The sequence below is a fragment of the Pararhodobacter aggregans genome, from assembly GCF_003075525.1.
Classification (GTDB): domain Bacteria; phylum Pseudomonadota; class Alphaproteobacteria; order Rhodobacterales; family Rhodobacteraceae; genus Pararhodobacter; species Pararhodobacter aggregans.
In genome coordinates this window covers 500694-556361 of sequence record NZ_QDDR01000002.1, presented here as the reverse complement: position 1 = coordinate 556361, position 55668 = coordinate 500694, and the positions used below count along the sequence as shown (strand labels likewise).

Genomic DNA, 55668 nt, shown 5'->3' with positions numbered 1-55668 from the left:
AGATGCGCTACGACCGCGACGACGACATGGTGGTGACCGGCAAGCGGCACGATTTCCGCATCGACTACACGGTCGGAATCGATGCCGAGGGACGGCTGCTGGCGGTCGATTTCACCCATTACACGCGGGCGGGCTGGTCGATGGACCTGACCCTGCCGGTCGCCGACCGCGCCATGCTGCACGCCGACAACGCCTATTGGCTGCCGAATATCCGCATCGAAAGCCATCGCCTGCGCACCAACATGTGCTCGGCCACCGCTTACCGCGGTTTCGGCGGACCACAAGGCATGCTGGGGATCGAGCGGGTGATGGATCACGTCGCCAGTGTTCTTGGCAAGGACCCGCTGGAGATCCGCAAGGCGAATTTCTACCGCGCCAGCACGCCGGCCAAGGCAGGTCCCGGCACCGGCAAGCGGTTCAGCGCTGAACATTCGCCGAAGACCGCCGCGGCGCCCGGCGTCCAGACCACCCCCTATGGGCAGGAGGTCGAGGATTTCATCCTGCATGAGCTGGTCGCACAATTGGAGAAATCCGCCGATTACGCAGCCCGGAAGGCAAAGATTGCCGACTGGAACGCGGCCAATCCGGTGCTGAAAAAGGGAATCGCGCTGACGCCGGTGAAGTTCGGGATCAGCTTCACGCTGACCCATCTCAACCAGGCGGGGGCGCTGGTCCATGTCTATCACGACGGCTCGATCCATCTGAACCACGGCGGGACCGAGATGGGTCAGGGCCTGTTCCAGAAGGTGGCGCAAGTCGCGGCCTCGGCCTTCGGTGTGCCGGTCGAGGCGGTGAAGATCACCGCGACCGATACCGCGAAAGTGCCGAACACCTCGGCCACGGCGGCGTCTTCCGGCAGCGATCTCAACGGGATGGCGGTCAAGGCCGCCTGCGACACGATCCGCGACAGGATCGCCGGACATCTGGCCGAACGCCATAAGACCACCGCCGACAAGGTGAGCTTCGCCGAAGGCCGGGTCAGCGTCGGCACCGTCGACATGAGCTTCGCGGAAGCCGCGATGTCGGCCTATACCGCCCGCGTCAGCCTGTCCTCAACCGGCTATTACGCCACGCCGAAACTGGCCTGGGACCGCATCGCCGGGGACGGGCGGCCGTTCTTCTACTTCGCCTATGGCGCGGCCTGCGCCGAGGTGGTCATCGACACGCTGACCGGCGAAAACCGGATCCTGCGCGTCGATATCCTGCATGACGCGGGCACCAGCCTCAACCCCGCGCTGGACAAGGGCCAGGTCGAGGGCGGCTTCGTGCAGGGCGCCGGATGGTTGACCACTGAAGAATTAGTCTGGGACGACAAGGGCCGCCTGCGCACCCACGCGCCCAGCACCTACAAGATCCCGGCCTGCGGCGACCGGCCGCGCGTCTTCAATGTCGATCTCTGGGTCGGCGCCAACCCCGAGGACACGATCCACAAATCCAAGGCCGTGGGCGAGCCGCCCTTCATGCACGGGATCGCCGTGCTGATGGCGCTCAGCGATGCGGTGGCGGCCTGCGGCGATGGCTCGACCTACGTCAATCTCGACGCCCCCGCCACGGCCGAGCGGATCCTCGGCGCGGTCCGGCGGCAGCGGGGCGGCTATGTTTGACCGGGCCGCCCTTGTCCGTGCCGTCGCGGCCCATGGCGTGGTCACCCGGGTGGTGATCTGCGCGCATCAGGGCTCGTCGCCCCGCGAGGCGGGAACCGCGATGTTGGTCTGGGCCGGGGGCCAGGAGGGGACGATCGGCGGCGGCGCGCTGGAATACGAGGCCGCGGCCGAGGCGCGGCGGATGCTGCCGGGCGCGGCGGCAAAGACCCAGAAGATCGCCCTGGGCCCGGCGCTGGGCCAATGCTGCGGCGGCGCGGTGACGCTGGGGTTCGAGGTCTTCGACGCCAGCGCGTTAACCACGATTCCCGAAACCGGCCTCCATTCCCGCCCCCTCGCCCGGGACGCTGCCGGGGAGCCCCCGCTCGCCCTGCGCCGGGCCGAGAAAATCGCGCGGGGCGAGGGCGTTGCGGTGACGCGCTACCTGCAGGGCTGGCTGTCGGAACCGGTGGCGCCGAGGCCCCGTGACCTGTGGATCTGGGGTGCGGGCCATGTCGGGCGGGCGCTGGTGCATACGCTGACACCCCTGTCCGGCCTCGCCCTGACCTGGCTCGACACCGACCGCGCCCGCTTTCCCGAAACCATCCCCGACGGCGTCACCCCCCGCATCGCGGCGAACCCCGCGGCGCTGGTGGCCGAGGCGCCCGCGACCGCCGAACACCTGATCCTGACCTTCAGCCATGCGCTGGATCTGGACCTCTGCCACCGGATCCTCGCCCATGGCTTCGGCGCCTGCGGCCTGATCGGCAGCGCCTCGAAATGGGCGCGGTTCCAGAGCCGCCTCAGGGCACTGGGTCACGCGCCGCAGGATATCGCCCGCATCCGCTGCCCGATCGGCGATCCCGCCCTGGGCAAGCATCCGCAGGCCATCGCCATTTCCGTCGCCGCCGAGCTGCTTGCCCGGCCCGCCCTTGCCCCAGCCAGAGAGGCCGTCCGTTGACCCCACCCCTCCTGTCCATCCAGGGCCTGACCAAGGTCTATCCCGGCGTCGTCGCCAACAAGGACGTCACCTTCGACATCGGCGAGGGCGAGGTTCACGCGCTGCTGGGCGAGAACGGCGCCGGAAAATCCACGCTGGTCAAGGCCATCTACGGGCTGATCCGGCCCAATGAGGGCACGATGCTCTGGCGCGGCCAGCCCTATGCGCCGAACGCCCCTGCGCAGGCCCGCGCCACCGGCGTCGCCATGGTGTTCCAGCATTTCAGCCTGTTCGACGCCATGGACGTGGCCGAGAATGTGGCGCTGGGGATGGACAACCCGCCGCCGATCCGCGAGCTGGCGGCGCGGATCACGGAAGTCTCGAACAATTACGGCCTGCCGCTGGACCCGTCGCGGATGGTCGGTGACCTTTCGGCCGGGGAACGCCAGCGGGTCGAGATCATCCGCTGCCTGCTGCAGAACCCGCAGCTGCTTATCATGGACGAGCCGACCTCGGTCCTGACGCCTCAGGAGGTGGAGATCCTGTTCCGCACCCTGCGGCAGCTTCGGGCCGAGGGGCGCTCGATCCTCTATATTTCGCACAAGCTCGAAGAAATCCGCTCGCTGTGCGAGAATGCGACGGTGCTCCGGCTGGGCAAGGTGGTGGGCCGGGCCGATCCGCGGCAGGAAAGCGCGCGGTCGCTGGCCGAGATGATGGTCGGCCAGACGCTGCACACGCCCTCGCGCCCCGCGGCGCAGCCGGGCAAGATGTTGTTGCAGGTCACGGACCTGTCGGTCGCCTCGCCCTCGGCCTTCGGCACCTCGCTCAAGAGCGTGTCGCTGGCGGTACGGGCGGGCGAGATCCTGGGCATCGGCGGGGTGGCGGGCAACGGGCAGGACGAACTCCTCGGCGCGCTCTCGGGCGAGATCCGGGCCAATGCCGAGGCGGTCCGGATGGCGGGCGAGCCGGTCGGGCAATTCGGGCCGAACGCGCGGCGCGCCATGGGCCTGCTGTGTGCCCCCGAGGAACGGCTGGGCCATGCCGCCGCCCCTGACATGAGCCTGACGGAAAACGCCCTGCTGACCGGCGCCTGGCGCGAGAAACTGGTGACCCGGGGTTTCGTCAACTGGGGCAAGGCCCGGGGCTTCGCCGAAAAGGTCATCGAGCGTTTCGACGTGCGCACCCCCGGCCCCTGGGTCGCGGCGCGGGCGCTTTCGGGCGGGAACCTGCAGAAATTCGTCATCGGCCGCGAGATCCTGCAACGGCCCTCGGTGCTGGTGGTGAACCAGCCGACCTGGGGCGTCGATGCCTCGGCCGCGGCCTCGATCCGGCAGGCGCTGCTGGATCTGGCGCAGGCCGGGGCGGCGGTGGTCGTCATCAGCCAGGACCTCGACGAAATCCTTGAGGTTGCGGACAATTTCGCGGCGCTTAATGGCGGAAAGCTCAGCGCGCCACGGCCGGTGCAGGGGCTGACCATGGACCAGATCGGCCTGATGCTGGGCGGTGCGGAAACGGGAGAGACCGATGTTGCGGCTTGAAAGACGCCCCTCGCCGTCAAAAGCGTGGAACTACGCCACCCCGGTCGTCGCGGTGCTGCTGACCATGATCGCGGGTGGGATCCTGTTCACCATCCTGGGCAAGAACCCGTTCGAGGCGATCAAGCTGATCTTCTGGGATCCCCTGTTCAGCGAGCAATTCGCCGCCTATTCGCGCCCGCAGCTGCTGGTCAAGGCGGGGCCGCTGATCCTGATCGCCGTGGGGCTGTCGATCGGCTTCCGGGCCGGGATCTGGAACATCGGCGCCGAGGGGCAATACATCGTCGGCGCGCTCTGCGCGGCGGCCGTGGCGCTGGCCTTCTATCCCGCGGAATCGGTGCTGGTTTTCCCGCTGATGATCGTGGCAGGCGCGCTGGGCGGCTGGGCCTGGGCGATGATCCCGGCCATCCTGCGCACCCGGTTCAACACCAACGAGATCCTCGTCTCGCTGCTGCTGGTCTATGTCGCCGAGAAACTGCTGGCCGCCGCCGCCACCGGCTTCATGCGCAACCCGCAGGGAGCGGGCTTCCCGGGATCGCGCAACATCAACCAATATGCCTCGGCCGCGAACCACGAGATCTTTGCCGGAACCGGGCTGCATTGGGGGGGCGTCGCGGCCTTTGTCGCCGTCCTTTTCACCTATATCATGCTGCAACGCCATATCCTGGGCTTCCAGGTGCAACTGGCCGGTCAGGCACCCCGCGCCGCGCGCTTTGCCGGGGTTGCGCCCGCGCGGCTGGTCTTGATGTGCATGGGGATCTCGGGCGCCTTCGCCGGGATGGCCGGCATGTTCGAGGTGGCGGGGCCTGCACGGCTCATCTCCATCGACTTCAACGCGGGCTATGGCTTCACGGCGATCATCGTGGCCTTCCTCGGGCGGCTCAATCCGATCGGGATCGTGCTGGCGGGGCTGTTGCTGGCGCTGACCTATATCGGCGGCGAACTGGCGCAGTTCATGCTGAACCTGCCCGCCGCGGCGATCCAGGTCTTCCAGGGGATGCTGCTGTTCTTCCTGCTGGCGCTGGATGTGCTGTCGAATTACCGCGTCCGGCTGTTCCTGCCGCAGCGCGCCACCACGGAGACTGTCTGACATGGATTTCGGTTCGATCAATCCCGTCGTCCTGATCGCCTCGCTGATGGTGGCGGCGACGCCCATCCTGCTGGCGGCCATCGGCGAACTGGTGGTGGAGAAGGCGGGCGTCCTGAACCTCGGTGTCGAGGGGATGATGATCGTCGGCGCCGTCTCGGGCTTCGCCGCGGCGGTGACGACCGGCAGCCCGATCCTGGGGATGCTGGCGGCCATCGTCGCGGGCGCCGCGGTGTCGCTGATCTTCGCGCTGCTGACGCAGGTCTTGATGGCCAATCAGGTCGCCTCGGGTCTGGCGCTCACGCTCTTCGGGCTGGGCTTCTCGGCGCTGCTGGGGCAGAGCTATGTCGGCATCGTCCCGCCCCGGACCGAGAAGCTGAATTTCGGCTTTCTCAGCGACCTGCCGGTGGTCGGGCGCATCCTCTTCGGCCATGACATCCTGGTCTATGTCTCGCTCTTCCTGGTGGCGGCGGTCTGGTACTGGCTGAACTACACCCGCGGCGGGCGCGTCCTGCGCGCGGTGGGCGAGAACCACGACAGCGCCCATGCGCTGGGCTACAAGGTCAAGCGCGTGCGCATCCTCGCCATCCTGTTCGGCGGCGCCTGCGCGGGGCTGGGCGGCGCCTATCTGAGCCTGGTGCGGGTGCCGCAATGGACCGAGGGCATGACCGCCGGCGCCGGCTGGATTGCCCTGGCTTTGGTCGTTTTTGCATCATGGAAACCCTGGCGTGTGCTGGCCGGTGCCTATCTTTTCGGCGGAATCATGGTGTTGCAGCTTAATCTGCAAGCCGCGGGCTACCGAATTCCGGTCGAGTATCTTGCCATGAGCCCCTACATCATCACCATCCTTGTGCTGGTCGTGATGTCCTCGAATCGGACACGCAGAACCCTTGCCGCCCCCGGCTCGCTGGGACGGTCCTTCCACGCCGCCGGATAAGCGGTTGACTATGCGGGCGTCCCCGTCCGCCAACACGGAGAGTAGAGTATGAAACGCAGAGAACTCCTCGCGACCTCGGCCGCGGCGCTGGGTCTGGCCGCGACGCTGGGCTCGAAGGCGCGCGCCCAGACGCCCCTCAAGGTCGGTTTCGTCTATATCGGCCCGCCCGGCGACTTCGGCTGGACCTATGCCCACGACCAGGCCCGCCTGACCGCGCAGGAGCATTTCGGCGATGCGGTCGAGACCTTCTACGTCGACAACGTGCCCGAAGGCCCCGATGCCGAGCGGATCATGACGCAGATGGCGCTGTCGGGCGCAAACATGATCTTCGCGACCTCGTTCGGCTATGGCCCCTCGCTCAATGCCGTGGCGCAGCGCTTCCCGAACATCGCCTTCGAACACGCGACCGGCTACCTGCAGGAAGCGCCGAACGTCTCGCTCTACAACGCGCGCTTCTACGAGGGCCGCGCGGTCATCGGCACCATCGCCGGGCGCATGACCCAGACCAACAAGATCGGCTACATCGCCTCGTTCCCGATCCCCGAAGTCATCATGGGCATCAACGCCGCCTATATCCACGCCAAGAAGGTGAATCCCGACATCACGCTGAGCGTCGTCTGGGCCTATTCCTGGTTCGACCCGGCGCAGGAAGCCGCCGCCGCCGAGGCGCTGATCGAGCAGGGCTGCGACATCCTGATGCAGCACACCGACTCGACCGCGCCGCTCAGCGTGGCCCAGCAGCGCGGCGCGCTGGCCTTCGGCCAGGCCTCGGACATGACGCAATTTGCCCCCGACGTGCACCTGACCGCGATCATCGACAACTGGGCGCCCTATTACGTCAAGCGCATCCAGGAGAAGCTGGACGGCACCTGGGCCGCCGACAACGTCTGGAGCGGCATCCCCGAGGACGAAGTGACCTTCGCCCCCTTCAACGACCGCATCCCGGCCGAGGTGCAGGACGAAGCCAACGCGCTGATCGAGTCGATCCGTGACGGCAGCTACCACCCCTTCACCGGCCCGCTGAACCGGCAGGACGGCTCGGCCTGGCTGGCCGAGGGCGAAGTCGCCGATGATGGCACGCTGCTGGGGATGAACTTCTATGTCGAGGGCATCTCGGGCGACATCCCGAACTGAGGCCGCCCCCGAGACCCGAGAGCCCCCGAAACCTGTTTCGGGGGCTTTCCCATGCCCTGCCCCGGCGGCGCCTTGCCTGCGGGCGGGCGCTGCTGATGGTGTTCCACTTATCGGATGTCGGGCCGCGCGAGGCCCCGACCCGGCTCCGCAAGGGCTCGCACCGGGTGATCGCCCGCGCGCTGCTCCTGCGGGACGAAGCAGGACTGAGCCTGCGGGAGCTGTCGGGGGATAGCTTTGCCTCGAGCGCAGAGCGCCCTGAGACGCTGGCGACCGGGGCGGCGGTGACAGTCTATCTGGGCCACAAGTTCCCGTTCATGCCGCGCAACGGCATGAGGGGCGCGAGCCGCGCTTCATGGCGCAACCGGCGCTGCTGCCGACCGGAGGCTTTGACCCGGCCAAGCCTCCCTCGCCGGTGCCGATCGCCATCCGACGGGCCTGCGGGCTGGGCGTCTGAAAGACCAACCCCCCCGCCGCCGGAGGCGGGGTCAGCCCAGCGTGATCCCCATAATCACCGCCATCAGCCCCAGGACCGAGACGAAGAGCGCCGCCATGTTCCAGACCACGCCGCGCTGCAGCGCCTTGCGCATCGCCGCATCCTCCAGCCCCGCCCGGCGCACCTTCAGCGCATAGACCACGCAGGCGAAAAGCCCGATCACCCCGGCCAGTGTGACGGCGGCGCCGCCCCAGATCAACAGATCGCCCGTGTTCATGATGTCTCCTGTCGTTGCGGCCCTCTACCCCGCCCGAACCCGCCGGGCAAGCGCCTTGCTCGACGCGCGCCGCCGCGCTAGGGACGGGGTCTGAGACCCGGACACAGAAGAGGCCGATCATGAGCAGCACCGATTCCGCCTATGACGTCACCGCCGACGAGCTGCGCTCGTTCGTGGAGCGTTACGAACATCTCGAGGCCGAGAAGAAGGACATCACCGACCAGCAGAAGGAAGTGATGGCCGAAGCCAAGGGCCGTGGCTATGACACCAAGGCGCTGAAGACGATCATCGCCCTGCGCAAGAAAAAGCCCGACGAGATCGCCGAGGAAGAAGCGGTGCTCGACCTCTACAAGGCCGCGCTCGGCATGCAATGAGCGGGCGCCCGTAGGATGGGCAATAGTGCCCATCCTACCAGACGTCACGGCTCCAGCAGCGTGACCCCCGGCAGGGCGGCGATCAGATCCAGATCTTCGTCGTAGAGATCGGTGAGCGCATCGACCGTCTCTTCGGTCCAGCCGGGCGGCAGCGGGTCGCCCTCCAGCGCCTCGGGCTTGACGAAGCGCGCCAGCAGCGCCGCCAGCATCCGCCGCCGCGCCGCATCGTCCACCGGCGGGTTCTGTTCGAACCAGCGGCGCATGGCGGCGTGGCCGGCGGGCGTCACCAGCCGGTGATACCAGGCCAGCCAGCCCGCCAGATCCATCCCCGGCGCATGGCCCGAGACCGCGCGCAGCACCTCGGGCCACAGAAGCGGCGTATCCTCGTCGGCCCAGACCGTCAGGCTGACGCCCGGCGCGGCCTCCAGGATCTGCGCCACCGTGGCCGACCAGCGGATGCTCGCCAGCGCCGCGTCCTCGATCTGTTTCTGCACCGCGCCCGTCTCGTCCGCGGCCAGCAGCGCCGGCAGGAAGGTCGCGGGGTTGCGCAGGCACAGGAACAGCTCCAGCCGCGCTTCGGGGAAAAGGTGGCGCAGCATCTGCACCCGCTCCCCCGCCGCGTGGTAAAGCTGCCCGGCGTTCAGCGCCCATTTCGAGATCGCCAGGAAATTGTCGGACGAGAACACCACCCGGCGGACATTGTCCTCATCGAGGATCCCGTCGAGCAGCGCTTCCTGGGTCTGGGCATTGGTCTCGTGCCCGCGCATGTCGAAGGCCAGCTGCCGCAGCTGCTGGCGATAGCGGCCGGGTCCGGGGACGGCGATCCCCTGGGCCAGCAGCGGCCCGCGGTTGCGCATCAGGCAGCGCACCAGATGGTCCTGGTCGGTCAGATGCGCGCCGAGGTGAAGGGCGATTTCCATGGCCGCGATCTAGCCCGCGCAGGGTCCGGCTGGCAAGGCCGATCCCGGGAATGGCGCCGCGGCGAAAAGCCCGTGCGGGCAAGCCCTTCCCGCGTTCAGGCGCTTGTCCGGCCCGGGGAATGCCGCTATCACGGCGCTGCGCCGGTGTAGCTCAGTTGGTAGAGCAACGCTCTTGTAAAGCGAAGGTCGGGGGTTCGAGTCCCTCCACCGGCACCAGGTCCGAGGGACCGCAGGAGCCTGTCGCCGCATCCGGGCGCGCGGCCTCACCCTGCCCCCCTTGATATGGGGACAAGAAAAATCCCTTCAAGAATTGATCGGCAGGCGCCTTTTCCCCTTGAATGACGGCCTCAGCCAGGGAGAGGCCCGATGCCCCCAGTCCCCGCCGATAACGGCCCCTTCTATCACGGCACCCGCGCCGATCTGCGGATCGGCGATCTGCTGGTCGCGGGGAACCCGTCGAATTACCGCCCCTCGATCCGCATGAACCATGTCTATTTCACCGCCCTGCCCGCCCCGGCGGCGCTGGCCGCGGCGCTCGCCCCGGGAGAGGCGCGCGAGCGGGTCTATATCGTCACCCCGACCGGCCCGTTCGAGGACGACCCGAACGTCACCGACCAGAAATTCCCCGGCAATCCGACGCGCTCCTACCGCAGCGCCGCCCCGCTCAGAATCGTCGGCGAGCTGGAGGGCTGGACCCGGCTCACCCCGGAGGAACGCGCCGCCTGGCGCGCCCGGATCGCCGCGATCACCGGCGATATCATCAACTGACCCCGGCGGCCCCCGGCACGCCACCCGCCCTGCACCGGCGCCGATAGCCGCATCTCCCGCCCCTTTTGCCGCGCAATTGACCGCATCCCGCCCCCCTTGCGCCGCCTTCCCGGGGCATGCGAATGTCGGACCACCCGCAGGCTGGCTTGCGCACAGGAACGCCCTTGATGGATCACATGAAAGATACCCGGCCGCTGCTGGTCGTGGATCTGGACGGAACGCTGGTGCGCTCGGACATGCTGTACGAGAGTTTCTGGTCCGCCTTTTCGCGCGACTGGCGCACGCCGCTGGCCGCGCTGGCGGCCTTGGCGCGGGGCAAGGCGGCGTTGAAGGCGCGGCTGGCGACGCTGGGCGCCCCCGATCCCGCCACCCTGCCCTATTCGGCCGAGGTCCTGGACGAGATCGCCCGCTGGCGCGCTGACGGCGGCCGGGTGGCGCTGGTGACGGCGGCGGACCAATCCATCGCCCATGCCATCGCCAGCCATCTGGGCGTCTTCGACGAGGTGCATGGCTCGGACGGCACCACCAACCTCAAGGGCGAGGCGAAAGCGGCGCTGCTGCGTGCCGAATATGGCAAGGGCGGCTATGTCTACGCTGGCGACAGCACCGCCGATCTGCCGGTCTGGCGCGATGCGGCGGGGGCGGTCACCGTGGGCGTGCCCGCCGCGCTGCGCGCCCGGGTCGAGGACCTGCACCGCGAGGCCCGCCACCTCGCGCCGCCGCGCTCGCTGCTGCCGGCGGCGCTCAGGGCCATGCGGCCGCATCAATGGTTCAAGAACGCGCTGATCTTCTTTCCGATGATCGCCGCGCATGATTTCAACGCGGACGCGCTGCTGCCCAGCCTTCTGGCGGTGGTGGCCTTCAGCCTCGTCGCCTCGTCGGTCTATCTGCTGAACGACCTGCTCGACATCGCCTCGGACCGGGCCCATCCGCGCAAACGGCTGCGGCCGCTGGCCTCGGGCGCGCTGCCGCTCAGAAGCGGGATGCTGATGGTGCCCGCGCTGCTGCTGGCCGGGATCGGCGTGGCGATCTTCCTGCCGCCGCTCTTCCTGCTGGTGCTGGGGGGATATTACATCCTGACCGTCGCCTATTCGCTCTGGCTCAAGCGCCAGCCGATCATCGACATCGCGCTCCTGGCCAGCCTCTATACGATGCGGGTCATCGCCGGGGGCGCGGCCTCGGGCATCGACCTGTCGGTCTGGCTGCTGGCCTTCTCGGCGTTCCTGTTCTTCGCTCTGGCCGCGGTCAAGCGGCAGGCCGAACTCGTGGATATGGCGCAGCGCAACGTGACCGCGGCGGCCGGGCGCGGCTACCGGGTCAGCGATCTGGCGGTGGTGACGCAGATGGCCACCGCCTCGGGCTTCGTCGCGGTGCTGGTGCTGATGCTCTATCTCAACGAGCCCGAGGTGCTGATGCTTTACCACCACCCGCTGCTGCTCTGGGCCGCGTGCCTGGTGCTGCTTTACTGGGTGTCGCGCATGGTGCTGGTGGCGAGCCGCGGCCGGATGCACGACGACCCCACCGTCTTTGCCGCCCGCGACCCGGCGAGCCTGGTCAGCGTGGCGATCATCGGCGCGCTGTTCATCGGCGCGAAGGTTCTCTGATGGTCAGCGGATGGACCCTGCTCTGGCGCTACAGCCTGTTTGCCGTGCTGGCGACGGCGGCCAATCTGGGCGCGCAGCGGCTGGTGCTGACGGGCGGCGACCGGCCGGGCCGCTACCTGATCGCGGTGCTGGCGGGCACGGCGGTGGGGCTGGTGGTCAAGTATGTCCTCGACAAGCGCTGGATCTTCGGCGACGACGAGACGGGGCTGAAGGCGCATGGCCGCAAGTTCACCCTCTACACGATCATGGGCGGCGTCACGACGGCGCTGTTCTGGGGCGCCGAGACCGGCTTCTGGCTGTGGTTCGGCACGCATGAGGCGCGCGAGATCGGCGCGCTTCTGGGGCTGATGGTGGGCTATGTGGTGAAATACCAACTCGACCGGCGCATCACCTTCGCGCCCCGCGCGGGGGATCTGTGATGCAGCTGTCAGGCTGGGGCCGTTATCCGCGCACCGAGGGCAGGCTCAGCACCCCCCGCACCGAGGTCGAGCTTGCGGCGCTGCTGACCGGCGGCGCCATCACGCCGCGCGGCATGGGCCGGGCCTATGGCGATCCGGCGATCGGCGCGCATGCGGTCTCGACCCGGCACCTCGACCGGATGCTGGCCTTTGACGCCGCGACCGGTCAGCTGGTGGCCGAAGCGGGCGTGACGCTGGGCGCGATCATCAAGGCCTTCCTGCCGCTGGGCTGGTTCCCCTCGGTCACGCCCGGGACGCAATTCGTCTCGCTCGGCGGCGCCATCGCCGCTGATGTCCATGGCAAGAACCACCATGCCGAGGGCTCGTTCGGCGCCTTCGTCGACTGGATCGACTTGATGGGACCGGAGGGCCAGGTCAGCCGCTGCTCACGGACCGAGAATGCCGACCTCTTCCACTGGACGCTGGGCGGCATGGGGCTCAGCGGCTTCATCCTGCGCGCCGCCATCCGGCTGAAGCGGGTGGAAAGCGGCTGGATCCGCCAGACGACGCTGGCCGCGCCCCATCTGGAGGCGGCGCTGGAGGCGTTCGAGGCCACCTATAGCGCCACCTATTCCATGGCCTGGATCGACTGCGCGGCCACTGGCGCGCGGATGGGCCGGTCCATCGTCATGAACGGCGAACACGCCCGGCTTGCGGACCTGCCGCCCGCCAAACGCGCGCAACCCTTTGCCGCGCGCGGGCATCTGAGCCCCCGGGTGCCCTTCGATTTCCCGGGCTTCGTGCTGAACCCCTGGACCATCCGCGCCTTCAACGAGCTCTATTACCTCATGGGCAAGCGCGGCGCCGGACCCTCGCTCACCGGCTGGGAGCCGTTCTTCTACCCGCTCGACGCGATCCGCGACTGGAACCGGATCTATGGCCGCCGCGGCTTCATCCAATTCCAATGCGTGGTGCCGCTGGAGACGAAGGCCGAGGGCCTGCGCGCCATCCTCGACGCCATCACCCGCAGCGGGGCGGGCTCGTTCCTGGCGGTGCTGAAACGCTTCGGCCCGCAGGAGAGCGCCCTCTCCTTCCCGATGGAGGGCTATACCCTGGCCCTCGATTTCCCCGTCACACACCGGAGCCTCGATCTGATGCCCGACCTCGACCGCATCACCGCCGATTTCGGCGGCCGCTTCTACCTCGCCAAGGACAGCCGGATCTCGGCCGAGACGCTGCGCCGGACGGACCCCCGCTGGCAGGCCTTCGTCGAAATGCGCCGTGAGACGGGCCTCGCGCAGGCCTTCACCTCGGCCCAGGCGTCGAGGTTGGGGCTGTGAGCGGCGTAGCCCTGATCCTGGGCGCGACGTCGGACATCGCCCGCGCCTGCGCCCATCGCTACGGGGCCGAGGGCTACACGCTGCAACTGGCCGGCCGCGACCCCGAGGCGCTGGAGGCCGACGCACAGGACCTGCGCCTGCGCCACCGGGTCAAGGTCAGCACCCACCGTTTCGACGTGCTGGAAACGGCCGGCTTCGCGCCCTTCGTCGACGCCCTGCCCGCGCTGCCCGATACGGTGATCTGCGCCGTGGGCTTCATGGGCACCCAGGGCACCAGCGAAAAGGACCCGCAAGCCGCGGCCCTGGTCATGCGCTCGAATTACGAGGGGCCGGCGCTGATCCTCGGCCTGCTGGCCGACCGGATGGCGCTGCGCGGGCATGGCGTGCTGATCGGCATCTCCTCGGTGGCGGGCGACCGGGGCCGGGCCTCGAACTACGTCTATGGCTCGGCCAAGGCGGGGTTCACGGCCTTCCTCAGCGGGCTCAGGAACCGCTTCCACGGCACCGACCTGCATGTCATCACCGTGAAACCGGGCTTCGTCGCCACAAGGATGACCGAGGGCATGGACCTCAACCCGCGCCTCACCGCCCTGCCCGAGCAGGTGGCCGAGGCGATCTGGCAGGCCGAGAAACACCGCCGCGACGTGATCTATGTGAAACCCGTCTGGCGGCTGGTCATGCAGATCATCACCGCCCTGCCCGAGATCCTGTTCAAGCGCACGCGGCTTTAGCCTCGGCAGGCCCCGCCCACCGGGCGGCAAGGCTGTCCGGTAAAGACGGAATCGCGTGGCCCTTTTGCCGCCTCTCCGCACCGGACAGGTGGCCCCGGCAATTTATCGCAAATTGCCGGGACGCCGCGCCGCCTTGGTCGCGTCGCGTTCACCGCGGGGTAAGTTCCTGCGGGCAGGCTGCTCGGCACGCAGTTCCTGATCGTCAGCGCCGAAAGCGAAACGCCCCGGGGCGCGGTTGCTTTCGCTTTGCGGCCGCCCGGTTTCGTTGCGACTTTCTGCGTTGCGGCATCGGCAAGGCGCCGCCGATCCCGGACGGGCCTGTGGATAGATTTGTTGCCGCTTCACGCAAAGGTGGGTAAGCCAGAAGGCATGACGAGGGACAGAATGGAACCGCGTGCCGCAAAGGCGCGCCTCTTCGCGAGTGCGGGACAGATCACGCTTGCCGCCACCGGTCTGGGGGCTCTGGCGCTGATCGCGGTCGGCGCTCAGGCGTTGTGGCATGCCGAACCCGCCCGCCCGGGTTCGGTCGCAGTGGCCTCGCTGGGGCCATCGCTGGGTCTGGACCACCGGCAAGGCACCGGGGGTGAGGGGCCGCGCATCTGGCTCTCCTCGCTGTCCAGCACGGGCGAGAGCCCCTTTGCCGCGCCAGATTACGCGCTGGACCCGGTGCTGCCGCGCCGTCAGCCCGGCGCTTCCCGGCCGCATGCGGCGGTGGCCAGCGCCCCGGTCGAGGCCACTCCGGCGCCCGCCGAGGCGGCAACGGCCCCTGGACCCCGGGCCGAACCCCACCCGGTGCCGCAGATCGCCACCCGTGAAGGCCCGCCGCGGGTGAGCCCGCCCCGGCGCCCTGCCCCGGTTGCCACCGCCGCAGTGGCGCCCGAGGCTCCTGCCGCCACGCCCGAGGCTCCCGCCGATCCGCAGGCCCTGGCCGCCCTGCACGCGCCGACCCGCTCGCTGCTGCCGCGCCCGCGCCCTGCACTTGCCGCCCCGGCGGCCGAGGAACCGGCGCCCGAGCAATCGCCCTCGCTCTTCGCCGCGATCGGCGAGGCAACCGGCCTGATCCGCTCGCGCACGCCGCAACCCCGGCCGGAAACGGTCACACGCCTCGCCTCGCTCGATCTGGGCCGCACCACCACCGATACGCCGCGGGCCGCCCCCGCCGTGCTGGAAATCCCGGCCCTGACCCGGGGCGCCCGCAGCGCCAGCTGCGACGCCGACCTGACCCGCGCCATCCCCCGCCGCAGCCGCGGCGCCGGCGACGGCAGCGCCGTGATCGGCCGGTTGAGCAATGCCGGCGGCCGCGAGCGTGACAACGCGATCATTTCCGAGGTTCTGGCCGGTAACGTCCCGGATTTCCTGCGCGATCTGGTGCCGGTGACCTTCGCGGGCAACGGCATGACCATCACCATCTGCGTGACGCCCGATTACCTTTCCGTCGGCTCGGACCGCGATTTCGTCCGCGTGCCGCTGGGCCTTCCCGCCGCCATGCAGGTGGCCGAGCGCTTCGACATGGTGCTGCCCACGACCCGCATGGTCGACGCGATCTATCAGCAGGCCAATGTCCATCTGAGCCCGGCGCCGATGGATCCGACCTCGGCCATGTCCTCGACCAATTACTTCCTGCGTCACAACGCGACCGTTCAGGGGCAGATGCGCCAGTCGGGCGCCCGGCTGGGGCAGCTGGTGTCCGGGCACAAGAAGGACCTCGTGCTGACCAACCGACTGCAGGCCAATCCGGGGCGCGTGGCGATCTATGGCTGGCACCAGCGCAATGGGCGGGCCATCCAGCCGCTGAGCACGGTGCACGGCGCGCAATACGCCGATTACAGCCACGGCATCCGGCTGGTCTCGCGCCGGGCCTATGTCAACGGGCGGGCGGTGGATCTGCGCGACCTGCTGTCGGACAGCCGCATGGCGGGGCTGGTGTCATCCGAAGGCACGATCAGCAACCGCCAGCTTCTGGCGCTCGCCGATTAAGCGAAAGGGGCCCGCGGGCCCCTTTTGTCAGTCCTCATCAAACTCTTCCGGCGGCGGCGGTTCAAGCAGCGTCTCGAACCGCCGCTTCTGCTTGGCCGACCACGAGACGGTCAGCAGCAGCCCCGTCTCCACCGTCTCCTCGCCCTGCACGATCCCCTCGGCATAGGCCCAGGCGCGGGCCTTGCCCTCGCCATGGCCGATCTCGACCACCTCGACCCGGCGCTCGTCCCCCAGCGACCTGCCCATCGCCGCGACCAGCTCGGGCAGGCCCTGCCCGGTCAACGCCGAGACCGCGATCACCTCGTCGCGCCGCGCGGCGGTGTTGAGGCGGGCGTCGTCCGGGGGCAGGAGGTCGATCTTGTTCCAGACCTCCAGCCGCGAGACATCCTTGCCGACGCCCAGCTCGCGCAGGATCGTCTCTACATCCTCGGCCTGCGCCTCGGTCTCGGGATGGGCGATGTCGCGGACATGGAGGATCAGATCGGCCTCCAGCACCTCTTCCAGCGTGGCGCGGAAGGCGGCGACCAGCTGGGTCGGCAATTCGCTGATGAAACCCACGGTGTCGGACAGGATCACCGACAGCCCGCCCGGCAGCACCACCGCCCGCATCGTCGGGTCGAGCGTGGCGAAGAGCATGTCCTTGGCCAGCACCTCGGCGCCGGTCAGGTGGTTGAAAAGCGTGGATTTCCCGGCGTTGGTATAGCCCACCAGCGCCACGATCGGATAGGGCGTGCGCCGCCGCGCCGCCCGGTGCAGCGCGCGGGTCTTCACCACCTTCTCCAGCTGGCGCCGGAGGCGGATCATCTGCTCGTCGATGGCGCGGCGGTCAGCCTCGATCTGCGTCTCGCCGGGGCCACCGACGAAGCCGAGGCCGCCGCGCTGCCGCTCAAGGTGGGTCCAGGCCCGCACCAGCCGGGTCCGCTGATAGCTGAGCGCCGCCAGTTCCACCTGCAACACACCCTCTCGGGTGCGGGCCCGGTCGGCGAAGATCTCGAGGATCAGGCCGGTCCGGTCCAGAAGCTTGACGCCCCATTCCTTTTCGAGATTGCGCTGCTGCACCGGGCTCACCGGCCCGTCGATCAGCACCAGCTCGACTTCCTCGGCCTCGAAGCGCTCTTTCAGCTCCTGCACCTTGCCCGAGCCGAACAACATGCCGGGATGGGCGCGCGGCAGCCGCACGACCATGCCCCCCGCAACCTCGATCCCCGGCAGGGCCAGCGCCAGCGACAGCCCCTCGGACAGCAAGGCCTCGGCCGAGCGCGAGGCGTCGTTGCCGCGGATGTCCGGGTGCAGGACAAACGCCTTCTGGCGGCGCCCGCCGCCGGCCCCGCCCAGGTCTTTGACGTCAATGGTCACGATTCTGTCCGGCGCTCGCCGTCAGTCCTCGCCGTTGTAAAGCGAGATGGGCTGACCCGGCATGATGGTCGAAATGGCATGCTTGTAGACCAATTGGCTCTGGCCCTCACGGCGCAGCAGCACACAGAAATTGTCGAACCAGGTGATTACCCCCAGCAATTTCACACCATTGATGAGGAAAATCGTCACCGGAACCTTGTTCTTGCGAACATGATTGAGAAAGGCGTCCTGTAAATTCTGTTTGTCTACGGCCATTGTCTTGCCTTCTTGTTATCGGCCCACGCAGCGGTTCTGGCTGTCGCAGTCTCCCCCTGGGGCGCGAGTATGGCTGCGGAACCGGCGAGATTCCAGCCCGAAAAGTCGCCTTTTCAGCGTATTACGCGGAGATTTCCGCACAGCCCCTGTGCCGGGGCCCGCCTGGACCTCAGTTTCTGCGCGAACGGTCGAGGATTGCCGCCAGCAGAACCAGAATTTCCAACCTTCCGAGAATCATTGCAAGCGCCAAAACGACCCGCGCCGGATCCCCCAGCAGCACCCAATAAAGCGGCAGGTCGCCCGCCACCTGCACCAATTGCCCGGTATTGGTCAGGGCGCTCACGCCAAAGATCATCGCCGTTTCCAGCGTCATGCCGCTGAAAAGCAGCAGCGCCACCACCACGACCGAGGTCAGCGCGAAGACCATGGCGAACAGCCAGGCCGAACGGGCGGCGGTGGTGGCGAGGAAGCGGTCATGTTCATTGCCGCCGATGACCATCGAGGGATAGATCATCCGCATCAGTTCGAACCGGCTGAGGCGCGCGAGGGAATAGAGCCGCAGAAGCTTGATGCCCCCCGCGGTGGTCGCCACCCCGCCCCCCAGCAGCGCCACCGACATCAGCACGAGGCCCGGCGGCGTCAGCCCCGACCAGGCCCGTGCGGTGATCCAGTCCTGATTGACGAAGCCGGTGGTGGTCAGGAACGACAGCGAGGTGAAGGCCGCGCCCCAGGCGGCGCGCCCCATGGCGGGCAGGTTCTCGCCCTCGCGCGCCTCGAAGGCCCCGGCCCAGTGCCGGGCCACGACGAAAAGCGTCACCAGCCCGACCAGCGCCACGGCGGTGAGGATCTCGGGGTCGCGGTAAAGCGGCCGGGGGCGCGAGCCATGGCCGGGCAGGAAGCGGCGGCTGAGCGCGAGGCATAGGAAGGCGAAGATCGCCATCTCGGCCGGCAATCCGATGGAGCCCAGCGTCTCCCGGGCCAGCACCCCCGAGGTAGAGAGCGTCGCCATGGACTGCATCAGCGCCTCGAACCCCGAGACGCCCACCAGCGTCAGGATCAGCCAGAGTGCCAGCGTCAGCCCGGAATAGGCGGGCAGCAGCAGCAGCGTATGCGCCCTGAGCCGGATGCCGGGCCCGGTCGTCGACCCGGCCCGGGGCAGCGTCGGCGGGGTGCGCCGGATCATCTCGTAACCGCCCAGCCGCAGGGGCGCCAGGAGCGCGGTGGCCGCGGCCAGGATGAAAAGCCCGCCCAGCCAGCCCGCCATGCCCCGCCACAGATGCACCGCCTCGGGCACCCGGCGCGGCAGGTCGATCAGCGAGGCGCCGGTGGTGGTGAAGGCCGAGATCATCTCGAACCAGGCATCGGCGAAGCGCATCGCGGGCAGCGCCTCGGCCAGGGGAAGCGCCATGACGGCGGGCAGCAGCAGATAGATCGCCGCCAGCAGCGGAAACGGTCCCGCGGGCATGCCGCGCCGGGTCTGGCCCGCCATGGCAATGGCCACCAGGCTGGCGATCAGCAGGCTGAGGACCGACCAGTACAGGAACACCCGCGCCAGCGAGGCCTGCCCGTCCATCGCCGCCTTGCCCGCGGGCACCAGCATCAGCGCCCCGGCCAGCGCGATCAGCGCGACGAGCGGCGGCACCCGGGTCAGGCGCAGCGGCATCTCAGAAATACTCCACCGCCACCTGCAACAGGCGCTCGATCACCGGCACGTCGTTTCTGAGCGCGAAGATGACCAGCAGATCGCCCTCGGCCAGTTCGGTGGAGCCGGTCGGCTTGACGAATTCGCCCTGTTTCTTGACCGCGCCGACCAGCGCCCCCTCGGGGAAGCCGATCTGGCCGATGGTCCGCCCGGCCAGCGGCGAGGTCGACAGCACCTGCGCCTCGATCACCTCGGCCTCGCCGTCGCCGATGGTATAGATGGAGCGCACGCGGCCGAGGCGCACGTGACGCAGGATCGAGGACACGGTGGTGGCGCGCGGGTTGATATGCGCGTCGATGCCCAGATGGTCCATCATCGGCACCAGCGAGGGGTCGTTGACCAGCGCGATGGTCATCTTGCAGCCCATGGCCTTGGCACGGACGCAGGCCAGGAGGTTGGTCTTGTCGTCGTCGGTCACGGCCAGAAGGGCGTCGGCGGAATCGATGGCGGCCTCGTTCAGCAATTCGCTGTCCATGCCGTCGCCATGCAGGACGATGGTCCGTTCCAGCGCATCGGCCGCGGTCTCGGCCCGGGTCCGGTCACGCTCGATCACCTTGACCCGGACCCGCTCGCGCTGAGATTCCAGCGCGCGCGCCACGCCAAGCCCCACATTTCCGGCGCCGATGATGACGATCTTTTCCTGCTTCGCCAGGGGCTTGCCGAAGATGGCCAGCGTCCGCGCCAGATCCGAGCTTTCCGAGACGACATAGATCTGGTCGCCCTCGAACAGCTGGTCGCCGGGCTCGGGCGCAAAAAGCTTGCCGCCGCGGCGCACGCCGACAACCAGCGCCCTGAGCGAGGAGAAAAGCTCGGTCAGCTGCCTGAGCGGCGTGTTCAGTACCGGGCAATCCTCGTCCAGCGCGATCCCGGCCAGCCGGACCGAACCATCGAGGAAATCCTGCACGTCGAAGGTCGAGGGCGCCGCGAAACGGCGCAGTGCCGCACGCGAGACCTCGCGTTCGGGGTTGATGACCACGTCGATGGGCAGATGGTCGCGGCGGAACAGGTCGGAATAGACCGGGTCGAGATAGGTTTGGGCCCGAAGCCGCGCGATCTTGCGGGTGACGTTGAACACCGAATGCGCCACCTGACAGGTGACCATGTTCACCTCGTCGGAATGCGTGGCGGCGATGATCATGTCGGCCTCGCGCGCGCCGGCTTGCTCCAGCACGTCGGGATGCGAGGCGAAACCCACCACGCCCTGAACCTCCAGTGTGTCGGTCGCGCGCCTGACCAGGGCCGCGTTGTTGTCGACGATCGAGACGTCGTTGGCCTCGCCCGCCAGTTGCCGGGCGATCTGCCACCCGACCTGACCCGCGCCGCAGATGATGATCTTCATCGCCCGTACCCCGTGCGTCCCGTCTTAATCGTCGCGCCCGCTGCGCCCGCCGGACAGGGCGGCGGTGTTGACGCCCAGCGACTTCAGCTTGCGATGCAGCGCCGAGCGCTCCATACCGACAAACGCCGCCGTGCGCGAGATGTTACCGCCGAAGCGGTTGATCTGCGTCAGCAGGTATTCGCGTTCGAAAAGTTCGCGCGCCTCGCGCAGGGGCAGCGTGGCCAGCCCCCCGGCCAGAACCACCCTGCCCTCATCCTCGGCCCCGGCCGATTCCGCGATCAGGTCGCGCGCCTCGATGGCGCCCTGGCTGTCGCCCAGGATCAGCGCCCGTTCGATGACGTTGCGCAGCTGGCGGATATTGCCCGGCCAGTTCATGGATTGTAGCTGGGTCTCGGCCTCTTCCGACAGGTCGCGCTTGGGCAGGCCCTGGGTCTGCGCCAGCAGGTCGATGAAATGCCGGGCCAGCACCGGGATATCCTCACGCCGTTCCGACAGCGAGGGCACGGCGATGGGCACCACGTTCAACCGGTCGTAGAGTTCCTGACGGAAGGTCCCGGCGCCGATCTCGGCCCTGAGATCGCGGGTGGTCGAGCTGATGACCCGCAGATCCACCTTCACGCGGTCGGCGCCATCGACCCGGGTGAAGGTCTGTTCGGTCAACACGCGCAGGATCTTGGACTGGGTGCCGACGGGCATGTCCGCCACCTCGTCGAGGTAGAGGATCCCGCCATTGGCCTGTTCCAGCAGCCCCGGGATCACCCCCCGCGCGCCGCTTTCCTGCCCGAAGAGCACGGCTTCCATCTTCTCTGGCTCGATGGCGGCGCAGCTGACGGTGACGAAGGGCGCCTGCGCCCGGTTCGACTGGGCATGGATGAAGCGCGCGGCGACTTCCTTGCCGCTGCCCGAGGGGCCGGTCAGCATCACCCGCCCGTTCGAGCGCGTGACCTTGCCCAGTTGCGAGCGCAGGAATTTCATGGCGGGCGACTGGCCGATCATCTCGGTCGGGCCGCTGTCGCGCTTCTTCAGCTTGGTGTTTTCGCGGCGCAGGCGCGAGGTCTCCATCGCCCGGCCGATCACCACCAGCAGCTGATCGGTGTTGAAGGGCTTCTCGATGAAATCGTAAGCGCCCTTCTTGATCGCCTCGACGGCGATCTCGATATTGCCGTGGCCCGAGATGATGACCACCGGGATATGCGGATATTCGCGCTTCACCGACATCAGGATGCCGATGCCGTCGAGCTTGGAATCCCGCAGCCACAGGTCCAGAATCATCAGCATCGGCGGATCGGTCGCCACCGCCGACATGGCCTCGTCCGAGTTGGCGGCGAGGCGGGTGGAATACCCCTCTTCGCGCAAGATCTCGGCCACCAGTTCACGGATGTCGCGTTCGTCGTCGACGATCAGGATGTCGCTCATGCCTCAACCCCTGTTTCATTGCGGCTGGCCCGTGCGTTGCGCAGCAGGGGCAGCCGGATTTCAGCCATGGCGCCGCGATGAGCGCAGCCCGGCATCACCGGTGCGTCGGTCAGCGCCAGCGTGCCGCCATGTTCCTCGATAATCTTCTTCACGATCGGCAGGCCCAGGCCCGTTCCCCGCTCGCGCGTCGTCACGTAAGGCTCGAACAGCCGCGCCCGGTCCTCGGGCAGGCCGATGCCGTTATCGGCGATGGTGATGGTGGCGCGATCCTCGGCCACGTCCATTGCCACGGCGATCTGCGGCCGGAAGCCCTGGGGCGCGCGGCCCCCCTCGACAAAACCCTCGATGGCCTCGCCCGCGTTCTTCAAGAGGTTGGTCAGCGCCTGACTGATCATCGTCGGATCGATCTCGATCATCAGCGGGCCCTCGGGCAGCGTGACGTCGAAGGCGACCTCGGGCTGGCCTGCCTCCTGCAAGGTGGTGGCATCGCGCAGCACCTGCACCAGGTCGGTCATCCGCCGGTCGGGCTCGGGCATGCGGGCGAAGCGCGAGAATTCGTCGACGATGCGGCGCAGGTCGCCGGTCTGGCGGACGATGACATCGGTCAGGTTGCCGAGGCTTTCGGCATCCTCCTCGTTCATCACTTTGGAAAACTTGCGTTTTATGCGCTCCGCCGACAGCTGGATCGGCGTCAGCGGGTTCTTGATCTCATGGGCGATGCGCCGGGCCACGTCGCCCCAGGCGGCCATCCTTTGCGCCGAAACCAGCTCGGTCACATCGTCGAAGGCCACCACATAGCCCTCAAGCTGGCCCGCGGCGTTGCGCCGTTCGGCCAGCCGTACCAGCAGGCTTTCGAGCCGCCCGTTGCGGCTGATCCGCACCTCGTCCTGCACCCGCCCGCCGACCAGCCGGCCCTCGCCCGATTGCAACCGGCTGAGCAGCGCGCCGAATTCGGGCACCACCTCGGCCAGCGAGCGATGCGCGGCCTCCTCGGCCGTGACCTTGGTCAGGGCCTCGGCGGCGCGGTTCACGAAATCGACATGTCCCTCGGCATCGAGGCCGATCACCCCCGCCGTGACCGAGCCCAGCACCGAATCGAATAGGCGGCGGCGTTCCTCGATCTGGCGGTTGTTGGTCAGCAGCGTCTCGCGCTGGCCCTGAAGCTGGCGGGTCATCTGGTTGAAGACCCGGCCCATGGTGGCGATCTCGTCGCCGCCCTTCTCCTCGGGCACCTGCACCTCCAGATCGCCCTTGCCGACCCGTTCCGCCGCCGCCGCCAGCCGCCCGATGGGCCGCGACAGCCCCTCGGCGAACCACATCCCCAGCCAGACCGCCGCCAGGATCAGGATCAGCGCAAAGCCGATGTAAAGAAGCGCGAAGTTGAACAGCACGGTGCCGCGCTCGGCTTCCAGCTGGTTATAAAGCGCGATGGTCTGCTGGGTGTCGTCCAGCAGGCTCAGGATCTCGCCATCCACCGCCCGGGTGACATAGAGCAACCGGTTGGGATAGCCCGGCAGCGGCACCAGCGCGCGGAACTCGCTGCTGGGCCAGTCCTTGACCAGCGCCAGCTCGCCCTCGGCCGCACGCCTGAGGTCCGCGGGCGCGGGGTTGATGAAATCGAAGAGATAGGACCGCTCGCCCCGAAGCCTGAGCGCGCCGTCGAAATCGATGATGAAGGCCACGCGCAGCCCGCGCTGGATCGCCCCCTGCGCCTGACTGAGAAGCGAGCGCATGTCGCCCTCGCTGAGCGTCGGGCGCTGCTCACGCGCGCTGACCAGCAGGTTCGCGACCGCCTGTGCATCCTCGATCAGGTTGCGCTCCTGCTCCTGCTGATAGGCCTCGGCGGCGGCCAGCGAATTGCCGACCACGTTGCGCACCCGTTCCGAGAACCAGCCCTCGAGGCCAAGGTTGATCGTCACCACGGCAAAGACCGCGACGGTGATGGCGGGCAACAGCGCGCTGATGGCAAAGAGCGACGACAGCCGCAGATGCAGTTGCGACCCGGCCGAGCGCGTGCGCCGCGCGGTGATAAGCCGCCCGATCCTCAGCAACACCAGCCCCGCCACCACCAGAATGTACATCAGGTCGGCCAGCAGCACGAGGCGCAAGGACGGAAGGTTCGACAGGAATGAGAACGGCCCCAGCACCAGGATGGTCGCCACCACCAGTACCGGCGCCAGCACAACCAGAACGAAGGTCCCCAGCGCCTGCAACCGCCGCTGCATCGGCGAGCGGCGACGCAGCGCGCGCGGCGGCGCGAGGTCGGAACCCTCGGAAGGGGGCAATGAGGAACTCATGAGCGGCAATCAGGCAACACGGGCGATGACGCGGGTTGTTGGCACGAGGTGCGGCAATTGCGCCACGCCCCTGTGGCCTGACTACATCAACTTGCGGCGCCGTGTCACGCGAATATCGAGCTCGTTGGTCTTCTTGCGCAAAGTATTGCGGTTGATGCCCAGAAGGTCGGCACAGCGCGCCTGATTCCCGCCGGTGTATTCCAGCGCGATGTCGATCAGGGGTGCCTCGACCTCGCGCAGGATCCGCTGATAGACGCCGGGCGGCGGCAGGTCGGCGCCGTGCAACTCGAAGTAGCGCCGCACATGGCGGGCGACCGACTCGGCCAGCGTGCCCGCCTCGGCCGCTTCCCCGGGCGGCGAGGCGGCGGGATGGGCGTTGAGCGCCGCTTCCATCTCGGCCCGGCTGATCTCGGGCTCCTGCCCGGTGATGACCAGACGGCGGATCACGTTCTCCAGCTGGCGCACGTTGCCCGGCCAGCGGTATTGCCGCACCAGCTCCAGCGCCGAATTGGACAGCCGCCGCGGGTTGCCCCCCTCGCGCGCCGCGCGGGCCAGGAAATGCTCGGCCAGCAGCGGGATGTCCTCGATCCGTTCGCGCAGCGGCGGCACATGCAGGGTGACGCCCGAGAGGCGGTAATAAAGGTCATGGCGGAAGAGCCCGGCCTCCAGCGCGCCGTTCAGGCTGCCGTCGGCGATGGCGATGATCCGCGGCCCGTCCGAGGGCAGCGCATCGAGCAGCCGCACCAGCCGCGCCTGCGCCGGTCCGTCCAGATCGCCCAGCCCGTCCAGCACCAGCGAACCGCCCCGGGCCCGCGCCATCAGCGCCGAGCCGCCGCTGCCCTGATCCGAGCCGAAATCCTGGGCCGAGGCCAGCACGAAGGGCTGCGCCCGGCGGTCCGAGAAATCGTGCAGCGCCCGGGCGATCAGCGATTTGCCGGTCCCGGATTCGCCGGTGATGAGGGCGGGCAGTTCCGCGTTCATCACCCGCGCCACCAGCCGGTAGAGCGCCTGCATCGAGGGGGTGCGCCCGACCAGCGGCAGGTCGGTCGCCGCCGAGGCCTCGGGCACCGGGATCGGCTGGGGCTGCGGCGCCTGCGGCACCACGCGGGCCCCGCCGCGGCGCGAACTCTCCATCGCCTTGCCGGCCCGCGACAGCAGGTCCGGCAGGTCGAAGGGCTTGGGCAGATAATCCCAGGCCTCGGCCTCGGTCGCCTGGATCGCGGTCATGATCGTGTTCTGCGCCGAGATGACGATCACCGGAAGACCGGGCCGCAAGGTCTTGATCCGGGGCAACATTTCGATGCCGTTGCCATCGGGCATCATGACATCGGTGACCACCAGGTCGCCCTTGCCCTCCTCGACCCATCTGAGCAGCGTGGTCAGCGACGAGGTGGCATGGACCCGGCACCCGGCGCGGGTCAGCGCCTGGGTCAGCACGGTCCGGATCGTGCGGTCGTCGTCGGCGACAAGGACGGTACCATCCATCAGCGGGACTCCTTGGTTGGGGCAGGTGCGACGGGCAGCGACACCTCGAAGACGGTCTGGCCGGGTCGGGATTTTACCTCGATCCAGCCCTCATGGGCGCCGATGATCTTGGAGACCAGCGCCAGTCCCAGCCCCGTGCCGTTTTCGCGGCCCGAGACGAAGGGTTCGAAAATATTCTCGGCGATGGCGGGCGGCAGGCCCGGGCCGTCGTCGATGATCTGCACATGGATCGGCAACGCCACCCGCCGACCGTCCAGCCCCGAGACCTGTAGCCCGCGCTCGAAATAGGTGTGGATGCGGATCGTGCCGCCCTTGGGCTGGGCCTCGGAGGCGTTCTTCAGCAGGTTCAGGAACACCTGCTGCAACTGGTCGGGATCGGCCCAGACCTCGGGCAGCGAGGGGTCGTAATCGTCGGTGATGCGCATATGCGCCCCGAACCCCACTTCGGCCGAGCGCCGGGCGCGTTCCAGCACGTCGTGGATGTTGACCGGACGGCGTTCGGGCGGACGCTGGTCGCCGAAATGCTCGACCTGATCCAGCAGCTTCACGATGCGCCGGGTCTCGGCCACGATCAGGTCGGTGAGTTCGCGGTCGGCGGCGTTCAGCCCCATGGACAGCAGCTGCGCCGCCCCGGCGATCCCGGCCAGCGGGTTCTTGATCTCATGCGCCAGCATGTCGGCCATGCCGATCGCCGATTTCGCCGCCCCCTTCAGGACCGAGGTCCGCCCCAGCCGCCCGGCGATGTCGCGCGGCGTGATGAGCAAAAGCAGCGTCTCGGCCTCGTCGTTCATCGGTGCGATCTGCACCGAGCACAGGACCGGCGGCCGGTCCCCGGTGCAGACCTCGCAATCGTTGATGAAGATGGGGGCGCGGTTGTTGCGGGCCCGGTCGACGGCTTCATCCATCGGCGCATCGATGGCCAGCCGGTCGAAGGCGGGCTCGCCCCTGAGCATCACCGCCGAGGCCGAGCAGAATTGCTCGGCCGCCGAGTTGCAGTCGAGGATCCGCTCCTTGCCCCCGACCGAGCCGGTGGTGAAGGCCGGCATGGGCAGCGCCGCGAAGATGGCGCCGGGGATCGGGGGGCCGCTCATGCCGCGTCCCGCCAAGGTTCGAGCGCTTGCGGCAGCGCCGCCAGCACCGCCGCCGGGTCGCTTTCGCGCATCAGCCGGGCGCGGATCGCGGGCTCGCCCCCGGCCGCGTCGATGTACCAGCCGAGGTGCTTGCGGGCGATGCGGACGCCCAGATCCCGGCCGTAGAAATCGAGCATCCCCTCGTAATGCGCGGCCACCAGATCGACCAGCGCGGCGCCTTCCGGCACCACGGGCGCGGGCGTGCCGTAAAGCGCGGCGCTGATCTGGGCCAGCAGCCAGGGCCGCCCCTGCGCTGCGCGTCCGACCATCACCCCGGCCCCGCCAGACTGGGCCAGCGCGGCCCGCGCGGCCTCGGGCCCGTCGATATCGCCATTGGCGAGCACCGGCAGGCTGACCGCCTCGACCACCTCGGCGATGGCGGCCCAATCGGCGCTGCCGGTGTAGAATTGCGCGCGGGTTCTGCCGTGAATGGTTATCATGCGCACCCCGGCGCCCTCGGCCTGCTGCGCGATCTTCGCCGCGTTCAGGCAATCGCCGTCCCAGCCCAGCCGGGTCTTCAACGTCACGGGCACCGAGACCGCGCTGACCACCGCCTCGATGAGCCTCAGGGCAAGGTCAGGCTCGCGCATCAGCGCCGAGCCCGCGGCACCGCCCACGACCTTTTTCGCAGGGCAGCCCATGTTGATATCGATGATCGGCGCGCCCTGCCCTTCGGCGATCCGCGCGGCCTCGGCCATGGCGCCCGCATCGCGGCCCGCCAGCTGCACCGAGGTCGGCACATCGGCATCGACCTCGGCCCGGGCGCGGCTGGCGGCGCGGCGCGAAGGCCGTGCGGTGACCATCTCGCCCGAGGCGATCATCTCGCTCACGACGAGGCCTGCACCGAACGACGCGACGACGCGGCGGAACGGCAGGTCGGTAATCCCGGACATGGGCGCCAGTACGACGGGCGATGTCAGGGGAACGGGAAAGGCGACGGCAGTCATCAGGCCCTGTCAGTCGGGGTGTGCGGTGGTGCAACGGTGCCCATCTAGCGCGCAGAGAGGGCAGACGGAAAGGCAGACGGAAAAGAATCTGCCCGCGCTTTCATCAATTGCCCTTTTCGCGTGCATATCTCAACCGCTTGCGCCTCATTTTCGCGCAACACCCCTTCGGAAACGGCGCAGCGGCAGGCTTGCGGGCCTTCGCGCAACGGCCTAAGTCCCGAGCATGAGCCGCAAAGACGACATTGCCGTGATCCTCGTCGCCGCCGGGCGCGGTAGCCGCATGGGCGGCGGCCTGCCCAAGCAATGGCGCTTGCTGGCGGGCCGGCCGGTGCTGGCGCATACCGTCGCGGCCTTCCGGGCGGCGGGTCTGGAGCGGATCCTGCTGGTCATTCACCCCGACGACCGCCGCCGGGCCGAGGCCCTGGGCCTGCCGCTGGTCGAGGGCGGCGCCAGCCGCAGCGACTCGGTCCGCGCGGCACTGGCGGCGCTGGCTTCCGATCCCCCGGCCCTTGTCCTGATCCACGACGCGGCCCGCCCGCTGGTCGAGCCCGCGCTGATCGCGGGCGTGCTCGACGCGCTCGCCACCCATCCCGCCGCCGCCCCCGCCCTGCCGGTGGTCGATGCGCTCTGGCGGGGCGAGGCGGGCGCGGTCGCGGGTCTGCAATCCCGCGAGGGGCTTTTTCGCGCCCAGACGCCGCAGGGGTTCGACTTCGCCGCCCTCAGCGCCGCCTATGCCGCGCATCCGGGCGACGCCGCCGACGATGTGGCGGTGGCGATGGCCGCGGGGCTCAAGGTCGCCATCACCCCGGGCAGCGAGCGCAATCTCAAGCTCACCTACCCCGAGGATTTCACCCGCGCCGAGCAATTGCTCGCGGAAAGGAGCGCCATGGACATTCGCCTTGGCAACGGTTTCGACGTCCACGCCTTTACCGAGGGCGATCACGTCTGGCTCTGCGGCGTGAAAGTGCCGCACACCAAGGCGCTGCTGGGCCATTCCGACGCCGATGTCGGCATGCACGCCCTGACCGACGCGCTCTATGGCGCGCTGGCCGAGGGCGACATCGGTCGCCATTTCCCGCCGTCGGACCCGCAATGGAAGGGTGCCGCCAGCCATATCTTCCTGCGCCACGCCGGGGAGCTGGCCCGCAGCCGGGGTTTCACCATCTCCAATTGCGACGTCACGCTGATCTGCGAGCGGCCCAAGGTGGGGCCTCATGCGAGCGCGATGCAGGCCGCCTTGGCGGATATCCTCGGGATCGAGGCCGACCGCGTCTCGGTCAAGGCGACCACTTCCGAACGGCTGGGCTTCACCGGCCGCGAGGAAGGCATCGCCGCCATCGCCACCGCAACCCTGGTGAAAGCATGACCTTCTCGCGCCTCGTCTCCATCGGCTTCGGCCTTGGCCTCCTGCGTCCGGCCCCCGGCACCTGGGGCTCGGCCGGGGCCATCGCCGTGGGTCTGGTCATCGACCGCTATCTGGGCGCGCCGGTGCTGGTGCTGGCGGCCATCCTCGCCACCTTCGCCGGGATCTGGGCCTGCCATGCCGAGCTGCGCGACCGGCCCGGCGCCGACCCGTCCGAGATCGTCATCGACGAGGTGGCCGGCCAGTGGCTGGCGCTCAGCTTCCCGGCCATGGCGTTCTGGTTCCGTGGCTGGGAGACCTGGATGCCCTATCCCGGCTGGGTCGCGGCCTTCCTGTTCTTCCGCCTCTTCGACATCTGGAAGCCGTGGCTGATCCGCAAGGCCGATGAACGCGCCGACTGGATGGGCGTGATGCTGGACGATCTGCTGGCCGGCCTCGCCGCCGGTATCGCGGTGATCGTCGCCGGCGGCATCGCCCACGGGGTGCTGATGTGACAGACACTCTCGCCACCGAAGTTCTGGCGCTGGCCCGCACCGCCGGGGTGATGATCGCCACGGCCGAAAGCTGCACCGGCGGGCTGGTCGTCGGGGCGCTGACGGCGATCCCGGGGTCCTCGGACGTGGTCGACCGCGGTTTCGTCACCTATTCCAACGCCGCCAAGCGCGAGATGCTGGGCGTCGCGGCCGACACGCTCAACGCCCATGGCGCCGTCAGCGAGGAGGTCGCGGCCGAGATGGCGCTGGGCGCGCTGTCGCACAGCGGCGCGGGGCTGGCCGTGTCGATCACCGGCATCGCCGGGCCCGGCGGGTCCGAGTTCAAGCCGGAAGGCCGGGTCTGTTTCGGGATTGCCCGAAACGGAGGCACCCCCCGGACCGAGACCATCGAATTCGGCCCCCTCGGCCGGGCCGAGGTGCGCGCAGCCTCTGTGCAGCATGCCTTGATTCTGCTCAGGGACGCCCTGATCTGATTCACAAAGCGCGCGCGAATTGAGCATGACGCCCAATTCCTCGCCCTTGACGCCCTCAGTTTCGCAACTGGGCGGCGACTGACCCGCCCTTGGCGCCATTGCCTCTTTTCTGGCCATCCCGGAAACGCGCAGAGGATGCGTCACGGCCAAGGAGGGGACGATGAACGCAGCCGATACCGCATTTCTGATTACCGCAACGGCACTCGTGCTGTTCATGACCCTGCCGGCGCTGGCGCTGTTCTATGGCGGGCTGGTGCGCGCCCGCAACGTGCTCAGCGTCTTCATGCATGTGTTCTCCATCGCCTGCCTGATGTCGATCCTGTGGCTGGCGCTGGGCTATACCATCGCTTTCGGCGAGCCGGGCGGCGTCTGGGGCGGGCTGTCGCGGGCCTTCCTGATCGGCGTCACGCCCGACAGCCTGACCGGCACCGTGCCCGAGGTGCTGTTCTTCGCCTTCCAGATGACATTCGCCATCATCACCCCGGCGCTGATCGTCGGCGCCTATGTCGAACGGGTGGGCTTCGGCTTCGTGCTGACCTTTTCGGCGCTGTGGATGCTCTTGGTCTACGCGCCCGTTGTGCACTGGATCTGGGGCGGCGGGTTCATGGCCGATGGCGGGATCTGGGGCGAGACCGGCACCCGTGACTTCGCGGGCGGCATCGTCGTGCATGAAACGGCGGGGCTGGCGGCGCTGGTCATCGCCTGGTTCCTGGGCCCGCGCAAGAACCGCACCACCCCGCCCCACCAGCCCGGTCTGGTGATGATCGGCGCGGCGATGCTCTGGGTCGGCTGGTTCGGCTTCAACGGCGGCTCGGCGCTGGCGGCGAATGGTCAGGCGGCGATGGCCATCACGGTGACGCATCTGTCGGCGGCCGCCGCCTCGCTCAGCTGGGTCCTGTGGGAACGCATCAAGTTCGGCCGCGCCTCGATGGTCGGCCTCGTCACCGGCACCATCGCCGGGCTGGCCTCGATCACCCCGGCCGCGGGCTTCGTCGGCCCCATCGCCGCAATGGTCATCGGCGCCGTGGCCGGGATCCTCTGTCAGGAGGCGGTCAATCTGGTGCGCAACCGGCTGAAGATCGACGACACGCTCGATGTCTTCGCCGTGCATGGCGTGGGCGGCATCTTCGGCACGATCATGGTGGCGGTGCTGGGCCATGGCGCCTGGATCGCCCAGCTCGGCGCGCTGGCGCTGGTCGGGATCTATACGGTGGCGGCCTCGGTCGTGCTGCTGAAACTGGTGGCGATGGTCACGCGGCTGCGGGTCGATGCCGAAACCGAGACCAATGGCCTGGACCTGTCGGTCCATGGCGAACGGGCCTACGAGCTCAATTCCTGAGCGCGCCCTCGCCCGCGTCCCTCGGGGCGCGGGCCATCAGACTGTCGAGGATCAGCGCCAGCAGGTCAGGCCGCCCGGTGGTCCCCGATTTGCGATAGATGGCGTTGAGATGCGACTTGACCGTCGCCTCGGTCGAGCCGCGCATGGCGGCGATCTCGGCAATCGACAGGCCCTTGACCATGAACAGGGCGACATCCGCCTCGGCCCCGGTCAGGCCCCATTGCGCGAAATGCTCGTCGACGACCGCCTGCACGGCCGAGCCCGCCAGCCGCAGGTCGCGCTCCATCCCCGCCTGACGGCGCAGAAGCCAGACGACCAGCCGCACCTCCAGCACGATGGCCACCAGCATGGCCAGCGCCGCCGCCGTCTCGACCCCCTGAAAGAGGCTGATGGCCTGCAAGGGGCTGGACCCGTCCGCCCAGATGTCCTCGATCGCATCGAAGACGAAGAAGCCCGCGCTGAAGGCCTGCAGCGCCACCAGCAACACCACGCCCGAGATCAGACGGCGCGGACCGGTTAGGGACAAGGCGAAGGGGCGCATCGGCAGGCCTGTCATTCGGGCCCGGGCGTCGCAGGGCACCAGTCTTCAGGGGGCCAGTCATGCATGCCCCGGGCCCAGACCGCAACCGGCCTTCACCCGTAGAGCTTGCGCGCCCGCGTCTCGAAGGCGCCGACCACGCGGCGCATTGCCTCGTCAAAGACCAGCCCGATGACCTTTTGAAGGATGGCGTTGCGGAATTCGAAATCGACCTCGAAGCGCACCCGGCAACCCTCGCCCTCGGGCTCGACCACCCAGAAGGAATGCAGATACTTGAAGGGGCCGTCCAGATACTCGGTCTCGATCCGCCGCTCGCCCGGGATCAGCACCACGCGCGAGCCGAACTTCTCGCGGAAGACCTTGAAGCTGATGACCAGATCCGCCTCCATCACCTCGGCCCCCTCGCCACGCTCGGGCGCGGGCCGGCGCGAACGGATGCGGGCGGCGGCGGTCCAGGGCAGGAACTCGGGGTAGCGCGCCACATCCGCCACCAGGTCGTAGATCTGTTCGGGCGTATAGGGCAGCAGGCGGTTTTCGCTGTGATGGGGCATCCCGACCTCTGGCATGTGCGGGCGTCTTTTCCTAGAGTGGGCCCCGGTTTTCAACCCCTGATGCAAGGCCAGCGACGCCATGACCCAGCCGCCCTATGTGATCGACCAGATGATCTCGGCCAAGCGGATCGCCGCAAGGGTCGAGGCTTTGGCCCATGAGATCACCCTGGCCTTCAAGGATACCGACAAGCTGGTCGTCGTGGGTCTTCTGCGCGGATCCTTCGTCTTCATCGCCGATCTGGTGCGCGAGATCGACCTGCCGGTCGAGGTCGATTTCCTCGAGGCCAGCTCTTACGGCGACTCGATGCAATCCTCGCGCGAGGTGCGGATCCTCAAGGACCTGAGGGGCGAGATCGCCGGGCGCGACGTGCTGGTGGTCGAGGATATCGTCGACACCGGCTTCACCTTGCACCACGTCAAGCACCTGCTGATGGCGCGCGAGCCCCGGCGGCTGGAGATCTGCGCGCTGCTCGACAAACCCTCGCGCCGCGAGGTGGATATCAAGGCCACCTGGACAGGGTTCGAGATCCCCGACGAATTCGTGGTGGGCTACGGCATCGACTATGCGCAGCGCAACCGCAACCTGCCCTATATCGGCAAGGTGCGCTTTACCTGAGCGGCCGCGCGCCCGCCGTTGGCGGGAACCGGGGCCACCGACGCCCGATTCGCCCGAGTCGCCCGCCCGGAGGCGCGTCACCCCTTGCGGTGCAGATAGACCATCTCGGTATCGCGCAGCGCGACTGGCGCCTCGGCCAGCGCCCAGTCCGAGGCCCCTGCCCCCGCCACCACCGCCTGCCGGTAGGGCGCCGGATCGCCCCAGGTGGCGTACAGCTTGAACTCGGTATTGGCGAAGGGCCTCAGCCCCTGGTTCAGCACCGCGTCCCAGACCGCGGCCATGCAGCCGGGATTGCCGCTCTTGCGGTAATCGCTGAGGGCGACGATCCCCCCCTCGCGCAGCATCTCTCGGGCCGAGGCGATATCCTGCCGCACCCGGTCATAGCTCTTGCCCGCATCGACGTGCACGAAGCGGGCGCTGGCCGGGGCGACATGGCGGGTGACGGTCGAGCTGGGGCCCCGGACGATCCGCGGCAGCGCCTTGTGAAAGGTGAGGTAGATCCGCTCGAAGGCGGCAAGGGTCAGGTCCTTGTCGCGAAAAAAGCGCCGCTCGTCCGGGTCGGCCTCGTCCGAGGTGGCGATATCCTGGAACAGGTCGCAGGCGGTGAACACCTCGTCCGGGCGCAGGTGGTTGCCGATCAGCACCGCGCTCTTGCCCATGAAGACGCCCAGCTCGACCACGCCGCCGGGCGGCTGGGTGGCGGCCTGATGCGCCAGCAGCCAGGCAAAGGCCGCCTGGTCGATCGGCATGAACCAGCCGGGAATGTCCTTGTACTGCATGCGAGGGTCCTGACACCGGAAGCGATGCCGCGCAGGCTAGGCAAGGGCCGCGCCCCCCGCAAGCGGCCTTGGACCGGGCGTGTCGTCGCCCGGACGGCAACAATCAGCTCGGTGCGTTTCCGCCTTGGCGCCGAATTCCACAGGATCGCCACAGCTTGCCCGGTTTTCGGCCATGCCTCTGTGGTGTAAAAAAGGTTAACGTTTGCGCCCCGCCCGGGGCGATTTCCGATTGCCGAGGGACCCATGACCGACGATTCCATCGAGATGTTCGATGCTGGCGAAGCGCAGTCGGATGCCGATTGGCTGGTCATCATGGACGAGATCGGCGAGGAAGCGGGCTATTTCGACCCCCTCGGCGGCGCGCATTCGGCGTTTTTCTCGGATCAGGGGCCGGTCCTGCTGGTCAGCTTCGAGACACGGGCGGGCATCCGCGGGGCCGGTGGCGGCCAGATGCCACTCGGTTACCAGATCGCCGCGCCGCGCGGCTGGTCCTCGCTGACCATCGTCGCGCATGAGGACAGCTGGTTCCGCGACCCGGCGGTCTATGGCTATTTCGACCGGCTGATCGACGACGCCTTCTTCGAGGATTTCGACCGCGTGGTCTTTTATGGCGCGGGCATGGGCGGCTATGCCGCGGCGGCCTTTGCCGTCGCCGCCCCCGGCGCCACGGTGCTGGCGCTGGCACCGCAGGCCACGCTCGACACCGAACTGGCCGAATGGGACCGCCGCTTCCTGCGCGCCCGCAAGCTCGACTTCACCAGCCGCTTCGGCTTTGCCCCCGACATGTGCGAGGGCGCCGACAGCGTCTATATCCTCTATGACCCGATCCAGCAGGTCGATGCGGTGCATGCGGCGATGTTCCGGGGCCCGCATATCCACCGGCTGCGCGCCCGCCATATCGGCCGCGACCCGCAGGCCGAACTGGCCCGCGTCAACGTGCTGCGGCCGTTGATCGACGCGGCCTGCGCCGGCACCCTGACCCCGCAGCGCTTCTTCCACCTGTGGCGCGCGCGGCGGCAGAACCCGCATTACCTCGGACGGCTGATCGGCCGGTTGCAAAGCCAGAACCGCCCGGCGCGGTTCCTGCGCGCGCTCAGGGCCGCCAACGCGCTGGTCGATCACCCGCAACTGCGTCAGGCGCTGCAACGGGCCGAAACCGGCGCTTCGTCCGCGCGCTGAGGCTTCACAGCCGCGCGGGTGCGCGCTATGGGGACGCCATGACCCGCCTCACCCTCACCCGCCCCGACGATTTCCACCTCCACCTGCGCGACGGCGCCATGCTTCAAGGCATCGCCCCCGAATCGGCACGCGATTTCGCCCGGGCGATCATCATGCCGAACCTGGTGCCCCCGGTCGTCACCGGGGCCGAGGCCGCGGCCTATCGCGAGCGCATCGCCGCCGCGTTGCCGGGCGCCGATTTCACGCCGCTGATGACGCTCTATCTGACCGAGCAGACCGATCCCGCCGATCTGGTCGCCGCCCACAAGGCGGGCATCGTCACCGCGGTCAAGCTCTACCCGGCCGGGGCGACCACCAACTCGGCCTCGGGCGTCACGGATTTCACCAAGGTTGCCAAGGTGTTCGAGGCGATGGCCGAAGCCGGCGTGCCGCTGTGCGTCCATGGCGAGGTGACGGCGGCCGAGATCGACATCTTCGACCGTGAGGCGGTGTTCATCGAGACGGTGCTGGACCCGATCCGCCGCGCCCATCCGGGCCTCAAGGTCATCATGGAGCATGTGACGACCAAGGACGCGGTGGATTACGTGCGGGCCAATCCGCAGGGTCTGGGCGCCACGATCACCACCCATCACCTGATCCTGAACCGCAACTCGCTGCTGGTCGGCGGCATGCGCCCGCATTACTTCTGCCTGCCCGTCGCCAAGCGCGAACTGCACCGGCAGGCGCTGGTCGAGGCCGCGCTCTCGGGCGATCCGCGCTTCTTCCTCGGCACCGATTCCGCGCCGCACAGCGACGACCGCAAGGAATGCGCCTGCTGCGCGGCCGGGTGTTTCACCGCGACCAACACCATGCCGATCCTCGCCCAGATCTTCGACCGCGAAGGCAGGCTCGACCGGCTGGAGGGGTTCACCTCGCATTTCGGCGCGGATTTCTACGGGCTGGCGCGGAACGCGGGCACGATCACGCTGGAAAAGACCGCCGAACCCGTGCGCTTCCCGGCCAAGATCGAGACCGGCGCCGGTCCGGTGACCGTCTTCGAGCCGGGTTTCGACCTCTACTGGCGCGTGGCGGGCTGAGGCTTATTCCGAAAAGCCCAGCTGCGGTATCTGCGTGACCTGAACCGCGCCCAGATTGCGTTGCATCTGGGCGCCGACATCGGTTGTCCCGCTGCCAAGCGTCGCCAGCACCATGAAGCCGAAGCCGACCGCGATGCTGGTCAGCACGACCCAGTCCACCGTCACCGCGCCATGTTCATCGGCGAGGAACTTGTGAAACAGACTGGGCATGACAACCTCCGGTTACGCAACCGGTTCTGTTTGCGGCCCAATTCTGACCGAATTATGGTGGCTTGCCCGGCCGGTCCGGAAAATCTGCCTCTGGTTAAGCGGTTAAGGGCGGGCGCCGCCGGGCGAAGGGTGTCGCCTGGTGCCAGGCCTCGGCCAGTTGCAGCAGGCCCAGATCGTCGCCATGCCGCCCGATCAGCTGCATCCCCATCGGCAGCCCCCCGGGGCCGAAGCCCGCCGGGACCGAGACCGCCGGAAGCCCGAGGATCGAGACCGGCAGCACCACCTCCATCCAGCGGTGATAGGTGTCCATCGACCGCCCGGCGATCTGGATCGGGTATTCCTGCGCCAGCGGGAAGGGCCAGACCTGGGCGCTGGGCAGGATGAGGGCGTCGTAGCTCTCGAAAAGCGCGGCGGCCCTGGCCCACCATTGCGACCGGGCAAGGCTTGCCGTCTGCACCGCCTCCAGCGTCAGTGCCCGGCCGGTCTCGATCTCCCAGATCGCGGTGGCCTTCAACTGGCGGCGCCATTCCGGGTTGCCGTAGAGCGGCGCCAGCCGGTTGGCATTGGCAAAGGCCCGCAGGTCGAGCCAGGCCTGCCAGAGACGCCCGGCATCGAAGGGGGGGGCCAGCGCCTCGACCGTGACGCCCAGCGTGTCGAAATGGGCGAGCGCCGCCTCGCAGGTGGCCAGCACGCCCGCCTCCATCGCATAGGCCCCGCCCCAGTCGCCCAGCCAGGCGACGCGGCGGCCTGTGACCGGCGCCTCGATCCGGGACAGGTAATCCTCGGCCGCTAACGTGAAGGGCCGCGCCGGGTTCGGGCCTGCCTGCACCTCCAGCAGCGCGGCCAGGTCGCGCGGGTTTCGCGCCATCGGTCCGTTGGTGGCCAGCGGATGCAGGAAGGTCTCGCCCTCGGCCGTGTCGGGCACCCGGCCCCAGCTGGGCCGCATGCCGTAGACGTTGTTCCAGCCCGCCGGGTTCCTCAGGCTGCCCATCATGTCCGAGCCGTCCGCCACCGCCAGCATCCGGCAAGCCAAAGCCACCGCCGCCCCGCCCGAGGAACCGCCCGCGCTCAGCCCCGGGTCCCAGGCGTTGCCGGTCGCGCCATGCACCGGGTTGAAAGTGTGGCTGCCCAGCCCGAATTCCGGCGTGTTGGTCTTGCCGATGAACAGCGCCCCCGCCGCCCGCATCCGGGAGACCATCAGATCGTCCTTGCGCGCCACCTGCCCGGCCATGATCGGCGAGCCCATCGAGGTGGGCAGGCCCGCCACGTTGGACAGATCCTTCACCGCCATCGGCAGCCCGTGCAGCCAGCCCTTGCGCGGGGACTGATCGGCGGCGCGGGCCTCGGCCAGCAGCGCCTCCTCGTCGCGCAGGCTGACGATGGCGTTGACCGCCGGGTTCCGCACGGCGATTCGCCGCAGCGTCGCGCGCATCAGTTCCTCGGCCGAGACCTGCCGCGCCTCCAGCGCCGAGGCCTGCTCCAGCGCGCCCAGATCCAGAAGATCGTCCATCCTAACCCCCTCGCTTTGCGCCACTTTCCGGCGAGCAGCGGCACTTGGCAAGGGCGCCGCATCGGCCCATGTCGCTTTTCGACGCCCGATTGCCGCATTTGGTTGCGCCATTCCCCGGCCTCTGTCATCGCATGACCCTGCGACAAGGAGATCCGCGTGGCGCTCATCGACCGGGACGACCTTTTCATCCCCCTGCCCGACGGCACCCGCCTTGCCGCGCGGCTCTGGCGGCCCGAGGGTGGCCCGCCGGTCCCCGCGATCCTCGAATACATCCCCTATCGCAAGCGCGACAACACCCTGCCAAGGGATGAGACGATCCACCCCTGGATGGCGGCGCAGGGCTACGCCTGCCTGCGGGTCGACATCCGCGGCACGGGCGACAGCGAGGGCCTCTTCGACGACGAATATTCCGAGCAGGAACAACAGGATGCCTGCGACGTGATCGCCTGGATCGCGGCGCAGGACTGGTGTTCGGGCGCGGTCGGGATGATGGGGAAAAGCTGGGGCGGCTTCAATTGCCTGCAGACCGCCTTCCGCCGCCCGCAGGCGTTGAAAGCCGTGGCCAGCATCTGCGGCACCGTCGACCGCTTCGCCGACGACATCCATTTCAAGGGCGGCGCGCTGCTGGGCGAGAATTTCGGCTGGGGCGCGCTGATGCTCAGCTATGCCGCCCGCCCCGCCGATCCGCTGCTGCGCCCCGACTGGCGGCGGGATTTCCGCGCCCGCCTCGCCTCGATGCCGAACCTTGCCGAGCATTGGACCGGCCACCAGACGCGCGACGCCTATTGGCGCCACGGCTCGGTCTGCGAGGATTTCTCGCGGCTCGACGCGGCGGTCCTGTCCTTCGGCGGCTGGAACGACAATTACATGAACGCCCCCGCCGCGCTGGCCGGACAGGCGCCGATGGGCAAGGGCATCGTCGGCCCCTGGGTGCACCAATACCCCCATACCGCCGTTCCCGCGCCCCGGATCGACTTTCTGGGCGTGCTGAAGGACTGGTGGGATCACTGGCTGAAAGGTGTGGACAACGGCGCCGGGGACTGGCCCGCCTATCGCGCCTATGTCCTGACCGCAGCCCCGCCCGATGCCAGCGCCGCCCATCGCCCCGGCTATTGGGTGGCAGGGCCCGCGCCCGCCGCGCCGACGCATCGACTGACGCTGGGCCCGAACGGCGTGCTCGGGGCCGAGGGGGCGATCGAGCGGACCATCGCCACGCCGCAGACGCTGGGCGCGGCGGCGGGGGAGTTCTTCCCCATGGGCCTCAACGCGGAAATGGCGGCGGATCAACGGTTTGACGACGCGCTGTCGGTCTGCTTCGAGACCCCGCTGCCCGAGGGCCTGACGCTGCTGGGCGCGGCCGAACTGACGGTGACGCTGATCGCCGACCAGCCCTTCGCCTTTCTCGCCGCGCGGCTCTGCGATGTCGCGCCGGACGGGGCCTCGACCCGCATCGCCCATGGCATCCTGAACCTGCGCCACCGGACGGATCCGCCGTCGGCCCTGGTCCCGGGCGAGCCGGTGACGGTGACGCTGAGGCTAGACCAATGCGCCTATGAGCTGGCGCCCGGGCACCGGCTGCGGCTGGCGCTGTCCACGACCTATTGGCCCTGGATCTGGCCCTCGCCGAAGCCGGTCGCGCTGCGGCTGACCGGGGGCTCGCTGGCCCTGCCGGTGGCCGAGGCCCCGCTGACCCGTTGCGCCTTTGCCGAGCCGCCGCCGGTCGCGCCCAGCCGCCTGACCTGCCTGAGCCCGGCCGAGGAAACGCGGCGGCACGAGAGCGACCGCATCAGCGGCGAGGAGCGGATCATCGTCACCTCGGACAGCGGCCGGACCGAAGACCCCGACCACGGCCTCGTCACCCGCGCCACGATGCACGAGACCTGGACCATCCGCCCCGGCGATCCGCTCAGCGCCGCCTGCGACGTGGTCTGGACGCAGCACTTCTCACGTGGCGATTGGTCGGTCGAAACCGAGGTCCGCGCCCGCCAGCACAGCACCGAAACGGAAATTCTGATCGACGCCACCCTGGTCGCCCGCATCAAGGACGGCCCGGAAACCCCGGAAATCATCCAAAGAAACTTCCCTGCGCGTGTTGCGCGCCGGGAAATATGACTGTTACAGTTACCGGCAACATTATCGTTGATTGAAACGCCGGTCCGTTGTTTGATTGGCCAATCAATAAAAAGAACGGTGCCTCGCGCCGTCCTCATAGAGCTTCCAAGGGGAAGCCGCTTCAGGGAGAAGACCATGAACGACGAATTCCGCTACCTTCTTGCGCGGGCCGCTCGCGGCACGCTGGACCGCCGGGCCTTCCTTGGCCGGGCTGCTGCGCTGGGCGTGGCCTCGACGGCGGCGACGGGCCTGCTGTCCAGGGCCGTGCTGGCGCAGGGTCCGCGGGCGGGCGGAACGCTGGTCATGGGCATGCAGGGCGGCGAGAGCACCAACTCGCTGGATCCGGCGCTGGCGGCCTCGCAGGTGCCCTTCGCCTATGCCTATTGCACCGGCGAGACCATCGTGAACATCGGCCCGGACGGCAGCCTGCTGCCGAAGCTGGCCACGGAATGGGAGGCCTCGGCCAATGCCCAGACCTGGCGCTTCAAGATCCGCTCGGGCGTGTCCTTCCACAACGGTCAGACCCTGACCCCCGAGGATGTCGCCCAGACGCTGCGCCGCCACTCGAACGAGGATTCGCAATCGGGCGCGCTGGGGGTGATGCGCGGCATCTCCTCGATCTCGGTCGACGGGGAATGGCTGGTGCTGGAAACCGCCACGCCCAACGCCGACCTTCCCTATCTGCTGGCCGATTACCACCTGATGATCCAGCCCAACGGCGGCTTCGATGACCCGGCCGCGGGCATCATGACCGGCCCCTACAAATGGGCCGAGAACGAGCCGGGCGTGCGCCATGTGCTGGAGAAGTTCGACGGCCATTGGGACAGCGGCGTCGGCCATTTCAGCCAGATCGAGATCCTGGTTATCAACGATGCCACGGCCCGCAACTCGGCCCTGCAATCGGGCCAGGTGCAGCTCATCAACCGGGTCGAGCCGCGCGTCGCGGGCCTGCTGGCCCGGGCGCCGGGCGTGCATGTGGAATCGACCGCCGGCCGCGGGCATTACGTGTTCATCATGCATTGCAACACCGCGCCCTTCGACAATGCCGACCTGCGCATGGCCCTGAAACTGGCGATCAACCGCGAGGACATGGTCGAGCGCATCCTGCGCGGCTATGGCTCTCTGGGCAACGACATGCCGATCAACTCGGCCTATCCGCTGTTCGACGATTCGATCCCGCAGCGGACCTACGACCCCGATCAGGCGCGCTTCCATTTCGAGCGGTCGGGCCATTCGGGCCCGGTGGACCTGCGGGTGTCGGACGTGGCCTTCCCGGGCGCGCTGGATGCCGCCCAGCTCTTCCAGGAAAGCGCCGCCGCGGCCGGGATCGAGCTGAACATCATCCGTGAGCCGGGCGATGGCTATTGGTCCGAGACCTGGAACGTGCAGCCCTTCTGCGCCAGCTACTGGGGCGGGCGTCCCGTGCAGGACCAGATGTATTCGACCGCCTATCTGTCGAATGCCGACTGGAACGACACCCGCTTCTTCAACCCGCGCTTCGACGAGCTGGTGATGCAGGCGCGGGGCGAGCTGGACCTCGACAACCGCAAGGCGCTCTACCGCGAGGCCGGGTTGCTGGTCCGCGACGAGGGCGGGCTGATCTGCCCGATGTTCAACGATTTCATCGACGCCCATAACGACCAGATAGCCGGCTGGGTCGCCAACCCCGCCGCCGAACTGATGGCGGGGCAGGCGCCGATCATGATGTGGTCCGCGACGTAAGCCGCCGATGCACCCGATCCCGAAACTGGTGATCCAGCGCCTTGCGCTGGGTCTCCTGTTGCTCTTCGCCGCCTCGGTGATGATCTTCGTCGGCACGATGATCCTCCCCGGCGATGTCGCCCAAGCCATCCTGGGCCAGAACGCAACGCCCGAGGCGCTGGCCAACATGCGCGCCTCGCTGGGCCTGGACCAACCCGCGACGACCCGATATTTCAGCTGGCTTTTCAGCGCCTTGCAGGGCGATCTTGGAACCGCCCTGTCGAACGGCCGCGACATTGCCTCGTCGATCGCCGGACGGTTGCAGAACACGCTCTTCCTGGCTGCGGTCGCCGCCTGCATCTCGGTGCCGATGGCCATCTTCCTGGGCCTGCTGGCCGTGCGCTACCGCGACCGCTGGCCCGACAAGCTGATCTCGGCCATCACCCTGACCTCGATCTCGCTGCCCGAATTCCTGCTGGGCTATGTCATCATGTATCTGTTCTCGGTCCAGTGGGGGCTCTTCCCCTCGGTCTCGAACATCAATGACGGCATGAGCTTCCTGCAGAAGCTGAACGCCGTGGCCCTGCCCGCCATGGTCCTCACCCTCGTGGTTCTGGCGCATATGATGCGCATGACCCGGGCAGCGATCCTGAATGTCATGCAATCGGCCTATATCGAAACGGCCGAGCTGAAGGGGCTCAGGCGCTTTACCCTGATCGCCCGCCACGCCATGCCCAATGCCATCGCCCCCATCGTCAATGTGGTGATGATCAACCTCGCCTATCTGGTGGTCGGCGTCGTCGTCATCGAGGTGGTCTTCGTCTATCCCGGCATGGGCCAGTATCTGGTCGACCATGTGGCCAAGCGCGACGTGCCGGTGGTGCAGGCCTGCGGGCTGATCTTCGCCACCATCTACATCGGCCTGAACCTGCTGGCCGATCTCATCTCCATCCTGTCCAACCCGCGACTGAGGCATCCGAAATGAAGGGCATACCGATTTCCGCCCTTCTGGGGCTATTCATCACCGGGCTGTTCTTCCTGGCCGCGCTTCTGGCGCCCTGGATAGCGCCCTACGGGCTGGGACAGATCGTCGGCGACATCTGGGAGCCGTCCTCGTCGCAATTCTGGCTGGGGACCGACAATCTGGGCCGGGATCTGCTGACGCGGATGATCTACGGCGGGCAGACGACGATCTTCGTGGCCTCGATGGCCACAGCGGTGTCGTTCACGCTGGGCTCGGTTCTGGGCTTTACCGCCGCCGTCTATGGTGGCGTCACCGATCAGGTCATGTCGCGGGTCAACGATCTGGTCATGTCGATCCCGACGCTGATCTTCGCGCTGGTGGTCCTGTCGGTCATGCCGGTGACGATCCCGGTGCTGATCCTCGTCATGGGCCTGCTGGATTCGACCCGCGTCTTCCGCCTGTCGCGGGCGGTGGCCGTCGACATCAACGTCATGGATTTCGTCGAGGCCGCGCGGCTTCGCGGCGAAGGCCAGCGCTGGGTCATCTTCCGCGAGATCCTGCCCAACGCCCTGTCGCCGCTGGTCGCGGAACTGGGCCTGCGGTTCATCTTCGCCATCCTCTTCATCTCGACCCTCTCGTTCCTCGGCATCGGCATCCAGCCGCCCGAGACCGACTGGGGCGGTATCGTGAAGGAGAACCGCGAGGGGATCGTCTATGGCATCCCGGCGGCGCTGATCCCCGCCGTGGCCATCGTCACGCTGTCCATCTCGGTCAATCTGGTGGCCGATTGGGCGCTGAACCGCACGACCAGCCTGAAAGGGGGCCGCGGTGGCTGACACCCTGCTCGAGATCAAGAACCTGCGCATCGAGGCCACGGTCTATGCCCCGGGCGAGAAGCCGCGCGATGTGGTGATCGTCGACGACGTGTCGCTGACGCTGGAACGCGGCAAGGTCATGGGGCTGATCGGCGAATCCGGCGCCGGGAAGTCGACCATCGGCCTGTCTGCCCTGTCCTACGGGCGGGGCGGCATCCGGCTGTCGGGCGGCAACATCCTGCTCAACGGGCGTGAGATCCGGGCGGCCGGCGCCGCCACGCTCCGGGGGTTGCGCGGCAAGGAAGTGACCTATGTCGCGCAATCGGCCGCCGCCGCCTTCAACCCGGCCAAACGGCTGATGGAGCAGGTGACGGAAGCCACGCTGCACCATGGGCTGATGTCGAAGGACGAGGCGGAGAAACGCGCGGTGGACCTGTTCCGCACCCTCTCGCTGCCAGACCCCGAGAATTTCGGCAAGCGCTATCCGCACCAGGTCTCGGGCGGGCAGTTGCAGCGGGCGATGACGGCGATGGCGCTCTGCCCCAAGCCCGACCTCGTGATCTTCGACGAGCCGACCACGGCGCTGGATGTGACCACGCAGATCGACGTGCTTGCGGCGATCAAGACCGCGATCGCCGAAACCGGCGTCGCCGCGCTCTACATCACCCACGATCTGGCCGTCGTGGCGCAGGTCTCGGACGAGATCATGGTGCTCAGGCACGGCAAGATGGTCGAACACGGCACCGTACAGCAGATCATCGAGGCCCCGCGCGAGGAATACACCCGGGCGCTGATCTCGGTCCGCTCCATCGACCACCAGCAGAAGCAGCCGACGCCCGAGCCGCTGCTGCGGGTGGAGAGCGTCTCGGCCCGCTATGGCGCCATGGCCAAGGACGTGCTGTCGGATGTCTCGGTCGAGCTGCATCCGGGCCAGACGCTGGCGCTGGTCGGCGAATCCGGCTCGGGCAAGTCGACCATGGCGCGGGTCATCACCGGCCTGCTGCCGCCGCGCAAGGGCACCATCACCTTCGACGGCAAGCCCCTGCCCCCGGCGCTGAGGCAACGCTCGCGCGATGAGCTGCGCGAATTGCAGATGATCTACCAGATGGCCGATGTGGCGATGAACCCGCGCCAGACGGTGGCCACGATCATCGGCCGGCCGCTGGAATTCTACTTCGGCCTGCGCGGCCGGAAGCGCGACGAGCGGGTGCAGGAACTGCTGGACGCCATCGAACTGGGCAAGGGCTTTGCCGACCGCTATCCGGCGGAACTGTCCGGCGGGCAGAAGCAGCGGGTCTGCATCGCCCGGGCGCTGGCCGCCAAGCCCAAGCTTATCATCTGCGACGAGGTGACCTCGGCGCTGGATCCGCTGGTGGCGGATGGCATCCTGAAACTGCTTCTGGACCTGCAGGCGCGCGAAGGCGTGGCCTATCTGTTCATCACCCATGACATTGCCACGGTGCGGGCCATCGCCGACAGCATCGCGGTGATGTACCGCGGCAAGGTGCAGCGCTACGGGCCGAAGGATCAGGTGCTGACCCCGCCCTTCGACGCCTATACCGACCTGCTGCTGTCCTCGGTGCCGGAGATGCAGCTGGGCTGGCTGGAGAAGGTGCTGGCCCATCGCCGGATGACCAGCGCGGGCAATTGAGCGGGTGAAATCCCGCGGGCCGGGACGGGATGCCGATTGCGCGCCCTGCCCGGCCCGTCTAGACAGGGCGCTGTTTCGCCCGAAGGTGTCCGGATGACCGACCAGCAAGACCGCCCGCAGCTCTATCTCGTCACGCCCCCGGCGTTCGACCCCGAGGAATTCGCACCGCGTCTGGCGCGGGTGCTGGACGGGATCGAGGTGGCCTGCCTGCGCCTGGCGCTGGCCGGCAATGACGAGGATCAGATCGCCCGGGCGGCGGATGCGCTGCGCGAGGTCTCGCATGCCCGCGACATCCCGCTGGTGATCGAGCGCCATGCGGTGCTGGCCGAGCGGCTGGGCCTCGACGGGGTGCACCTGCCCGACGGCGCGCGCGACCTGCGCAAGCTGCGCAAGACCCTGGGCCCCGATGCGATCCTCGGCGCGGGCTGCGGCACCTCGCGCCATGACGGGCTGAACGCGGCCGAGGCGGGCGCCGATTACGTGAGCTTCGGCCCGGTCGGCGAGACTGGCCTCGGCACCGGGGCGCGGGTCGAGACCGAACTCTTCGGCTGGTGGTCCGAGATGATCGAAGTGCCGGTTGTGGCCGAAGGCGCCCTGACCCTCGCACTGGTCGAGACGCTGGCGCCGATCACCGATTTCTTCGCCATCGGCACCGAGATCTGGGGCGCCGAGGATCCCCTGGCGGCGCTGAAGGCGCTGATGGCGCCGCTGGGCTGAGGTCTGGGGGCTGAGGGGTTTCGCCCTCGGTTCCCTCGGGCGACCAAGGCGGGGGGCCAGCCCCCCGCACCCCCCGCCAAAGGGGGTTTTCCACCCCCTTTGGGAACCCCCGAGGATATTTTCAGAACGAAGATCTGCGCGGTCAGTGGCCGAGGCCGCGGGTGTAGCGCCGTTCGAGGACGCGGAAGCCGAGCGCCAGCAGGCCCGCGATCGCCATATAGACCAGCGCCAGCAGGATCAGCGGTTCGTAGACGATGAACGTGTCCTGGCGCACGCGGCTGGCCACTGCATAGACCTCGATCACCGTGATCGTGGCGACGAGCGGCGTGGCCTTCAGTTGCAGCACCGTCTCGCCGCCCAGGGTCGGCAGGGCGCGGGCCAGCGCCTGCGGCAGCCAGATGCGGCGGAAGACGGCGAAGGGCGAGAAGCCATAGGCGCGCGCGGCTTCCAGCTGACCGGGCGGCACGGCGCGGAAGGCGCCGCGCATCACCTCGCCCTCGTAGCCCGCATAGCTGAGGGACAGCGCGGTCAGCGCATAGGGCCAGGCCTGCCGCAGCAGAGGCCAGAGGTCGGATTGCCGGATCCAGGGGTATTGCGGGAAGAGCGAGCCGATGCCGTAATAGATCAGCCAGATCTGGAGAAGCAGCGGCGTGCCGCGGATCAGCGTGCAGAACCAGCGCGCGGGCGCGGCGAGCCAGCGCGGCCCCGCCGCCTGCGCCAGCCCCAGCGGCACCGCCAGCGCGAAGCCGATGACGACCGAGAGCACCAGCAGCCAGAGCGTCCGCCAGAGCCCCTGAACCCCCAGCTGCCAGTAGCGCGGAATCCAGTCCCAGCGCAGCGACCAGCCGGCCCAGAGCGCCAGCGCCAGCGCCAGAGCGATCAGCACCAGCCGATGGGGTCTGAGCCAGCCCCTCATGGCCGGACCTGCGCCTGACCGCGGCGGAACCGGGTTTCGAGCCAGCCGAAGACCCGGCCGGAGACCAGCGTCATCATCAGGTACAGAGCACCGGCCGCCAGGAAGAAGGTGAAATAGGCCCGGGTCGAGCCCGCCGCCTGCCGCGTCTCCAGCGTCAGTTCGCTGAAGCCGACCACGGCCAGCAGCGCGGTATCCTTGGTGGCGATGAGCCAGAGGTTCGACAGACCCGGCAGCGCCAGCGGCAGCATCGCCGGGAAGGTCACCCGGCGGAAGGTCTGCACCCGGCTCATGCCATAGGCCCGCGCCGCCTCCAGCTGGCCGCGGGGCACCGCCTGGATCGCGCCGCGCAGCACCTCGGTCGCATAGGCGCCCTGGACGATGCCCAGAACGCCGATCCCGGCGGCGACGCCCGAAATCTCGACCGGGCGGCGGCCCAGAAGGGCCAGCACCTGATTCAAGAGGTCGGTGCCCGCGTAATAGAGGAGCAGGATCAGGATCAGTTCCGGCACCGCCCGCACCACGGTGGTATAGACCGCCAGAAGGTCGCGCGTCACCGGCCCGCCGCCCAGCTTGCCGAGCGCGCCAAAGGTGCCGATCACCGCCCCGAGCCCGAAAGCCCCCAGCGCGATGACCAGCGAATTCAGCGCGCCCCGCAGCAGGCCGCCACCCCAGCCGGGCGGCTGGGGCGACAGCAGGGCAAGCGTGGCCTCAAGCCCCGGCCAGACGGCATGAAGCCAGTCTAACACCCGTTACTGGCCGTAGATCGAGGTGGTGAAATAGCACGCGGTGATCGCGTCATAGGTGCCATCGGCCAGGATCGCCTCGATCCCGCCGTTGATCGCGGCCAGAGTCGCGGCATCGTCCTTGCGCACCCCGGCGCCGATGCCGCTGCCCAGGATCGCCTCGTCCATCGGCACCGCGCCGAGATTCTCGCAACAGGCGCCCGCCTCCGATTCAAGGAACGGGTCCATGGCCAGACTGTCGGCCAGCGTGGCGTCGATCCGCCCGGCGGCGAGGTCCTGGTTGGCCTCGTCCTGGGTCTGATAGGTGCGGATCTCGGTCTCGCCCTCGAAATACTGCTGCGCGTAATCCTGGAACACGGTCGAGACCTGCACGCCCAGCACGTGCCCGGCCAGCCCCTCGGCCGTCGCGGTGATCCCTATGTCGCGCTGCGCCACCACCACCACGGGGGTGTTGTAATAGGGCTGGGAGAAGTCGATGGTCTGCGCGCGCTCTTCGGTGATGGTCATCGAGGCCATGATCACGTCGATGCGCCCCGAGGTAAGAGCCGGGATGATTCCGTCCCAGGCGGTGGGCGTGATGGCACAATCGAGCGACGAGGCGGCGCAGATCGCGTTGATGATGTCGATCTCCCAGCCGACCCAATTGCCGGCCGCATCGGGGGCGGCGAAGGGCGGATAGGGTTCGGCGGCGATGCCGATGCGCAGGGGATCGGCGGCGGCGGCACCGGCCATCAGGGCCAGCGCGGAGGCGGTCAGAACGAGGGTTTTCATCAGTCTCTCCTGTTGGTGTGGCGCCGTTGGTCGCGCCTCTTGTTTGTCCTTGTAGAAGGCCAAGCCCTGAGTAATTATGCAAGCGTATAATTACTCAGCGAGTGACCCCCATGTCTTTCGGCGCCGAAGACCGCACGAAACCACTGGCCCGCGTGATGATGCGCGCGCCCGGCCCGGCGATGGCCGCGGCGGATCCGGCGCTGTGGCATTACGGCCCCGGCTTTGACGCTGCAAGGGCCAGTGTCCAACACGCGGCCCTTGCGGACATCGTTGCCGCATCAGGCGCAGAAATCCACTGGATTCCCTCGGGCGACGATGGTTTGTCGGACGCGGTCTTCGTGCAGGACCCGTCCTTCGTCACCCGGGCCGGGGCGGTGGTCCTGAACATGGGCAAGGCGCTGCGCCGGGACGAGGCCGCGTTGCACCTCGCGGCTTATGCCGATCTGGGGGTGCCGGTGATCGGGCGGCTCGGCGGCGACGCCACGGTCGAATCGGGCGATTGCCTGTGGATCGACCCGCAGACCCTGGCCATCGGCCGGGGTGTGCGCAGCAATCAGGCGGGGATCGAGGCCTTGGCGGCGATCCTGGCCCCGCACGGCATCCGGGTTCAGGCCTATGATCTGCCCTATTGGACCGGGCCCGAGGCCTGCCTGCATCTGATGTCGCTGATCTCGCCGCTCGGGCCGAGGATGGCGCTGATCCATGCGCCGCTGCTGCCCTATGCGCTCTGGGCGGATCTCACGGCGCGCGGCTGGACGCTGCTGATGGCGCCCGAGGATGAATTCCGCGCATCCAATGGCTTATCGCTGAACGTGCTGATGCTGAAGCCGCAGGATGTGGTGATGGTCGATGGCTTCCCCGGGACCCGGGCGCTGATGGAGGGCGCGGGCTGCCGGGTGCAGGTCTTCGAGGGCGACGCGCTGTGCATCGCCTGCGAGGGCGGGCCGACCTGTCTGACGCGCCCGGTTCTGCGGTCATGAACCAGCGCCGTCCGTTCCAGCGCGCGGGCGAGGAAGCCCGCCGCAGTGCCTTGATCGAGGCGACGCTCGACCTGATTGCCGAGGGCGGGCCGCAGGCGGCCACCGTGCGGGCCATCGCGCTGAGGGCGGGCGTGACCCCGGGGCTGATCCGCCATTATTTCGCGACCAAGGAGGATCTGGTCGCCGCCGCGCATGAGACGCTGATGACCGGCCTGACCGAAGCCAGCGCCGCGCGGCTCGACGATCTGCCCGACGATCCGCTGGCCCGGCTGGCGGGTTTCGTCGCCAATGCCGTCTCGCCCCCGGTTACCGACCCCCGCGCCGTGTCGCTCTGGGCGGCCTCGATGCAGCTGGTCCCGCGCGATGCGGCGATGCGCAAGGTGCACGAGGCAACCTACCTCGGCTTCCGCAACCGGCTGCAACGGATGATCGCCGACGCGCTGGCCGCCGCCGACCGGCAGGACGAGGATCCGCGGGCGCTGGCCATCGCCGGCAACGCGCTGCTGGACGGGCTGTGGATCGAGGCGGGCGCGCTGCCCGACCACTTCAAGCCCGACGAAATGAAATCCATTGCGATCAAGGCCTTCTCGCGCCTTCTTGATCTGAAACTCCCCGAGGTCTGAGATGAGATACGCCCAAGTCACCGATCAGCTCGCCGGCCTCGGCTCGGAGAAATGGATCCTGAACGCCGCCGCCAAGCGCCGCCAGGCCGAAGGGCATCGCGTCATCAACCTGACCATCGGCGAGCCCGATGTGCCGACCCCCGACAGCCTGATCGAAACCGCCTGCACCGCCATGCGCGCCGGGCGCACCGGCTATTCCAACGGACGGGGCGAACCCGTGCTTCTGGACGCTTTGTCAAGGCGTTACACGACGCGGCTCAACCGGCCTTTCGGGCATGACCGTTTCCTCTGCCTGCCCGGCACCCAGACCTCGCTGTATCTGGTGTTCCGTACGATCTGCGAGCCGGGCTGCGAGGTGATCCTGGGCGATCCGATGTATGCGACCTATGAGGGGATCATCCGGGCCTCGGGCGCCGTGCCGGTGCCGGTGCGCTTGAAGCCGGAACAGAACTTCCGCCTGCAAGCCGCTGATGTTGCGGCCGCAATCACCCCCGCGACCCGCGCCGTCTTCCTCAATACCCCGCATAATCCGACCGGCGCCATCCTGCAGCCGGGCGAACTCCGCGCGCTGGGAGAGCTGGCGCGCGCGCATGACCTGTGGATCGTCTCGGACGAGGTATACGGCGATCTCACCCATGACGGGCGGCCCTTCACCTCGGCGCTGGCCGATCCCGAGTTCGAGGAGCGGACGATCATCACCGCCTCCATCTCGAAAAGCCACGCGGCCCCCGGCTTCCGCTCGGGCTGGGCGGTGGGGCCAGCCGACTTCACCCACCGGGCGTTGCCCTTGTCGGAAACCATGCTCTTCGGCTCGCAGCCCTTCATCGCCGACATGACCGCCGAGGCCATCGCCAGCGCCCCCGTTCTCGCCCAGGGCATGGCCGCCCGCATGGCACGCCGGGCACAGATCCTGTTCGACCGGCTGGACGGCGTGGCAGGGCTGCGTGTGCACCGCCCCGAGGCCGGGATGTTCGCCCTGATCGACATCCGCGCGCTGTCCGACAACTCGCTGGCCTTCGCGCTGGAGCTGCTGGAGGCGACCGATGTGGCGATGATGCCGGGTGCCTCCTTCGGCCTGGCGCTGGAGGGTTGGCTGCGCGTCGCGCTCAATGCCTCGGACGCCGACACCGAGGAGGCTTGCGCCCGTATCGCTGCCTATGCGATGCAGAAGGCAGCATGAGCAATGTTGCACAAACCCTTGTCGACTGGCTGAAAATCGAGGGCGTTACCGTGATCTTCGGGATCCCGGGCGTCCACACGATCGAGTTGTACCGGGCCCTCGCGGGCTCCGGCATCCGCCACATCACCCCGCGGCACGAGGCCTCGGCCGGGTTCATGGCCGATGGCTATGCCCGCGTCTCGGGCCATTTCGGCGTGGCGCTGGTCATCACCGGCCCCGGCGTCACCAACATGATGACGCCGATGGCCCAGGCGCGGGCCGATTCCATCCCGATCCTGGTGATTTCCGGCGTCAACCGCCGCGAGACGCTGGGCAAGGGGCTGGGCTATCTGCACGAATTGCCCGACCAGCGCGCCGTGACCCGGGTGCTGGGACCGGCGCTGCATCTGGAGGATCCGCAGGCCCTGCCCGGCCTTCTGGCCCATGCCGGGCGCGCGCTGACCACCGGACGGCGCGGCCCCGTGCATGTGGAAATCCCGCTCGACCTGATGGCGGCCAAGGCCCCGCCCGCCGCGGCGCTGGCCACGCCCGTCGCCACCCTGCCCGACCCGGCCAAGGCCCGGGCGCGGCTGAGGCTGTCGAAACGGCCGGTGATCCTGGCTGGCGGCGGGTGCCGTCACGCCGGCGAGGAGTTGCGCGCCTTCGCTGAGGCGCTGAACGCGCCGGTGATCCTGACCACCAACGCCCGCGGGCTGATGCACAACCACCCGCTGGCGATCCCGGCCTCACCCAGCCTGCAACCCATCCGCGACCTGATCCGCGATTCCGACCAGCTGATCGTCGCGGGCTCGGAACTGGGGCCGACCGATTGCGACATGTACGGGACGGGGACGTTCCCCGAACTCTCGGGCATGATCCGCATCGACATCGACGGCGCACAGCTGGCCCGGCATTTCGCGGCGCTGACGCTGCAGGCCGATGTGGCGGCGATGCTGCCGAAACTGCATCCGGTCGCCCCCGCCGCCGACGGACCGGAGCGCGCCGCCGCCACACGGCAGGCCGCTTTCGCCGCGCTCACCCCCGAATACCAGGACGAGGTGCGGCTGCTGCAATCGCTGCGCGACGCCGTGCCCGATGCGCTTTTCATCGGCGATTCGACGCAGATCGCCTATGCCGGGAACCTCTATTACAGCCATGACCGCGCCGGCGGCTGGTTCAACGCCGCGACCGGCTATGGCGCTCTGGGCTATGGCGTCGGGGCGGCGATCGGCGCGGCGCTGTCCGATCCCGGGGCGCGGGTGGTCTGCCTGACCGGCGACGGCGGGCTGATGTTCCACCCGGGCGAATTGCGCACCGCGCGGGACGAGAATCTGGACGTGACCTTCGTCGTCTTCAACAACGAGGGCTATGGCGAGATCGCCCGCGCCATGAAGGATGCGGGCGCCGAGGTGATCGGCTGCACGCCCTCCGCCCCCGACATGCGGGCGCTGGCCGAGGCGATGGGCCTGCCCTATGCCCGGGCCACCGACAGCGATCTGCCGATCATCGTTGCCAGTGGACAAGGCCCGCGGCTGGTCGAGGTCCGGCGCAGAAACGTCAGGGATTTCTGAGGTTTAGCGACTGACTCAATTGTCAGTCCTTTGAATGTCTGACAGAGTGGAAAGCCAAAGCCCCGCGCCTTCCGGCACGGGGCTTCGTTCCTTCAGGATGCCGACAGCTCAGCCCGCCGAACCCGCGCTCTGCGGTTGCTTGCTGTCGGTATAGATCAGCAGCGGCCGCGCACCCGAGGTGACGGATTCGTCGTTGACCACCACCTCTTCGACATTCTCCATGCCCGGCAGTTCGAACATCGTGTCCAACAGGATGTCTTCCATGATCGAGCGCAGACCACGGGCACCGGTCTTGCGCTGGATCGCCCGCTTGGCGATGGAGCGCAGCGCGTCCTCGGTGAAGGTGAGGTCGGTGCCCTCGATCTCGAACAGGCGCTGGTACTGCTTGACCAAGGCGTTCTTCGGCTCGGTCAGGATGGTCACCAGCGCCGCCTCGTCGAGGTCGGTCAGCGTGGCGATCACCGGCAGACGGCCGACGAATTCCGGGATCAGGCCGAATTTCAGCAGATCTTCGGGCTCGAGCTGTTGCAGCGCCTCACCGACGGTGCGCTTCGATTCGTCCTTCACATCCGCGCCGAATCCGATCGCCGTGCCCTTGTTGCGCATGGAGATGATCTTTTCGAGACCCGCGAAGGCCCCGCCGCAGATGAACAGGATGTTCGTCGTGTCCACCTGCAGGAATTCCTGCTGCGGATGCTTGCGCCCGCCCTGCGGCGGCACCGAGGCGACGGTGCCCTCCATCAGCTTCAGCAGCGCCTGCTGCACCCCCTCGCCCGAGACGTCGCGGGTGATCGAGGGATTGTCCGACTTGCGGGTGATCTTGTCGACCTCGTCGATATAGACGATGCCGCGCTGCGCCCGTTCGACGTTATACTCGCTGGCCTGCAGCAGTTTGAGGATGATATTCTCCACATCCTCGCCCACGTAACCGGCCTCGGTCAGCGTGGTCGCATCGGCCATGGTGAAGGGCACGTCGAGGATCCGCGCCAGCGTCTGCGCCAGCAACGTCTTGCCGCAGCCGGTGGGGCCGATCAGCAGGATGTTGGATTTCGACAATTCGATCTCGCCTGCCTTGCCGGATTTGCCGGAAAAGCCGAGACGCTTGTAATGGTTGTGCACCGCGACCGACAGAACCCGCTTGGCGCGTTCCTGGCCGATCACGTAATCGTCCAGCACCTTGCAGATATCGCGCGGCGTGGGCACGCCGTCGGCGGTCTTGAAGCCGGTGCCCTTGGTCTCCTCACGGATGATATCCATGCAGAGTTCGACGCATTCATCGCAGATGAAGACCGTGGGGCCGGCGATGAGCTTGCGCACCTCATGCTGGCTTTTGCCGCAGAAGGAGCAATACAGCGTGTTCTTGCTGTCGCTACCGGAGGAATGAGCCATTCGACACCTCGTGCTCGTCGTGGTTCCTGGCCTTCTGACGGGCCCTTGGGTCAAAACTAGGCCAGCCAGCGGGCAGGGACAATGCCAAATCGCATTCCTGCCCGCGGCCGTGGATCACTTCGCCTCGCTCGGGGTATCCCGGTTGACGAGGATTTCGTCGATCAGACCCCAGGCTTTCGCCTCTTCCGGGGTCATGAAATTGTCCCGCTCCAGCGCGTCCTCGACCTTGCGGTAGGTGTTGCCGGTGTGGCGGACATAGATCTCGTTCAGGCGCTTTTTCAGCCGCTCGGTGTTGCGGGCGTGGATCATGATGTCCGTGGCCTGCCCCTGGAACCCGCCCGAGGGCTGGTGCACCATGACCGAGGAATTGGGCAGCGAGAAGCGCATCCCCTTCTCCCCGGCGGTCAGCAGCAGCGACCCCATCGAGGCTGCCTGCCCGATCACCAGGGTCGAGACCTTCGGCTTGATGTATTGCATCGTGTCATAGATCGACAGCCCCGAGGTCACCACGCCACCCGGCGAGTTGATGTACATCGAGATCTCTTTCGACGGATTTTCCGCTTCCAGGTGCAGCAGCTGCGCCACGATCAGCGTGGCCATCCCGTCATGCACCGGACCGTTGACGAAGATCACCCGTTCCTTGAGGAGCCGCGAGAAGATGTCATAGGCACGCTCGCCCCGGCTGGTCTGTTCGACCACCATGGGAACGAGGTTCATGTAGGTTTCAATCGGATCGCGCATCGCTCGGGCCTCGCTCTGACGGGTATCTGCCACGGTAGGGGTCAATTCTTGCCCAAGACTTAGCCTTCCGATCCGACCCCCGCAAGGGCAGCACCTCCGGCTTTTTCGGGGCCCGTCCCCGGCGGCCCCGGGGCGCTTGCCATGGACAAAGCGGGCGTCATCCTGTTCGATCGGCCCAAGCCCCCCGCAAGCGAGGTCTCGATGCACCGCCAGCCCCGGCTCGACCTGTCGCCGCCCCCCTCGGATGAAATGCGCCAGACCACCTGCTACATGTGCGCCTGCCGCTGCGGGATCAATGTGCATCTGAAAGAGGGCAAGGTCGCCTATATCGAGGGCAACCGTGACCATCCGGTGAACAAGGGCGTCCTCTGCGCCAAGGGTTCGGCCGGGATCATGCAGCATCTCTCGCCCGCCCGGCTGCGCAAACCGCTGAAGCGCGTGGGCCCGCGCGGCACCGGCCAGTTCCAGGAAATCGAGTGGGAGGAGGCCCTGTCGCTCGCGGTCTCGTGGATGCAACCCCTGCGCGAGACGGCACCCGAAAAGCTCGCCTTCTTCACCGGCCGCGACCAGTCGCAAAGCCTGACCGGCTGGTGGGCGCAGAGCTTCGGCACCCCGAATTACGCGGCGCATGGCGGGTTCTGTTCGGTCAACATGGCCGCGGCGGGCATCTACACGATGGGCGGCGCCTTCTGGGAATTCGGCCAGGCCGATTGGGAACGCACGAA

General features: G+C 68.3%; 52 protein-coding genes and 1 tRNA gene (2 of these 53 running past the window's edge). 32 read left to right on the top strand and 21 right to left on the bottom strand.

Annotated features, from left to right (window positions below):
• The 6 genes in view from xdhB to DDE23_RS06745 are tightly spaced (at most 48 nt apart) and all read left to right on the top strand, a layout consistent with a single transcriptional unit that may run on beyond the window.
• A protein-coding gene (gene xdhB, locus DDE23_RS06770; RefSeq protein ID WP_107750316.1) for a xanthine dehydrogenase molybdopterin binding subunit crosses the window boundary here: on the top strand, positions 1 to 1604 show its 3' portion. The gene continues 760 nt to the left of window position 1, outside the view; the window shows 1604 of its 2364 coding nt (coding positions 761–2364); its start codon lies off the left edge, out of view; it ends in the stop codon at positions 1602 to 1604.
• Complete coding sequence (gene xdhC / locus DDE23_RS06765) at positions 1597 to 2541, top strand: xanthine dehydrogenase accessory protein XdhC (RefSeq protein WP_107750318.1); 945 nt, start codon at positions 1597 to 1599, stop codon at positions 2539 to 2541. Before xdhB ends, xdhC begins: the two co-directional genes overlap by 8 nt.
• Positions 2538 to 4058, top strand: coding sequence for an ABC transporter ATP-binding protein (locus tag DDE23_RS06760; protein WP_107750320.1), 1521 nt, complete (start codon positions 2538 to 2540; stop codon positions 4056 to 4058). The genes xdhC and DDE23_RS06760 overlap by 4 nt, the downstream gene beginning before the upstream one ends.
• Positions 4045 to 5145, top strand: coding sequence for an ABC transporter permease (locus DDE23_RS06755; protein ID WP_107750323.1), 1101 nt, complete (start codon positions 4045 to 4047; stop codon positions 5143 to 5145). The genes DDE23_RS06760 and DDE23_RS06755 overlap by 14 nt, the downstream gene beginning before the upstream one ends.
• Position 5146: 1 nt before the next feature.
• The gene (locus DDE23_RS06750) at positions 5147 to 6079 is read left to right on the top strand and encodes an ABC transporter permease (protein WP_107750326.1); all 933 of its coding nucleotides are present in this window, start codon (positions 5147 to 5149) and stop codon (positions 6077 to 6079) included.
• A gap of 48 nt (positions 6080 to 6127) precedes the next feature.
• On the top strand, positions 6128 to 7213 hold the full coding sequence (locus DDE23_RS06745) for a BMP family ABC transporter substrate-binding protein (protein ID WP_107750328.1): 1086 nt from the start codon (positions 6128 to 6130) through the stop codon (positions 7211 to 7213).
• A 485-nt stretch (positions 7214 to 7698) separates the two neighbouring features.
• Here DDE23_RS06745 and DDE23_RS06740 read toward each other — a convergent pair whose 3' ends face one another.
• Complete coding sequence (locus DDE23_RS06740) at positions 7699 to 7923, bottom strand: hypothetical protein (protein ID WP_107750330.1); 225 nt, start codon at positions 7921 to 7923, stop codon at positions 7699 to 7701.
• A 119-nt stretch (positions 7924 to 8042) separates the two neighbouring features.
• On the opposite strand from DDE23_RS06740, the gene DDE23_RS06735 reads away from it, so the two are divergent.
• Positions 8043 to 8297: a DUF2312 domain-containing protein gene (locus tag DDE23_RS06735; protein WP_107750331.1), complete on the top strand. Its 255-nt coding sequence runs from the start codon at positions 8043 to 8045 to the stop codon at positions 8295 to 8297.
• 44 nt (positions 8298 to 8341) lie between these two features.
• On the opposite strand, the gene DDE23_RS06730 is transcribed toward DDE23_RS06735, so the two are convergent.
• Positions 8342 to 9217, bottom strand: coding sequence for a hypothetical protein (locus tag DDE23_RS06730; RefSeq protein ID WP_107750333.1), 876 nt, complete (start codon positions 9215 to 9217; stop codon positions 8342 to 8344).
• 140 nt (positions 9218 to 9357) lie between these two features.
• Between DDE23_RS06730 and DDE23_RS06725 the strand changes: the two genes are divergently transcribed.
• The 7 genes from DDE23_RS06725 (at position 9358) to DDE23_RS06695 (ending at position 16035) form a co-directional block, all read left to right on the top strand.
• Positions 9358 to 9433, top strand: a tRNA-Thr gene (locus DDE23_RS06725).
• Between the two features lie 150 nt (positions 9434 to 9583).
• Positions 9584 to 9985 (top strand): NAD(+)--rifampin ADP-ribosyltransferase, encoded by a 402-nt coding sequence (gene arr, locus DDE23_RS06720; RefSeq protein ID WP_107750335.1) that lies wholly within the window; start codon positions 9584 to 9586, stop codon positions 9983 to 9985.
• Between the two features lie 167 nt (positions 9986 to 10152).
• Positions 10153 to 11589, top strand: coding sequence for a UbiA family prenyltransferase (locus tag DDE23_RS06715; RefSeq protein WP_107750337.1), 1437 nt, complete (start codon positions 10153 to 10155; stop codon positions 11587 to 11589).
• The gene (locus DDE23_RS06710) at positions 11589 to 12008 is read left to right on the top strand and encodes a GtrA family protein (protein WP_107750340.1); all 420 of its coding nucleotides are present in this window, start codon (positions 11589 to 11591) and stop codon (positions 12006 to 12008) included. The genes DDE23_RS06715 and DDE23_RS06710 overlap by 1 nt, the downstream gene beginning before the upstream one ends.
• Positions 12008 to 13327 (top strand): FAD-binding oxidoreductase, encoded by a 1320-nt coding sequence (locus tag DDE23_RS06705; protein ID WP_107750342.1) that lies wholly within the window; start codon positions 12008 to 12010, stop codon positions 13325 to 13327. Before DDE23_RS06710 ends, DDE23_RS06705 begins: the two co-directional genes overlap by 1 nt.
• Positions 13324 to 14058 carry an SDR family oxidoreductase gene (locus DDE23_RS06700; RefSeq protein ID WP_107750344.1) on the top strand — a complete coding sequence of 245 codons (735 nt, stop codon included), beginning with the start codon at positions 13324 to 13326 and terminating at the stop codon, positions 14056 to 14058. Before DDE23_RS06705 ends, DDE23_RS06700 begins: the two co-directional genes overlap by 4 nt.
• Before the next feature lie 384 nt (positions 14059 to 14442).
• Positions 14443 to 16035: a hypothetical protein gene (locus DDE23_RS06695; RefSeq protein ID WP_107750346.1), complete on the top strand. Its 1593-nt coding sequence runs from the start codon at positions 14443 to 14445 to the stop codon at positions 16033 to 16035.
• A 27-nt stretch (positions 16036 to 16062) separates the two neighbouring features.
• On the opposite strand, the gene hflX is transcribed toward DDE23_RS06695, so the two are convergent.
• The 9 genes from hflX to dusB all read right to left on the bottom strand — a co-directional run bounded on the left by hflX (position 16063) and on the right by dusB (position 27962).
• Positions 16063 to 17391 (bottom strand): GTPase HflX, encoded by a 1329-nt coding sequence (gene hflX / locus DDE23_RS06690; protein ID WP_238149916.1) that lies wholly within the window; start codon positions 17389 to 17391, stop codon positions 16063 to 16065.
• A gap of 21 nt (positions 17392 to 17412) precedes the next feature.
• Positions 17413 to 17646 carry an RNA chaperone Hfq gene (hfq, locus tag DDE23_RS06685; protein ID WP_107750348.1) on the bottom strand — a complete coding sequence of 78 codons (234 nt, stop codon included), beginning with the start codon at positions 17644 to 17646 and terminating at the stop codon, positions 17413 to 17415.
• A 169-nt stretch (positions 17647 to 17815) separates the two neighbouring features.
• Positions 17816 to 19309, bottom strand: a complete 1494-nt coding sequence (locus tag DDE23_RS06680) for a potassium transporter TrkG (RefSeq protein WP_107750350.1) — start codon at positions 19307 to 19309, stop codon at positions 17816 to 17818.
• 1 nt (position 19310) lies between these two features.
• Positions 19311 to 20687 carry a Trk system potassium transporter TrkA gene (gene trkA, locus DDE23_RS06675; RefSeq protein ID WP_107750352.1) on the bottom strand — a complete coding sequence of 459 codons (1377 nt, stop codon included), beginning with the start codon at positions 20685 to 20687 and terminating at the stop codon, positions 19311 to 19313.
• Positions 20688 to 20711: 24 nt separating this feature from the next.
• Positions 20712 to 22103, bottom strand: a complete 1392-nt coding sequence (ntrX, locus tag DDE23_RS06670; RefSeq protein WP_107750354.1) for a nitrogen assimilation response regulator NtrX — start codon at positions 22101 to 22103, stop codon at positions 20712 to 20714.
• Positions 22100 to 24328, bottom strand: coding sequence for a sensor histidine kinase NtrY-like (locus DDE23_RS06665; RefSeq protein ID WP_107750840.1), 2229 nt, complete (start codon positions 24326 to 24328; stop codon positions 22100 to 22102). The genes ntrX and DDE23_RS06665 overlap by 4 nt, the downstream gene beginning before the upstream one ends.
• A 153-nt stretch (positions 24329 to 24481) precedes the next feature.
• Positions 24482 to 25885 (bottom strand): response regulator, encoded by a 1404-nt coding sequence (locus tag DDE23_RS06660; protein WP_107750356.1) that lies wholly within the window; start codon positions 25883 to 25885, stop codon positions 24482 to 24484.
• Positions 25885 to 26976, bottom strand: a complete 1092-nt coding sequence (locus DDE23_RS06655; RefSeq protein WP_107750358.1) for a two-component system sensor histidine kinase NtrB — start codon at positions 26974 to 26976, stop codon at positions 25885 to 25887. The genes DDE23_RS06660 and DDE23_RS06655 overlap by 1 nt, the downstream gene beginning before the upstream one ends.
• The gene (gene dusB / locus DDE23_RS06650; RefSeq protein WP_107750360.1) at positions 26973 to 27962 is read right to left on the bottom strand and encodes a tRNA dihydrouridine synthase DusB; all 990 of its coding nucleotides are present in this window, start codon (positions 27960 to 27962) and stop codon (positions 26973 to 26975) included. Before dusB ends, DDE23_RS06655 begins: the two co-directional genes overlap by 4 nt.
• Before the next feature lie 223 nt (positions 27963 to 28185).
• Between dusB and DDE23_RS06645 the strand changes: the two genes are divergently transcribed.
• From DDE23_RS06645 to DDE23_RS06630, 4 genes are all read left to right on the top strand, one after another.
• Positions 28186 to 29328 (top strand): bifunctional 2-C-methyl-D-erythritol 4-phosphate cytidylyltransferase/2-C-methyl-D-erythritol 2,4-cyclodiphosphate synthase, encoded by a 1143-nt coding sequence (locus DDE23_RS06645; RefSeq protein WP_107750362.1) that lies wholly within the window; start codon positions 28186 to 28188, stop codon positions 29326 to 29328.
• Complete coding sequence (locus DDE23_RS06640; RefSeq protein ID WP_107750364.1) at positions 29325 to 29819, top strand: phosphatidylglycerophosphatase A family protein; 495 nt, start codon at positions 29325 to 29327, stop codon at positions 29817 to 29819. Before DDE23_RS06645 ends, DDE23_RS06640 begins: the two co-directional genes overlap by 4 nt.
• Positions 29816 to 30292 (top strand): CinA family protein, encoded by a 477-nt coding sequence (locus DDE23_RS06635; protein WP_107750366.1) that lies wholly within the window; start codon positions 29816 to 29818, stop codon positions 30290 to 30292. Before DDE23_RS06640 ends, DDE23_RS06635 begins: the two co-directional genes overlap by 4 nt.
• Positions 30293 to 30452: 160 nt before the next feature.
• Positions 30453 to 31631, top strand: coding sequence for an ammonium transporter (locus DDE23_RS06630; protein ID WP_107750368.1), 1179 nt, complete (start codon positions 30453 to 30455; stop codon positions 31629 to 31631).
• On the opposite strand, the gene DDE23_RS06625 is transcribed toward DDE23_RS06630, so the two are convergent.
• Both DDE23_RS06625 and DDE23_RS06620 read right to left on the bottom strand, forming a co-directional pair.
• Positions 31621 to 32187, bottom strand: a complete 567-nt coding sequence (locus tag DDE23_RS06625; RefSeq protein ID WP_238149915.1) for a helix-turn-helix transcriptional regulator — start codon at positions 32185 to 32187, stop codon at positions 31621 to 31623. The genes DDE23_RS06630 and DDE23_RS06625 overlap by 11 nt on opposite strands.
• Positions 32188 to 32264: 77 nt before the next feature.
• Positions 32265 to 32720: a type II toxin-antitoxin system RatA family toxin gene (locus DDE23_RS06620; protein ID WP_107750373.1), complete on the bottom strand. Its 456-nt coding sequence runs from the start codon at positions 32718 to 32720 to the stop codon at positions 32265 to 32267.
• 79 nt (positions 32721 to 32799) lie between these two features.
• On the opposite strand from DDE23_RS06620, the gene hpt reads away from it, so the two are divergent.
• Positions 32800 to 33336, top strand: coding sequence for a hypoxanthine phosphoribosyltransferase (gene hpt, locus DDE23_RS06615; protein WP_107750375.1), 537 nt, complete (start codon positions 32800 to 32802; stop codon positions 33334 to 33336).
• A 77-nt stretch (positions 33337 to 33413) separates the two neighbouring features.
• Here hpt and DDE23_RS06610 read toward each other — a convergent pair whose 3' ends face one another.
• Positions 33414 to 34115: a class I SAM-dependent methyltransferase gene (locus tag DDE23_RS06610; protein ID WP_107750377.1), complete on the bottom strand. Its 702-nt coding sequence runs from the start codon at positions 34113 to 34115 to the stop codon at positions 33414 to 33416.
• A 243-nt stretch (positions 34116 to 34358) separates the two neighbouring features.
• On the opposite strand from DDE23_RS06610, the gene DDE23_RS06605 reads away from it, so the two are divergent.
• Both DDE23_RS06605 and pyrC read left to right on the top strand, forming a co-directional pair.
• The gene (locus DDE23_RS06605) at positions 34359 to 35294 is read left to right on the top strand and encodes a phosphoadenosine phosphosulfate reductase (protein ID WP_107750379.1); all 936 of its coding nucleotides are present in this window, start codon (positions 34359 to 34361) and stop codon (positions 35292 to 35294) included.
• 38 nt (positions 35295 to 35332) lie between these two features.
• A complete protein-coding gene (gene pyrC / locus DDE23_RS06600) occupies positions 35333 to 36370 on the top strand; it encodes a dihydroorotase (RefSeq protein WP_107750380.1) in 1038 nt (345 codons plus the stop codon).
• Between the two features lie 3 nt (positions 36371 to 36373).
• On the opposite strand, the gene DDE23_RS06595 is transcribed toward pyrC, so the two are convergent.
• Both DDE23_RS06595 and DDE23_RS06590 read right to left on the bottom strand, forming a co-directional pair.
• Complete coding sequence (locus DDE23_RS06595) at positions 36374 to 36580, bottom strand: hypothetical protein (RefSeq protein ID WP_107750382.1); 207 nt, start codon at positions 36578 to 36580, stop codon at positions 36374 to 36376.
• Positions 36581 to 36674: 94 nt separating this feature from the next.
• On the bottom strand, positions 36675 to 38090 hold the full coding sequence (locus tag DDE23_RS06590; protein WP_107750384.1) for an amidase: 1416 nt from the start codon (positions 38088 to 38090) through the stop codon (positions 36675 to 36677).
• Positions 38091 to 38246: 156 nt separating this feature from the next.
• Between DDE23_RS06590 and DDE23_RS06585 the strand changes: the two genes are divergently transcribed.
• The 6 genes from DDE23_RS06585 to DDE23_RS06560 all read left to right on the top strand — a co-directional run bounded on the left by DDE23_RS06585 (position 38247) and on the right by DDE23_RS06560 (position 46050).
• Positions 38247 to 40202 carry a CocE/NonD family hydrolase gene (locus tag DDE23_RS06585; RefSeq protein WP_202863224.1) on the top strand — a complete coding sequence of 652 codons (1956 nt, stop codon included), beginning with the start codon at positions 38247 to 38249 and terminating at the stop codon, positions 40200 to 40202.
• A 135-nt stretch (positions 40203 to 40337) separates the two neighbouring features.
• The gene (locus DDE23_RS06580) at positions 40338 to 41924 is read left to right on the top strand and encodes an ABC transporter substrate-binding protein (protein ID WP_107750388.1); all 1587 of its coding nucleotides are present in this window, start codon (positions 40338 to 40340) and stop codon (positions 41922 to 41924) included.
• 7 nt (positions 41925 to 41931) lie between these two features.
• Positions 41932 to 42888: an ABC transporter permease gene (locus tag DDE23_RS06575; RefSeq protein WP_107750390.1), complete on the top strand. Its 957-nt coding sequence runs from the start codon at positions 41932 to 41934 to the stop codon at positions 42886 to 42888.
• Positions 42885 to 43703 carry an ABC transporter permease gene (locus tag DDE23_RS06570; RefSeq protein WP_107750392.1) on the top strand — a complete coding sequence of 273 codons (819 nt, stop codon included), beginning with the start codon at positions 42885 to 42887 and terminating at the stop codon, positions 43701 to 43703. Before DDE23_RS06575 ends, DDE23_RS06570 begins: the two co-directional genes overlap by 4 nt.
• Entirely contained in the window at positions 43696 to 45333 is a 1638-nt protein-coding gene (locus tag DDE23_RS06565) for an ABC transporter ATP-binding protein (RefSeq protein ID WP_107750394.1), read from the top strand. Before DDE23_RS06570 ends, DDE23_RS06565 begins: the two co-directional genes overlap by 8 nt.
• A gap of 93 nt (positions 45334 to 45426) precedes the next feature.
• A complete protein-coding gene (locus DDE23_RS06560) occupies positions 45427 to 46050 on the top strand; it encodes a thiamine phosphate synthase (protein ID WP_107750396.1) in 624 nt (207 codons plus the stop codon).
• 142 nt (positions 46051 to 46192) lie between these two features.
• Here the strand turns inward: DDE23_RS06560 and DDE23_RS06555 are convergent, their stop codons facing one another.
• The 3 genes from DDE23_RS06555 to DDE23_RS06545 are packed head-to-tail and all read right to left on the bottom strand — an operon-like array spanning position 46193 to position 48480.
• Positions 46193 to 46966 (bottom strand): ABC transporter permease, encoded by a 774-nt coding sequence (locus DDE23_RS06555; RefSeq protein ID WP_107750398.1) that lies wholly within the window; start codon positions 46964 to 46966, stop codon positions 46193 to 46195.
• The gene (locus tag DDE23_RS06550) at positions 46963 to 47712 is read right to left on the bottom strand and encodes an ABC transporter permease (protein WP_170121783.1); all 750 of its coding nucleotides are present in this window, start codon (positions 47710 to 47712) and stop codon (positions 46963 to 46965) included. Before DDE23_RS06550 ends, DDE23_RS06555 begins: the two co-directional genes overlap by 4 nt.
• Positions 47713 to 47715: 3 nt before the next feature.
• Positions 47716 to 48480: a transporter substrate-binding domain-containing protein gene (locus DDE23_RS06545; RefSeq protein ID WP_107750400.1), complete on the bottom strand. Its 765-nt coding sequence runs from the start codon at positions 48478 to 48480 to the stop codon at positions 47716 to 47718.
• A 110-nt stretch (positions 48481 to 48590) separates the two neighbouring features.
• Between DDE23_RS06545 and DDE23_RS06540 the strand changes: the two genes are divergently transcribed.
• The 4 genes from DDE23_RS06540 to DDE23_RS06525 are packed head-to-tail and all read left to right on the top strand — an operon-like array spanning position 48591 to position 52813.
• A complete protein-coding gene (locus tag DDE23_RS06540; RefSeq protein ID WP_107750402.1) occupies positions 48591 to 49460 on the top strand; it encodes a dimethylarginine dimethylaminohydrolase family protein in 870 nt (289 codons plus the stop codon).
• Positions 49457 to 50083, top strand: a complete 627-nt coding sequence (locus DDE23_RS06535) for a TetR/AcrR family transcriptional regulator (protein ID WP_107750404.1) — start codon at positions 49457 to 49459, stop codon at positions 50081 to 50083. Before DDE23_RS06540 ends, DDE23_RS06535 begins: the two co-directional genes overlap by 4 nt.
• A gap of 1 nt (position 50084) precedes the next feature.
• Positions 50085 to 51263 (top strand): pyridoxal phosphate-dependent aminotransferase, encoded by a 1179-nt coding sequence (locus DDE23_RS06530; protein WP_107750406.1) that lies wholly within the window; start codon positions 50085 to 50087, stop codon positions 51261 to 51263.
• Complete coding sequence (locus tag DDE23_RS06525) at positions 51260 to 52813, top strand: 5-guanidino-2-oxopentanoate decarboxylase (protein WP_107750409.1); 1554 nt, start codon at positions 51260 to 51262, stop codon at positions 52811 to 52813. The genes DDE23_RS06530 and DDE23_RS06525 overlap by 4 nt, the downstream gene beginning before the upstream one ends.
• 108 nt (positions 52814 to 52921) lie before the next feature.
• Here the strand turns inward: DDE23_RS06525 and clpX are convergent, their stop codons facing one another.
• Positions 52922 to 54202, bottom strand: coding sequence for an ATP-dependent Clp protease ATP-binding subunit ClpX (gene clpX / locus DDE23_RS06520; protein ID WP_107750410.1), 1281 nt, complete (start codon positions 54200 to 54202; stop codon positions 52922 to 52924).
• Positions 54203 to 54316: 114 nt separating this feature from the next.
• Entirely contained in the window at positions 54317 to 54943 is a 627-nt protein-coding gene (locus DDE23_RS06515) for an ATP-dependent Clp protease proteolytic subunit (protein WP_107750412.1), read from the bottom strand.
• Positions 54944 to 55144: 201 nt separating this feature from the next.
• Between DDE23_RS06515 and DDE23_RS06510 the strand changes: the two genes are divergently transcribed.
• Positions 55145 to 55668, top strand: partial view of a molybdopterin-dependent oxidoreductase gene (locus DDE23_RS06510; RefSeq protein WP_107750842.1) — the start only. The gene runs 2269 nt beyond the window's last position; only the first 524 of its 2793 coding nucleotides appear in the window; its start codon is at positions 55145 to 55147; its stop codon lies off the right edge, out of view.

Excerpts from the sequence above, each read along its gene's own strand:
- xdhC (WP_107750318.1), top strand. The coding sequence starts at position 1,597 with ATGTTTGACCGGGCCGCCCTTGTCCGTGCCGTCGCGGCCCATGGCGTG.
- DDE23_RS06755 (WP_107750323.1), top strand. The coding sequence starts at position 4,045 with ATGTTGCGGCTTGAAAGACGCCCCTCGCCGTCAAAAGCGTGGAACTAC.
- DDE23_RS06750 (WP_107750326.1), top strand. The coding sequence starts at position 5,147 with ATGGATTTCGGTTCGATCAATCCCGTCGTCCTGATCGCCTCGCTGATG.
- DDE23_RS06745 (WP_107750328.1), top strand. The coding sequence starts at position 6,128 with ATGAAACGCAGAGAACTCCTCGCGACCTCGGCCGCGGCGCTGGGTCTG.
- DDE23_RS06740 (WP_107750330.1), bottom strand. The coding sequence starts at position 7,923 with ATGAACACGGGCGATCTGTTGATCTGGGGCGGCGCCGCCGTCACACTG.
- DDE23_RS06735 (WP_107750331.1), top strand. The coding sequence starts at position 8,043 with ATGAGCAGCACCGATTCCGCCTATGACGTCACCGCCGACGAGCTGCGC.
- DDE23_RS06730 (WP_107750333.1), bottom strand. The coding sequence starts at position 9,217 with ATGGAAATCGCCCTTCACCTCGGCGCGCATCTGACCGACCAGGACCAT.
- arr (WP_107750335.1), top strand. The coding sequence starts at position 9,584 with ATGCCCCCAGTCCCCGCCGATAACGGCCCCTTCTATCACGGCACCCGC.
- DDE23_RS06715 (WP_107750337.1), top strand. The coding sequence starts at position 10,153 with ATGGATCACATGAAAGATACCCGGCCGCTGCTGGTCGTGGATCTGGAC.
- DDE23_RS06710 (WP_107750340.1), top strand. The coding sequence starts at position 11,589 with ATGGTCAGCGGATGGACCCTGCTCTGGCGCTACAGCCTGTTTGCCGTG.
- DDE23_RS06705 (WP_107750342.1), top strand. The coding sequence starts at position 12,008 with ATGCAGCTGTCAGGCTGGGGCCGTTATCCGCGCACCGAGGGCAGGCTC.
- DDE23_RS06695 (WP_107750346.1), top strand. The coding sequence starts at position 14,443 with ATGGAACCGCGTGCCGCAAAGGCGCGCCTCTTCGCGAGTGCGGGACAG.
- hfq (WP_107750348.1), bottom strand. The coding sequence starts at position 17,646 with ATGGCCGTAGACAAACAGAATTTACAGGACGCCTTTCTCAATCATGTT.
- DDE23_RS06680 (WP_107750350.1), bottom strand. The coding sequence starts at position 19,309 with ATGCCGCTGCGCCTGACCCGGGTGCCGCCGCTCGTCGCGCTGATCGCG.
- trkA (WP_107750352.1), bottom strand. The coding sequence starts at position 20,687 with ATGAAGATCATCATCTGCGGCGCGGGTCAGGTCGGGTGGCAGATCGCC.
- ntrX (WP_107750354.1), bottom strand. The coding sequence starts at position 22,103 with ATGAGCGACATCCTGATCGTCGACGACGAACGCGACATCCGTGAACTG.
- DDE23_RS06665 (WP_107750840.1), bottom strand. The coding sequence starts at position 24,328 with ATGCAGCGGCGGTTGCAGGCGCTGGGGACCTTCGTTCTGGTTGTGCTG.
- DDE23_RS06660 (WP_107750356.1), bottom strand. The coding sequence starts at position 25,885 with ATGGATGGTACCGTCCTTGTCGCCGACGACGACCGCACGATCCGGACC.
- DDE23_RS06655 (WP_107750358.1), bottom strand. The coding sequence starts at position 26,976 with ATGAGCGGCCCCCCGATCCCCGGCGCCATCTTCGCGGCGCTGCCCATG.
- dusB (WP_107750360.1), bottom strand. The coding sequence starts at position 27,962 with ATGACTGCCGTCGCCTTTCCCGTTCCCCTGACATCGCCCGTCGTACTG.
- DDE23_RS06645 (WP_107750362.1), top strand. The coding sequence starts at position 28,186 with ATGAGCCGCAAAGACGACATTGCCGTGATCCTCGTCGCCGCCGGGCGC.
- DDE23_RS06640 (WP_107750364.1), top strand. The coding sequence starts at position 29,325 with ATGACCTTCTCGCGCCTCGTCTCCATCGGCTTCGGCCTTGGCCTCCTG.
- DDE23_RS06630 (WP_107750368.1), top strand. The coding sequence starts at position 30,453 with ATGAACGCAGCCGATACCGCATTTCTGATTACCGCAACGGCACTCGTG.
- DDE23_RS06625 (WP_238149915.1), bottom strand. The coding sequence starts at position 32,187 with ATGACAGGCCTGCCGATGCGCCCCTTCGCCTTGTCCCTAACCGGTCCG.
- DDE23_RS06620 (WP_107750373.1), bottom strand. The coding sequence starts at position 32,720 with ATGCCCCATCACAGCGAAAACCGCCTGCTGCCCTATACGCCCGAACAG.
- hpt (WP_107750375.1), top strand. The coding sequence starts at position 32,800 with ATGACCCAGCCGCCCTATGTGATCGACCAGATGATCTCGGCCAAGCGG.
- DDE23_RS06610 (WP_107750377.1), bottom strand. The coding sequence starts at position 34,115 with ATGCAGTACAAGGACATTCCCGGCTGGTTCATGCCGATCGACCAGGCG.
- DDE23_RS06605 (WP_107750379.1), top strand. The coding sequence starts at position 34,359 with ATGACCGACGATTCCATCGAGATGTTCGATGCTGGCGAAGCGCAGTCG.
- pyrC (WP_107750380.1), top strand. The coding sequence starts at position 35,333 with ATGACCCGCCTCACCCTCACCCGCCCCGACGATTTCCACCTCCACCTG.
- DDE23_RS06595 (WP_107750382.1), bottom strand. The coding sequence starts at position 36,580 with ATGCCCAGTCTGTTTCACAAGTTCCTCGCCGATGAACATGGCGCGGTG.
- DDE23_RS06590 (WP_107750384.1), bottom strand. The coding sequence starts at position 38,090 with ATGGACGATCTTCTGGATCTGGGCGCGCTGGAGCAGGCCTCGGCGCTG.
- DDE23_RS06580 (WP_107750388.1), top strand. The coding sequence starts at position 40,338 with ATGAACGACGAATTCCGCTACCTTCTTGCGCGGGCCGCTCGCGGCACG.
- DDE23_RS06575 (WP_107750390.1), top strand. The coding sequence starts at position 41,932 with ATGCACCCGATCCCGAAACTGGTGATCCAGCGCCTTGCGCTGGGTCTC.
- DDE23_RS06570 (WP_107750392.1), top strand. The coding sequence starts at position 42,885 with ATGAAGGGCATACCGATTTCCGCCCTTCTGGGGCTATTCATCACCGGG.
- DDE23_RS06560 (WP_107750396.1), top strand. The coding sequence starts at position 45,427 with ATGACCGACCAGCAAGACCGCCCGCAGCTCTATCTCGTCACGCCCCCG.
- DDE23_RS06555 (WP_107750398.1), bottom strand. The coding sequence starts at position 46,966 with ATGAGGGGCTGGCTCAGACCCCATCGGCTGGTGCTGATCGCTCTGGCG.
- DDE23_RS06545 (WP_107750400.1), bottom strand. The coding sequence starts at position 48,480 with ATGAAAACCCTCGTTCTGACCGCCTCCGCGCTGGCCCTGATGGCCGGT.
- DDE23_RS06540 (WP_107750402.1), top strand. The coding sequence starts at position 48,591 with ATGTCTTTCGGCGCCGAAGACCGCACGAAACCACTGGCCCGCGTGATG.
- DDE23_RS06535 (WP_107750404.1), top strand. The coding sequence starts at position 49,457 with ATGAACCAGCGCCGTCCGTTCCAGCGCGCGGGCGAGGAAGCCCGCCGC.
- DDE23_RS06530 (WP_107750406.1), top strand. The coding sequence starts at position 50,085 with ATGAGATACGCCCAAGTCACCGATCAGCTCGCCGGCCTCGGCTCGGAG.
- DDE23_RS06525 (WP_107750409.1), top strand. The coding sequence starts at position 51,260 with ATGAGCAATGTTGCACAAACCCTTGTCGACTGGCTGAAAATCGAGGGC.
- clpX (WP_107750410.1), bottom strand. The coding sequence starts at position 54,202 with ATGGCTCATTCCTCCGGTAGCGACAGCAAGAACACGCTGTATTGCTCC.
- DDE23_RS06515 (WP_107750412.1), bottom strand. The coding sequence starts at position 54,943 with ATGCGCGATCCGATTGAAACCTACATGAACCTCGTTCCCATGGTGGTC.